The organism is Pseudonocardia adelaidensis (genome assembly GCF_039543345.1).
GTDB lineage: Bacteria > Actinomycetota > Actinomycetes > Mycobacteriales > Pseudonocardiaceae > Pseudonocardia > Pseudonocardia adelaidensis.
This window is the reverse complement of record NZ_BAABJO010000015.1, coordinates 1-55,644: the sequence shown is the minus strand read 5'-3', so window position 1 is coordinate 55,644 and position 55,644 is coordinate 1. Positions and strand designations below refer to the sequence as shown.

Below are 55,644 nucleotides of genomic sequence, written 5' to 3'. Positions count from 1 at the left end.
GGCCGCTTCCATCTGGTCCTGCGGCCAGAAGAGGAACGCCAGGTGCACCTCCGGTCCGACCGGGTGCAGCCGGTACTCGAACTCGGTGACGACGCCGAAGTTCCCCCCTCCGCCGCGCACCGCCCAGAACAGATCCGGCAGTCGCTCGGCCGATGTGCGCACGATGCGCCCGTCGGCCAGCACGACCTCCGCGGCGACCAGGTTGTCGACGACGAGACCGTGCCGGTGCATCAGCCAGCCGACGCCCCCGCCGAGGGTCAGGCCGCCGATACCGGTGTGGCTGACCATGCCCCCGGTGACGGCGAGGCCGTGCTGCTGGGTGGCGGCGTCGACGTCGGCCCACGTGCAGCCCCCACCGCAGCGGGCCCGCCGGGCTGCCGGATCGACGGTGACGTGCCGGATCTCGCTCAGGTCGACCACGACCCCGTCGTCGACCACGGAGGCGCCGGGATAGCTGTGGCCACCCCTCGGACCGCGATCTCCAGTCCCTGCTCCTGGGCGAACCTGATGGCGGCCACGACGTCGTGCGGCGACGCGCACCTCGCGATCACCGCTGGACGCCGGTCGATGGCGCCGTTCCAGACGTCACGGGCGTCGTCGTACCGCGGGTCGCCGGGGACGATGACCGGCCCCGTCATCTCGGCACGCAAGGCCTCGATCCCTGCGCTCGCTGTCCGGGTCATGGCGGGCCTCCTCGAATCCGCGTCCACATGCCTCGACCACGTGAGCGGCGGGATGAGCTGCGACGTACGCGCGAACGGTGGTCGACGGGAACCACCCGCACGCGGCTGCCGGCTAGACCGGCTTGATGTTCGCGTTGCGGTGGAAGAGGTTGCCCGGGTCGTACTGACCCTTGATCTGCGCGAGCCTGCCGAACTTCGCGGGGCCGTACGACGCGCGCACGCGGTCGTCCGCGTCCAGCTCCGAGATGAAGTTGACGTAGCTGCCCGCATTGCCGGCGAGCGGGCGCAGCGCGTCCCAGACCGACTGGGCCCATGTGCGGTCCGCGGCGAACACCTCGGGGTCATCGCTCGTCGCCGACACGTCGACGACCCAGTGCGGCGTGCGCAGCCCGCCGTAGGCGGTCGCCTCGTCGCCGACCTCGCTGACGGCCCCGTGCAGCGCGAAGATCGGCATGAACGACAGCGGGGCCGACTTCCCGGTCGCCCGCTCGGTCAGCACCGTGATCGCGTCGTCGGTCAGCTCGACGAGGTAGAGCGCCTTGTCGTACATCCGGATGCCGGAGTGGAGCTCGGCGTCGAACAGCTGCTGCAACGCCGGGTACGGCATCGGGGTGAGGAACTCGAACGTCGGCGGGCACAGGTCGCGCACGGGGGCGAGCGCCCCGGCGTGCTCCTCCGCCGAACCGAAGCCGGCGACCAGGAGGGCGTGGCCGATCCGGCCCTGGTGCTCGGGGGGCACGAACGGCGCGGGCGGCGCCGACAGGGCGCCGGCGACGAAGATGCCGAGATCCGACGGCAGGAGCGACGCCGCCTCACGGCAGGCGCGCAGGCCGTCCACTCCTCGCTCGATCTCCCAGAACAGGAGGCCGAACTGCACCTCGGGGCCGGCACCGGACACGCGAACGGGTGAAGCGGACGCACCACCCGTTCAGCCCGCCCCCGCACGCACGAACGGCACCCTCGCCGGTAGGTGCGGACGAGGGTGCCGTTCGTCGATCGGTCAGGCGACGGCCGCGACCGGCGCCGGCTCCAGGGCCAGCTCCAGCACCTCCGCGACGTCGGCCACCGGGTGCACCCGCAGCTCCCCGCGCACCGACTCCGGGAGATCGTCGAGGTCGGGCTCGTTGCGCTTCGGGATGATCACGTCGGTCAGCCCGGCGCGGTGGGCCGCCAGCAGCTTCTGCTTGACGCCGCCGATCGGCAGCACCTTGCCCTGCAGCGTGACCTCACCGGTCATGCCCACCGACGACTTCACCGGCCGTCCGCTCGCGAGCGACGCCAGCGCGGTGGTCATCGTGATGCCGGCGCTCGGCCCGTCCTTCGGCACCGCGCCCGCCGGCACGTGGACGTGCAGCTTGCGCTGCGCCAGGTCGCCGGCGAGCCCCTTCGACCGCAGGTAGGACAGCGCGATCGAGACGGACTCCTTCATCACGTCGCCCAGCTGGCCGGTCAGCGTCAGGCCCGGGTCGCCCTCCATCGCCGTCGCCTCGATGAAGAGCACGTCGCCACCGGCCCCGGTGACGGCCAGACCCGTCGCGACGCCCGGCACGGACGTCCGCTCGGCGGTCTCGGGCGTGAACTTCGGCCGGCCAAGGTAGCCGACGAGCGCGTCCGCGTCGACGTGGACCGGCGCCTCGGCGCCGCCGTCCAGCTTCACGGCCACCTTGCGCAGGACCTTGGCCAGGCCCCGCTCCAGCTGCCGCACGCCGGCCTCGCGCGTGTACTCGGCGGCGATCATCGACAGCGCCACGTCGGAGAAGTCGACGTCGGACGGCTCCAGACCGGCCTTCTCGATCTGGCGCGGCAGCAGGTGGTCGCGCGCGATGGCGACCTTCTCCTGCTCGGTGTAGCCGTCGAGCTGCACCCACTCCATGCGGTCGGCCAGCGGGCCGGGGATGGCCTCGCCGACGTTGGCGGTGGCCAGGAACAGCACGTCGGACAGGTCGAGGTCGACCTCGAGGTAGTGGTCGCGGAACGTGTGGTTCTGCGCGGGGTCGAGCACCTCGAGCAGCGCGGCCGTGGGGTCACCGCGGAAGTCGCTGCCGACCTTGTCGATCTCGTCGAGCAGCACCACCGGGTTCGCCGAGCCCGCCTCGCGGATCGCGCGGACGATCCGGCCGGGCAGCGCGCCGACGTACGTGCGGCGGTGGCCGCGGATCTCGGCCTCGTCCCGCACGCCGCCGAGCGCGACGCGCACGAACTTGCGGCCCAGCGCGCGGGCGACCGACTCACCCAGCGACGTCTTGCCGACACCGGGCGGGCCGACCAGCGCCAGCACGGCACCGGAGCCGCGGCCGCCGACCTTCTCCATGCCCAAACGGGCACGCCGCGCGCGCACCGCGAGGAACTCGATCAGCCGTTCCTTGACGTCGTCGAGGCCCGCGTGGTCGGCGTCCAGCACGGCACGAGCCGCGACCAGGTCGTCGGTGTCCTCGGTGCGCGTGTTCCACGGCATGTCGAGGACCGTGTCGAGCCACGTGCGGATCCAGCCCGACTCCGGGCTCTGGTCCGACGCCCGCTCCAGCTTGCCCACCTCGGTGAGCGCGGCCTTGCGGACGTGCTCGGGCAGGTCGGCGTTCTCGACGCGCGTGCGGTAGTCGGCGGAGTCGTCCTGCGAGTCCGGGTCGAGCTCACCCAGCTCCTTGCGGATCGCGGCGAGCTGCTGGCGCAGCAGGAACTCGCGCTGGGTCTTCTCCATGCCCTCGCGGACGTCCTGGGCGATCTTCTCGGAGACCTCCTGCTCCGCGACGTGCGCCTTGGTCCACTCCAGCAGCAGCTCGAGCCGCTTGACGACGTCGGTCTCGGCGAGCAGCTGCAGCTTCTGGTCCAGGTCGAGGTAGGAGGCCCAGCCCGAGGTGTCGGCGAGCTGGCCGGGGTCGGTGATCTGCTGCACCGAGTCGACGACCTGCCACGCACCGCGCTCCTGCAGGATCCCGATGACGAGGGCCTTGTAGTCCTTGGCGAGCTCGGTCATCCGGCCGGTCACGGGCTGGTCGGGCACCGGGGTGGCCTCCACCCACAGCGCCGCACCGGGCCCGGTGACGCCGGACCCGATCTGCGCGCGGCCCTCGCCGCGCACCACGGCCGCGCGCTCCCCGCTGGGCAGGCGTCCCACCTGCTCGAGGACGGCGATGGTGCCCACGGCGGCGTACCGGCCGTCGGGGCGGGGAACGACGAGGACCTTGCGATCGACGCTGTTGGCTGCATCGACCGCTGCCTGGATTTCCGGCTCGTCGAGCCGGACGGGAACCACCATGCCGGGCAGCAGCACCGAGTCGGCGAGCGGAAGCACCGGCAGCTTCAGCGTCTCTGTCATGCCCTGCCCAACGCTTACACCGTTGTCGCCATTCCAGTGTTCAAGTAATTCCGCTGTCCGCGAACGCAGGAACCTTGAGCGGGACCGGCTCAAGCCGCGTCGGCCTCACCCGAGCAACGCAGGCGCCTCCTGGGCGCTTCCCGCGAAGCACCTGGCCAGCGCGGCGTCCGGCCGCTCGTGCGGCTCCCGCCCGACCCAGCCGACGTACCCGTCCGGCCGCACCAGCACCCTCGCCGCGCCGACGTCCGTCCCCACCGGCGATCCGACGACCCGCGCCGGGATCCGGTCGACGCCCCAGGCGACCTCGTGCACCGGGGCGAGCGGCGCGTCGAGATCGAGGAGCAGGCCCCGCCCGGCGCGGAGCAACGCGCTCACGGTGGTGACGCCGTCCTGCGTCCCGAGCGCGAGGTCGATCATGCGGGCACCGACGAGCGGGTCGGGGTCGCCGAGGTCGTAGCGGATCGCGAGACCCGACATCAGCCCGGCCAGGTACTCGTTGCCGTCCGGGAGACGGGCCATGTCCATCACGATCTCCCGCAGCCCGCGCACGTCATCCGCCTCCGGGGACGGGAACGCGATCACCCGTTGCGCACGGACGGTGGCGAGGACGCGCGCGGCGACCGGGTGCCGCTCGTCATGGTAGGTGTCCAGCAGGGCCTCCGGAGAGCGTCCGGCCACGACCCCGGCGAGCTTCCAGCCCAGGTTCATCGCGTCCTGCAGCCCGAGATTGAGCCCCTGCCCTCCGATCGGCAGGTGGATGTGCGCGGCGTCGCCCGCGAACAGGACGCGGCCATGGCGGTACTGCGCCAGCTGCCGGTGCGCGTCGGAGAAGCGCGTGCCCCACCGCAGCCGCGCGAGCACCGTGTCCGGGCCGTGAACGGCGGTGAGCGCCGCGGCGACCTCGTCCGCGGTCACGGGCGCCGTGCGCGGGAGGGCCGCCTGCGGCGGGCCGCCGAAGACAGCGCGGTAGCCGGCGACGCGCCCACCCTCCCCGTCCAGCGGGTGGAGCATCATCCAGTACCCGCCGCCGGGCCGCATCATCGTGCTGATGTGGCCGACGGTCCGCGGCACCGTCTCCCCCGCCGAGGCGAGCTCGATGTCGGCACTGACCGCGGCCATGGTGCCGGCCTGCCCCGGGAAGTCCGCGCCGACGAGCTTCCGGACGGCGCTGTGCCCGCCGTCGCAGGCCACGAGGTAGCGACCACGAACGCGGCCGTCGGAGACGGTCGCCTCGACCCCGTCGGAGTCCTGGACGAGGCCGACCAGCTCGGTGCTCCGCCGCACCCGCACCCCGAGCTCACGCAGGCGCGTTTCGAGGATCTGCTCGAGTCGGTCCTGCGGGATCATGATGCCGTCCGGGTAGCGCGTGCGCCACGGACGCGCGTCGAGCGGGACCGGCAGGAACGCGAAGTGCCCGCCGACCGACTCCCGCGGGACGGCGCGCTCGGTCACGGCATCGAGCAGGCCGCGCATCGCCAGCACCTCCGCGCTGCGCTGGTTCACCCCGCCGCCGCGGGACTGGCCGCTCGGCACCGCCTCCCGCTCGACGACAGCGACGTCCACACCCGCCAGCGCCAGCTCGCACGCGAGGAACAACCCCGTCGGTCCAGCGCCCACCACGACCACCTCATGTCCAGTTTTCACACCGAGAGCATAAGTAGACCGAGTGCAGAAATCAACCAGATGTAGAGTTGCCCTGTGGACGCGCAGCTCGGTCTGAGGGAACGGAAGAAGGCGCGCACGCGCCGGGCGATCTCGGAGGCGGCGATCGCGCTGTTCCTGGAGCGCGGCTACGACGCCGTCCCCGTGGCCGAGATCGCCGAGGCGGCCGAGGTCTCGAAGCGCACCCTGTTCGCCTACTTCCCCACGAAGGACGACCTCGTCCTCCACCGCTTCGCCGACCACGAGGACGAGGCCGCCCGCGTCGTCCGCGCCCGGTTCGCGGGCGAGACCCCGCTCGAGGCGCTCCACCGCCACCAACGCGCGGCACTGGAGCGCCGCGACCCGATCACCGGGCTGTGCGACGTCCCGGCGGTCGTCGCGTTCCACCGCCTCGTCGCCGAGACGCCGACGCTGCGCTCGGCCCTGCTGCACTACCACGCCCGCAGCGTCGACGCGCTCACATCCGCCCTGCTCGAGACGACCGACGGCGTGGCCCACCAGGAGCTCACCGCCCGCTTGGGGGCCAGCCAGGTGCTGACGGTTCTGCAGGAGCTGGCGAACACCAACCAACGCCGGATCAACGAGGGCCGGAGCGCCGACGAGCTCGCGTCACTCGCGCTGGCCGAGGCCGACCACGCGTTCGACCTGCTACGAAACGGCCTGGCCCCGTACGCATAGCCGCGCGCGGAGCGGGCTCCTCGCACACCCCACGGCCCTGCGGGGGTTCCTACCGGCCGAGGCCCTCCACGACCTCGGCACCCGGGAGCCGGGCAGCCAGCTCGCCGGGCAGCGCGAGCTTGGAGCCGCGGATCCCGCTACCGATCACGACGGCGGGGGCGGCCGCGACCGCGGCGTCGACGAGGAGCGGCCAGCCGTCGGGCAGGCCGATCGCCGTGATGCCGCCGTACTCCATGCCGGTGTGCTCGACGGCGTCGTCCATCGGCGCGAACGAGGCCTTGCGGGCGTCCAGCCGCTTGCGGACCAGCCCGTTGACGTCGGCCCGCGTGGTGGCGAGCACCAGGCAGGCCGCGTAGCGGGTGTCCCCGCCGCGCCTGCCGGCCACGACCACGCAGTTGGCGGATCGGTCGAGCGGGGAGGAGTAGGCGGCGCAGAACTGCGCGGTGTCGGCCAGGCCCGGGTCGATCTCCGCGACGCCGACGAGCGCGGCGTCGGCGGGGTCGAGGGCCTTGAGCGCGTGGGCGACGGGGTCGCCGAGGAGGTCGGGCCGGTCGAGTGCGGGAACTGCCTGCAGCGTGCCGAGAACGGACCAGTCGGTCACCAGCGCTGCCCACCACCTTGCACGCCGACCACGGCCGGCTTGACGTCGACGATGTACACCAGCACGGCCACGAGCGCGGCCAGCCAGAACAGGGCGCCGCTGCCGAGCGGACCGCCCTGGAAGAAGATGAGCACCAATGCGCTGGCCCCGGTGATCCCGAGCCATGCGGGCTTGGTGAGCTTGTCGGCTGCCGTGAACGCGTCGGCGCGCTGCATCAGCGCGTGGACGAACGCGTAGCCGCCCACGGGGATGGCGAGCAGCCAGATGGCCCACAGCACCCAGTTGTCGAGGTTGTACAGCAGGCTCACAGGACCAGAGTACGTGTGATCACGGTCAAGGCACATCCCCGGGCCGGTTCAACGGTCGCTGCGGACCGGTCACCGACGTGCGCCGACGCCCCCGAGGCACGGGAGCCCTCGGGGGCGTCGGGTGGACGCAGCGGGTCAGCTGCTGGACCTGGAACCGTTCCCCGAGTTGTTCCGGCGGGCGGCCGGCTTGCTCGGGCTCGACGTCGGCTCGGCCTTCGGAGCCGTCCGGTTGGCGGCCCTGCGGGTGGTGCTGCGCGTCTCGCGCGCGGCCTCGGTGCCCGCCTCCGAGATGGTCTCGGCCGCCTCGGCGCCGGCGTGCGCAACGGTCCTCGAGGCGTCCTCGCCCACCTCGGTGACCGTCTCGGCCGCGCGGCCGCTGAAGCGCTGCGTGGCCTTGGCCAGCCGCTCACCGGTGGACCGCGTCTGCGTGCTGACGGCCGCGAGCGCCTTCTCGGTGGCGTCACGGGCGTCGTCGACGATGTCGTCGACCCGGGAGTCGAGCTTGCCGGTGTAGGTGCTGAGACGAGCGATGGCCTCCTTCACCTGCGGCTGCTCGCGGAGGCGCCACCAGGTGCGCTCGCCGTGCTGGGCGAAGTCGGCGTAGGTGTGGCCGGCCTGCACGCGCAGCTCGGCGACGGCCTTGCGCAGCTCCTCGCCGTTCAGGTGCTGCGGCAGCTCGGCGACCCGGTGCTGCACGCCCTCGGCCTGAACCCGCGCGGCGGCGACGGCCTTGGACACGGCGCTGACGGCGAGCTCGCCCGCACCGAGCACGGCGAGCAGCGGCGTACGCGCGACCTCGGCACGCTGGGCAGCGGTCTTGGCCGCGTCGTGGCGGGCCTTGCGGACGTCGGCGGTGGTCGGAAGGTCCACGGCCATGGTGATCACTCCTCTGGTGGCGACGAGTCGTGCTCCCGCCTGAATGACTGGTAGATGTCGAGGAGCACCTGCTTCTGGCGCTCCGTCAGGCCCGGATCGGCGAGCACGGCGTCGGCGACGGCGCTCGCCGGCTTCTCGTCGAGGATCCCGGCCTTCACGTACAGGGCCTCCGCGGAGATCCGCAGACCTTTCGCGATCTGCTGGAGGATCTCGGCGGACGGCTTGCGCAGCCCCCGCTCGATCTGGCTGAGGTAGGGGTTGCTGACGCCGGCGGCGCGTGCGAGCTGCCGCAGCGACACCTGCGCACCTTCCCGCTGGGTGCGGATGTAGGTGCCGATGTCGTCGACGGCCTGGCCGACGGCGTGCCCCGCCTGCTCGACCACGTGGCCCACCTGCCCGACCGCGTGCCCGACGCGCTCCCCCGGGCCGGTGTCACCCGGCTGGGAGGGCCGCTCCGTCGCTGCCACTCGCGCTCACCTCCGTGCGTCCCCATCGACGGTACGCACGACTGCTAGCTGTTGCAAGCACCCTGATTGCGCAGGTGGATGACGCCGACCACACTCGCGCGCCGGCACTCACACACCAAGCGCAGCGCTCGCACACCAACTGCGGTTCGTGTGCCGGCCCCACCGTTGGTGTGCGACGCCCGGGGCGGTCTCAGCCTCCGAACGCGAGCTGACCCACGGTGTAGATCACCAGCCCGGCCAGCGAGCCGACCACGGTGCCGTTGATCCGGATGAACTGCAGGTCGCGACCGACCTGCAGCTCGACCTTGCGGGAGGTCTCCTCCGCGTCCCAGCGCTCGACGGTGTCGGTGATCAGCGTGGTGATCTCGGCTCGGTAGTGCCGCACCACATAGCCTGCGGCGTCGCCGAGCCAGCCGTCGACCTTCGCGCGCATCTCGGCGTCGGTGGCGAGCCGGGTGCCCAGCGCCACGAGCCCGTCGCGCACCCGGGTGCGCAGCGCGCTGGACGGGTCGGCCGCCGCGTCCAGGATGAGGCCCTTCACCGTCGCCCACGCCTGGCCGATGAACTTCTGGACGTCCGGGTGGCCGACGATCTGGTGCTTGATCCGCTCCGCCCGCTCGATGGTCTCCGGATCGTTCTGCAGGTCGCTCGCGAACTCGACGAGGAACGTGTCGACGGCCTTGCGCAACGGGTGCTCCGGGTCGGTCTTCACCGCCCAGGCGAAGTTCTGGACCTCGAGGAAGACGCGGTCGGCGATCAGGTCGTCGACGAACCGGGGCGACCAGGCCGGGGCGCGGTCGTGCACGATCCGCAGCACCGTGTCGTGGTTGGCGCTGACCCAGTCGTACGCGCGGTCGCAGACCAGGTCGACCAGGCGGTGGTGCGCGCCGTCGGCGAGCACGCCCTGCAGGACCGTGCCCAGCGGTGGGCCGACCGGGCGCTCCATCAGCTTGCGCACCAGGACCTGCTCGATGACCTCCTGCACGGCGTCGTCACGCAGGACCGTGACCACGCCCCGGGCGGCGGTGGCGAGCTCGGCGGTGATGCGGTCGGCGTTGGCCTCCTGGCCGATCCACGCGCCGACCCGGGAGGAGACCTCGACGCGGGCCAGCTTGTCGCGCACGACGTCCTCGGAGAGGAAGTTCTCGCCGACGAAGTCGCCCAGGTTCTCGCCCAGCGCGTCCTTCTTCGTCGGGATGATCGCCGTGTGCGGGATGGGCAGCCCCAGCGGTCGCCGGAACAGGGCGGTGACCGCGAACCAGTCGGCCAGCGCACCGACCATCCCGGCCTCGGCCATCGCGCGGACGTACCCCACCCACGCCGGCCCGCCGCTCACCTCCCACCAGCGCATGGCGAGGAAGATCACCGTTGCGACGAGGAGCAGGCCGGTGGCCAGCGACTTCATCTTCCGCAGGTCCCGTTGCCGAGCAGCGGCATCCATCCGGCCGAATCCGAGCCCGACCTCCACGACGGGACGGCGGCCCGGCGCGTCCGTGCGAGGGGACTGCGAGGTTTGCACGCACCCATAGTGCCCGGGGATGGCTCTGGCCGGGGTCGGTGGTGCTCCACCGACCCCGGCCACGTTCGTGGTGCGGCCGCGCTACGGGGGAGGAGCGCTCCCCCGGGCGCCGCACCACCGGCGGTCCCGGTACCCCCGGCGCGGCGCGACGAGCCGCGTCAACGGGGGCGAACCGGTCGCCGGTCGGCGGTCCTACATCAGCGAGGACCGCATCCCGACCGCCAGGGCACCGGCGGGCCGCTGGGCGCCCGGGTGCGCGTTCCGGTCGGCACGCCACCGCAGCGCGTCGGCGGCGGCGTTGAGGATCGTGTCGGCCGCCGGGACGCGGTAGCCGGTGAGCGCGGGAGCAACCCGCCAGTGCACCCAGCCGTCCGGGACCTCGGACGGCGGGGCGAGCACGGCGGTGCCCGCGGTGTGCAGGACGACACCGTCGACGTCGCGGAGCTCCGCGGGGAGCACGGCGCCGGGGGTGACGGGGAACCACCACGAGCCCGTGGGCGTGGCGGCGATCGGCACCACCGACCCGGTGTCCCTCAGGTGCGCGCAGACCTGGCGGCCGACCGCGGCCGGCACCTCGACGATGTCCAGCGCGGTGCCGGTGACGAGCAGCAGCGCGGTGGGCGACGCCGCCACCACCGGCCAACCGTGGTCATCGAACTCGTGCGCAGCCGCGCGGAGCTCCGCGCCGTACACCGCGCGGTAGCTGTCCCAGCCCGACATCTTGATGACCTCCGTGCCACTCGTCTCGCTACTGCCTCGTGCCGCATTCCTGTGAGGCACAACACCGAGCATGACGCGCCGGGAACGGGTAGTGGGGCGCGCAGCGACGATCGACCCGAGCGCCGAGACGAGCGGGGATGTCCGCTGAGGACGCGCTCACTCACCGCCGGTTAACGGCAGGTGACCGGTTGGCGGCCGGGGATCGACGGCCTGTGCGCACACCGTCACGGAGACGAGAACCGGTCGTCGCTGTCGCGCCCCGCCCAGCGGCACCCCGTCACAAAAGAAAGGTGCCGGCGTCCCCCATGGGACGCCGGCACCTCTCGTGCAGGTCGGGACTGCTCAGATCGGGCGGACCGTGTCGGCCTGCGGCCCCTTGGCGCCCTGGCTCGACTGGAACTCGACCCGCTGGTTCTCCTCGAGCGTGCGGAACCCGTCCGACTGGATCGCCGAGTAGTGGACGAAGACGTCCGGACCGTTGTCGTCGGTGGCGATGAAGCCGAAGCCCTTCTCGGCGTTGAACCACTTGACGGTGCCCTGGGGCATACCTGTTCTCCATACGTGTAGCGGACCCTGCCGACTGTGTGCCGGCCGGGGGTGCACGGGACCGCCGCTGGACGAAGAGGATGCCCTCGAACGCCTGCGAAGCCCACCGTCACTCTCCACGGACGCTTCACAACGATCGAGGAAGACACGACTGCAACCGCGTCAGAACCTACCACTTCACTGATCAGGAAGTCTGCTCCGAACGCGGGAATCGAGGTCGGAGCGGCCGGTCGAGGCCTCGGCGGCCGGCCGTCGTTGCCGTACCGTGACCTGGAGTCCGCGGGTCCTGACCCGCCCCGCCCCAGAGGAGCCCCATGACCGCTGCCGCCCAGTACCGGCCCGCCGCCGCCCCGCTCGTCGAGGGGCGCAAGACCGCCACGGAGCAGGCCCTCGTGGTCGCGTTCATGGTCGTGCCGCTGCTCGCGCTGGCGGCAGCCGTCCCACTCGCCTGGGGCTGGGGGCTGAGCTGGCTCGACGTCGGGCTCGCCGTCTTCTTCTACTACCTCACCGGTCTCGGCGTCACGGTCGGCTTCCACCGGCACTTCACGCACGGCTCGTTCAAGGCGAACCGGCCGCTGCGCATCGCCCTCGCGGTGATCGGCAGCACCGCCTTCCAGGGCGGCGTGATCGGCTGGGTCGCCGACCACCGCCGCCACCACGCCTTCTCCGACAAGGAGGGCGACCCGCACTCGCCGTGGCTGTTCGGCACGAGCGCGGCCGCGATGGTCCGCGGCTTCTGGCACGCGCACATGGGGTGGATCGTGGGCCGCGACCGCACCAACGCCCGCCGCTTCGCCCCCGACCTGCTCGCCGACCGCGACATCGTCGCCGTCGACCGGCTCTTCCTCCCGCTGACGCTCGCCAGCCTGCTGGTCCCCGCGCTGATCGGCGGGCTCGCCTCCCTCTCCTGGTGGGGCGCGCTCACCGCACTGTTCTGGGCGGGCCTGGTGCGGGTGGCGGTGCTGCACCACGTGACGTGGTCGATCAACTCGATCTGCCACATGTTCGGCCACCGCCCCTTCGCCGCCCGCGACCGCTCGGCGAACGTCTGGTGGCTCGCGGTGCTCTCGTTCGGCGAGTCGTGGCACAACCTCCACCACGCCGACCCCACCTGCGCCCGGCACGGCGTCAAGCGCGGGCAGGTCGACATCTCGGCCCGCATCATCTGGATCTTCGAGCGGCTCGGCTGGGTGCACTCCGTGCGGTGGCCGACGACGCGACGACTGGAGCGGCTCTCCCGCTGACGCTGCGTCACGGAACGAGCAGGTTGCTACACCGCGTGTGACACCTGACCGATCGGATACGGCCATGGCCCGCATCCCATCCGGACGTGTGGTCGAATCGCCCGACCCGCCGATCCTCGCGAGCGAGGTCCGCGTCTCGGCCGTACCGAACGGGGCCCAGAACCCCCGATCGAGGACACCCGTTCCGGTATCCGTGATCACCGAGGGTGGGGGCCTCCGGCCTCGTCGAACTCCTTCCCCTGGTGTCACACCAGCCCCAGACGCATCATTCCGGGCGTTCTGTCCGTCCGACCTGGGGAGGCTCCCGATGCGGAGTCGGAACGCAAGAACCCTGTCGATCGCCGCGATGACCGCCGGGGTGCTCGCCACCGGCCTCGGGACCTCGACCGCCTACGCCGCGGAGCCGCTGCCGCCCGATGCCGTGGGAGCCGCCGCGGCAGGACCCGTACCCGTCCCTGGAACGCAGCAGGCCCCGATCGACAACCTCCTGACCGCGGTCGGCGACCTGCTGGGTGGGCTCGTGACCACGCGGGTGACCGCGCCTGCCGAGCCCGCACCGCTGGCCGTGCCCGCCGCGGCGACGGCCGGACCGGAAGCTCCGGCCGATCCGGGCGCCCCCGCCCAGCTCCCGCTGCCGCCGCTCCCGGCGCCGCTGCCCGCCGTGCCCCCGCTGCCGCAAGCGCCGAGCCTCCCTCCGCTCCCCGGGGTGCCCGATCCCGCGCTGCCCAGCGCACCGGCGCTGCCCGTCCCGCTGCCCACGCCGTCGCTTCCCCTGCCGAGCGCACCTGCGCTGCCCGCGCCGCTGCCGCTCGGTGCCCCGGCCGCGGCCGCGCCGCAGGGCGAGCCGTCGACCGCGGAACCGTCGGAGACCACCACCGACGAGCCGGAGGAGACCGCGGAACCGGCCGACTCGGGCGACAGCGGAGACAGCGGCGGCACCTCGTCATCCGGCGACTGATTAGCTGGTTGCTTCCTGGGTTCTCAGTGGTCGAGGCCGCTCGGGGAGCGCTCGACGGGGGCGTCCGCGCGGGGGTCGGGTCGCACGAAGGTGATACCCGGGCCCGCCGTGCACGTGGTGTCGTCCGAGCTGCCGCATGCGTACCGGATCGCCGACCAAGGGGAAATGGTGGCCGAATGATCTCCGGGAGCGACCATCTGCCCGTGGTCACCGCTGCAGAGCAGCCATCTGCCCCACGGCATCCGGTGGTGGCTCAGGGGTGGTGGCGTGGCGCGGGGCGGACGGCACCGCTCGGCACGGCGTGCAGGCCCATGCGCACGGTGTTGCGCCCGGCCCGCTTCGCCGCGTACATGGCCGTGTCGGCCACCTCGAGCAGCTGGCCGAGGTCGGCGGCGTCGGCGGGGAAGGACGCGCCGCCGATCGAGACCGTGAGGTTGTCGACCACGACGGATGCGTGCGTGTCGGGGACCTCCACCCGGATCTCGGCCACCCGCCTGCGGATGCGTTCGGCGACGGCCACGGCTGCGATCCGCCCCTCATCGGCGTCGGTGCTCGGGAGGAGCACGACGAACTCCTCACCGCCGAACCGCCCGACCAGGTCGTCGTCCCTGACCTCGTCGCGCACCGCGGCGGCGACCGCGGCGAGCACGTGGTCGCCCACGAGGTGGCCGTACCGGTCGTTGACCAGCTTGAAGTGGTCGAGGTCGAGGACGAGCAGGCCGACGCGGCCGTCCGTGCGTTCCGCCCGGCGCAGCGCTCGTACGGCCCGCACGTGCCACGCCGCGGCGTTGAGCAGGCCGGTCTTGCCGTCGACGCTCGCCGCCTCCTCGAGCTGCCGCACGAGGACGGTGCGGTGCAGGACGATCAGCGGGGGCAGCACGAGCACGGCGTACGCCGGCCCGAGCGCGCTCATCGCCCCGGCGGCGAGGGCTCCCATCGACAGCGTGGCGAACTCGAGCACGGCCTCGTCCCCGCGGGTGAGGACGTGCAGGAACGTCGCCAGGTCGCGGTTCGGGCCGCTCAACACGATGACGGCGACGACCAGCACCATGTTCACGGCCGCGTAGGCGAGCAGCGCGAGCACGACCGCGACGAGCCCCAGCAGGCTCTGGAACAGTGCCGCGCGCTCCACCAGTCCGGTGACGGCCGAGGCGGCCTGCACCGCGAGCACCACGGTGGCGGTGCTGTAGATGGCGCGGTGCGGGGGTATGCCACCCCGCCAGACGCGTGCGTAGAGGTGCCCGTAGATCCCGATCACGACGACGCTCGCGGCCGCTCCGGGCAACAGCGCGGCGGCGGCGAAGGTCCAGACGGAGCTGAGGTCGATGTGGGGGGTCTCGTCCGAGCGGTGCCGCATGCGTTCGACGCCGAGCGACGCCTCGGTGCTGAGCACCCCGGCCGCCGCGAGCACGAGCGTGACGAGGACCCAGTTCAGCGGGAGCAGCGCGATGTCACGCGGGATCGAGAACGCCAGCGTGCCGACTGCCGCGAGCTCGACGGCGAGGATCACGGCGAGGACCGGGACCGGAAGGGTCCAGACAGCCCACCGTCGCGGCACTCGCATCCCCCTGAAACCTTTCATCAGGCCGCCATCGCAGTTGATTGTCGCCCATCCGGGCGGATGGTAGCCGGACGGCGACCCTACGTCATCGGTCAGTCGATGTGCACCACCCGGCGGAGCGGCGAACGGCCACTCGAAACGGGCAGGCGGTGCACTCCCACGGCGGGGACCATGGCAGGCGCACACCGAGCACTGAGGGGAGACTAACCGAGGCCCTCGAACCCACCGGCGACCGTGTGACGCCGGTCATAACGACTGGCCTGGCCACCCGCTCAGGTGAGCGCTGCTGTGATGCAGGACACGAGACCCTTCCCGCAGCGGTGTCGAGAACCCGTAGCCGGCTCCGTCCCCGCGGTGACCGTGACCAAGATGGGTCGCACCCGCACCGAGGAGAACCAGATGGCCAAGTACCTGCTGCTCAAGCACTACCGCGGCGCCCCGGCGGCCGTCAACGACGTGCCCATGGACCAGTGGACGCCGGAGGAGATCTCGGCGCACGTGCAGTACATGCGGGACTTCGCGACCCGGCTCGAGGGGACCGGGGAGTTCGTCGAGGGCCAGGCCCTCTCCCCCGAGGGGACGTTCGTCCGGTACGACGGCGAGGGCCGCCCGCCGGTCACCGATGGCCCGTTCGCGGAGACCAAGGACCTCATCGCCGGCTGGATGGTGATCGACGTCGACAGCTACGAACGCGCCATCGAGCTGGCCGGGGAGCTCTCGGCCGCTCCCGGGGCGGGTGGGAAGCCGATCCACGAGTGGCTCGAGCTGCGCCCGTTCTACGGCGAGCCGCCCACCATCACGGAATGAGGTCTCCGGTGGACGAGGCCCTGCTCCGCAGCCTCACGCCGACCGTGCTCGCGATCCTCGTCCGGCGCGGAGCCGACTTCGCGGCGGCCGAGGACGCCGTGCAGGATGCGCTGGTCGAGGCGGTCCGGGTCTGGCCTGCCGACCCACCGCGGGACCCGAAGGGCTGGCTGGTCACCGTGGCCTGGCGAAAGTTCCTCGACGCCACCCGGGCCGACACCGCTCGCCGCCGTCGCGAGGACGTCGTCGACACCGAGCCCACGCCGGGGCCGGCGTCCCCTGCGGACGACACGCTCCAGCTCTACTTCCTGTGCGCGCACCCGTCGCTGACGCCGTCGTCCGCGGTGGCGCTCACCCTGCGCGCTGTCGGCGGGCTCACGACCCGCCAGATCGCCCAGGCCTACCTGGTGCCCGAGGCCACGATGGCGCAGCGGATCAGCCGGGCCAAGCGCACGGTCGCCGACGTGCGGTTCGACCGGCCCGGCGACGTCGCCACCGTGCTGCGCGTGCTCTACCTGGTGTTCAACGAGGGCTACTCCGGGGACGTCGACCTCGCCGCCGAGGCCATCCGGCTCACCCGCCAGCTCGCGGCCGTGATCGACCACCCCGAGGTGGCCGGCCTGCTCGCGCTCATGCTGCTGCACCACGCCCGCCGTGCCACCCGCACCGCTCCCGACGGGAGCCTGGTGCCGCTCGCCGAACAGGACCGCAGCCGCTGGGACACCCGCTCGATCGCCGAGGGCGTCGCGATCCTGCAGGCGGCGCTGGCCCGCGACCGGCTGGGCGAGTTCCAGGCCCAGGCCGCCATCGCCGCGCTCCACGCCGACGCCCCCACCGCCGAGGAGACCGACTGGCCGCAGATCGTCGAGTGGTACGACGAGCTCGCACGCCTGACCGACAGCCCGGTCGTGCGGCTCAACCGCGCGGTGGCCGTCGGCGAGGCCCACGGACCGCGCGCCGGCCTGGCCGCGCTCGCGGAACTCGACGACTGCCTTCCCCGCCACACGGCGGTGGCGGCCTACCTCCACGAGCGCGACGGCGACCCGGCGACGGCCGCCCGCCTCTACGCCGAGGCGGCCCAGAAGGCCCCCAACCTGGCAGAACGCGCCCACCTGACCCGCCAGGCGGCGAGGCTCAACGCGGGCCGGAGCCGCTGACGCATTCGACGGGAACCGCTGGTTCACCGCGCCCGAGGTGGTGGGGCCTACGGCCTGACCGCCCCGGAGTCCGGGACCGCGGCGTAGTCGGGCAGCTCGACGCCGTTGATGGCGCGCTCGACCAGCTCCATGAGCGCCTCCATGTCGAGCTCAGGGCTCGGCTCCGCGTCCGGAGCCGGTACCTCGCGGCTCTGTACGTGCATCCGGCCGATCTCCTGGTTGGCCTCGACGAACGAGCGCATCCGCGCCTCGTAGCCGGCGAACCCGGCCTCCGGGTCCCACCCGCAGGAGGCCAGCTCTCCGGCCAGTAGATAGGCGCCGACCAGGGCCAGCCCGGTGCCACCCCCGGACATCGGCGACGAGCTGAACGCCGCGTCCCCGAGCAGCCCCACCCGTCCGCTCGACCAGCGGTCCATCACCACCTGGGCGACCTGGTCGAGGTAGAAGTCCGGGGTGTCGTCCAGGTGCGCGAGGATCCGCGGGGTCTGCCAGCCGAAGCCGGCCATCCGCTCGCGCAGCAGGCGCTTCTGGGCCTCGACGTCGCGGTAGTCGACGTCGAAGTCGGCGGCGGTGAAGGACAACATGGCCATCGCCCGGGTGGCGTCCTGGAGGGGCCGCAGGCCGGCGGAGCGCCCGGACTGCTGGTCCTGGTAATCGATGAGCCAGCGGTCCAGCCCGAACTCGTTGGGCACTGTGTAGAAGGCAAGCACCATGCCGAGGTGGCGGACGAACTGCTCGCGCGGCCCGAAGACCATCGCGCGCAGCGCCGAGTGCAGCCCGTCCGCGCCGACCACCAGGTCGAAGCGCCGCCGGTCGCCGCCCGCGAAGGTGACGTCGACCCCGTCCGCGTCCTGGGTGAGCTCGGCGATCCGATCACCGAAGACGTACTCGACGCCGTCGCGGGTGTCGTCGAAGAGCACCTGGGACAGGTCCCCGCGCAGGATCTCGATCTCCGCGATGTACCCGTCGCCGCCGTGGTCGTCCGCTCGGAAGGTCTCCAGCACGTTCCCGTCCACGTCCACGGTGTACGCGCCGGCGGTGTCGGTGCACGCCGCGCGCACCGCCGCGTCCAGCCCCATCCGCCGGATGACCTCCTTGGCCACCCCGCGCGCGTCCACCGCCTGCCCACCGGGACGCAGCTCGGGGGCCCGCTCCACCACGGTCACCTCGGCCCCGCGCCGGCGCAGCCAGTGGGCCAGCGCGGGCCCCGCGATGCTCGCCCCCGCCACCAACACCCTGATACCGCTCGCGGTCATGCGCTGCTTCCTTCCCGGAATGGAGACACGAGCTGCTCGTGTCGATGACGTGGAGCCGGACCCGTCCTCAGTCCGCCGCCCACCCAGCAGGTAGACCCGGGCGCCCCCGGGAAATCATCGCGGTGCGGGCACCGGGTTCAACGCGGCCGGATCGCCGCAGTCCACAACGTCATCCCGTTCGCCGGACCTCGGGGCCGCTGCCGACCCCGGGCCGAACTCCGTCGTCCACCCCGACGGCTGCCCACGCTGCGGTGGGGTTCGGTCTGGAACGAGGCCCGGCCTGCGTCGGTGGACTGGTCGAACACTGGGAGTCCCTTCTCGCAGGGGCGGATCGAGGCCCGCCCGGACCATCCCGGGCAGCGCGACCAGTCTTCGAGCGCGCCCGCGACACCACCAGTGACACACCGCACCCGCCACACGTGGGTTTCCCCCGACCACTCCTGTGCGCTCCGCACATCGCGCAGGTGAGGCCGCCGACGACGGCGAAGCCCCGATGAAGTGCGGCGAGCACGCCCCATGCCAGCCGCCCATCCAGGAGCACCAACCTGAGAAGCACCCGACGCGGGAGGAGGCCTCGAAGCAGAGGGCGCCGCAGGCCACCCGAGGTGCAGCCAAGAGCGGAACGCGGCCTGCCGAGGGATCCGGGGGCGAGGCCCCTCCGGCTGGGGAGCTGGGGGCTAGTCGTCCAGTTGTAGATCGTCACGCGGTGAGGGCGTCCACGAGCGGTCAGGGTGCGTTCCGGGGGACGCGAGCCGGGGTGCCGCTCACGGACGGCGGGCATCCGGTGGGCGCGCCGTTCCCGGCCCGGGACGCAGGGTGCGCCGGTGTCGCCCGGGGGTGCGGTCGTGTCGCCTCCGAGGGGGTCCGGGGGCGAAGCCCTCCGGCGTGGGGTCTGGGGGCCCGGCCCCCAGAAGACACCCCGATCGACGACGGCGAAGCCGCAAACGAAGTGCGGCGAGCAAGCGAGACCAGAGATTGTGGCCAGGGGCGGGGTCGAACCGCCGACCTACCGCTTCTCAGGTCTAAGGATCACTGTCGCAGACGGTGCCAGCCCGACCGCCGCCCTGGTAGAGCGCCGATCGTGCGGCGCGTGTCCTGGCATGAACGGAACAGAACTGAGACGGACACTGAGACGGGCCCGCCGCAGCCCTCACCCGCCATCGTCGACGAGCCGGCGCACCCGGTCGAACGTGACGCGCCGAAGCCGGTCGCCGAACGGGCCGTCGACGACGTAGGCGACGAGCGCGGTGTGCCGGTCGCGCGAGATGACGAGCCCGGCACGCCATCGGCCGTCGAGGTAGGTGACCACGCGATCCGGCGGGACGAGTTGTGCCGGCCGTGTGATCGGCTCCGTGCCGGCCGGTGGCTCGTCGAGCTTCGGTCCGTACTCGCCGGCTGGCACCTCCGGTGCCTGGTCGCCGCCAGGCGCCGGCTCTGCGAGCCGCTCGACCTCGCCCCCCGGCAAGGGCTCATCGAACTGCTCGGGCTCGGCCGGCTGCTCGCCGATGAGCGCCGCTGGCGCCACGTATCCCGGCAGCGCGAGCGTCTCGCCTGCGAGCAGCCGCGCGACCTCGTCGCCGTTGAGGTCGACGGCGACGAGCGCACTGCCGTCGGGCAAGTCGACTTCGAGCCGTGCTAACACCGCTGCGGGCCGCGTCGGCGAGGCAATCTCGAATGCGAAGGACACCCACAGCCCGTCGACGTTCGCCTCGCGGTCGACAACAATCACGACGTGCGCGTACCCGCCGCGCTTGGCCTGTAGCCCTTCGGCCGGCCACCGCCTGCCCCGCGGGTCGACGAGTACAGAGCCGGCGGGACATGGCTGCGGGTAACGCAGATCGACACCGGGCCCGACCGGGACGACATGAGCCACTCGTACTTGCCGCCTCGCGGCTGGACCGGCGCTTCCGCTGATCGGGGGCCGTTTGCCCCCGGGTGTGGCGAGTGAAGGCTTCGAACTTTCGCAGGTCGAGCCGACGGATTTACAGATCACTGGCGAACCTGCACTGACCTGCGGCTGAGCGACGCCTACCTGCTCCAGGTCCGCAAATCGTCCGCACCTGTTGCTGCTCGGCACGGGAATAGTGGGGGAGGGACAGGTCGCCTTCGGCGGGCGATTCGGCCAGCGCCAGCGAGTCGACTCAAACCAGCGGCTCTGGGTTCGAGGCGGCCGGGCACAATGTCAGGCTTCTCATCGCGACGCGCGCCGCCTGGCCACCGCGCGGCTCGGTCAGCCGCCTGAGTTCGAAACACGGCGTTCGACCCGCGCGCCCCGAACGGTGCGTCGAGCACCTACCTCGGAAAGGACGGGAAGTGGCACGGGCGTGTGACCGTCGGCGTCAAAGACGACGGCTCGCCCGACCGCCGGCACGTCGAGCGCAAGTCCGAGGCCGAGGTCATCGATGCCGTGCGGAAGCTGGAGCGCGACCGCGACGACGGCACAGTGCGGAAGGCCGGCAGGGCGATGCTCGTCGACGCGTGGCTTCGGCACTGGCTGGAGAACATCTCCCGCCCGTCGGTGAACTACAAGTCGTACCGGGCGTACCGGACAGCCGTCGAGCAGCACCTCGTGCCGGGCGTCGGCCGGCACCGCATCGACAAGCTGGCACCGGAGCATCTCGAAAAGCTGTACGCCCGGATCATCGCCGCCGGCGCCCAGCCAGCCACCGCTCACCAGGTACACAGGACGGCCCGCACCGCATTCGGCGAGGCGCTCCGCCGGGGGCATCTCGTCCGGAATCCGGCAGCGATCGCGAAGGCGCCTCGCGTCGAGGACGAAGAGATCGAGCCGTTCGAGCTCGAAGACTACAACGATTGATCAAGGCTGCGCTTGCGCGCCGCAACGGAGTCCGATTCGTCCTGGCCCTCGCGATCGGCACGCGGCAGGGCGAGACGATCGGGCTGAAGTGGAGCAGGTTCAACCCCGCCACCAAGACGCTGCGGATCACGCGCCAGTTGCAGCGGCGGACCTGGGAGCACGGGTGCAGCGACCCGCATGCGTGCGGCGCGGGATCGTTCTGCCCAGCCAGCTTGTGACGCTCATCGAACGGCATCGGCGCCAGCAGGAGCGGGAGCGGGAGCACGCCGGCACGGTGGGGGAGGACGGCGGGTGGATGTTCGCTCAGGGAGAACGGTCGGCCGATCGACCCGACGATGGACCGCAACGAGTGGAGGCGCCTGCTCGCCGACGCCGGGTCCGGTCCGCCCGACTCCATGACGCTCGTGTCACACCGCGGCGACGGTGCTCCTACTGCTCGGCGTTCCCGAGCGCGCCGCGATGGAGGTCATGGGGTGGTCGAACGGGGCGATGGCGAAGCGCTATCAGCACATGACGGCGGTGCTCCGGCAGGACATCGCCAACCGGCTCGGCGGCTTCCTGTGGGGCCCAACCGAGACGGAAACTGAGACGGACGGAGGAACCTGATGGTGGCCGTCCAGCGTTTCCGCTGGTCAAGTGTGGTGGCCAGGGGCGGGGTCGAACCGCCGACCTACCGCTTTTCAGGCGGTCGCTCGTACCAACTGAGCTACCTGGCCGAGACCGGTGCGCACACCGGGTGTGAAGCGACCCAGACGGGACTCGAACCCGCGACCTTCGCCGTGACAGGGCGACGCGCTAACCAACTGCGCCACTGGGCCTTGCTGTTCAGTTGTACCGCTCCCGAACCGTACCCCCAACGGGATTCGAACCCGCGCTGCCGCCTTGAAAGGGCGGAGTCCTAGGCCGCTAGACGATGGGGGCTTGGACCGAGGTCCCCGCCCGCAACGGCTGTCCGTTGGGAGCTCGACCAGCATAGGACAGGCCGGCCGCATCCCCGAACCCGGGGGGTGCACCTTCCGCCCGGGGCGCCTCCCGTGCAGGTGAGCGGCGCTCCGGGCGGCCGGTGCTCAGCGCGTGACGGGCGGCGGGAGGTCCGGGTTGGCCGAGATCAGCCCGAGCATGTCGAGGAGCTGGCGGAGGTCCTCCGAGTCGGCCGAGTTGCGGGCCACCACCATCCGCGCCCGGTGCAGCTGTTCCTCGGACACGCGGTACGCATCGGCCGCAGTGCGCTGGTTGGGGATCGACCCGCTCGGTGTGAGCCGGTCCCCCTCGAGATCCGTGCGTGTGCTACCGATGGTCATCGACGCCTCCCCGTGCGGTCGCCAGCTCTCCACCGACCCATTGCGGGGGCGCGCATCCCGCGGACCGCGCCGTCCACCGGAAACCGGTTGCCATCACCCGTCCCGGGTACCCCACCCCGGACCGGAACGCCCCGCAGCCACCCCCGTGGCCGTGACCGGCACGTTACCTAACCGGGGCATCCGGTGCACCCCTCTTCCCGGGTGAGCGTCCCGACAGAGGGTCACGCAGCGCACATCGAGCGCGCGTAGGCTGCCGCGCATGGCGCCCCCCGATCGGTCTCGCTCCCGCCATCGCGCGCCCGCGCCGGAGCGACGCGGCCCCGAGCCGGAGCCGCCGGAGCCCGACCGCGAGCTCGACTCCTACCTCGCCGCTCTGAGCGGCGCGAACGACGAGCACCCCACCGAGCTGACCGGCCGGTTCGGGTCGGCGCAGGTGTTCCAGCTCCGGTTGCCGGCCCTGCGGATCGAGCAGCTGCGCCGCATCGCCGCGGAGCGGGGTGTCTCGCCCGGTGCGCTCGCGGTCGACTGGGTCGTCGACCGGCTCGATCGCGAGGACACCCCGACCGGTCCGCTCCCGATCGTCGAGGACGAGCAGCCCAAGCGCCGCCTCCTGCCGAGGCTCGGCCGCCGCTGAGCCGCTGCTCAGGGACCGGTGAGGGCGTGCAGCTCGCCGCCGGCGAGGAGGTAGACGTCGCGGCCACGTGCTGCGACCGGCGTGCCGCCGTCGTGGCTCCAGAGCAGTTCGCCGGTGGCGGTGGCGTACGCGCACGTGGGGCCACCGAGAACCGGCAGGTACACCCGGTCGTCCGTGCTGACGGCGGGCGCGGCGGGCTCGCCGGACGGGGGCACCGTCCAGACCAGGGTGCCGGACGCCGGGTCGACGCCGTGGACGACCGACAGCCTGGCCCTGCTGGTGCCCACGAGGGTCTGGGCCACCAGCAACCCGTCGGCGAAGGTCACTGAGGACACCTGCCAGTCGGCGCTCCAGCACCGGCGGCCGGTGGCGGCGTCGATCACGACCAGACCGCTGTCCCGCAGGACGACGACGTCGTCGGTGGCTCCGAGGACCTCGGCGTTGATCCCGACGACGGACGCGGTCCACCGCGGCCGTCCCGTTCGCAGCTCACGTGCGACGAGCCGCTGGTCCTGGCAGTAGTACGCCGCACCGGCTCCCGCCATGGCGCGCAGGGTGCCCACGAACTCGTACTGCTCGCTCGTCCAGAGTCGGGCGCCCGTCGCCGCGTCCAGCGCGACGACCTTCAGCGGGAACGCGAGCGGGTCGGCCGCAGCCCCTTCCTGCACCACGGCCACGACCGTCCCGTCGTCGGCATCGACCGCGTGGTTCGCCGAGGAGACGCGGGTCATCTCCCACAGCGCCCGCCCGGTCGCCACATCGAGCGCGCCCACGGCGTCGGGGCGGGCGAAGCTCAGAACTCCGTCGTTCGGGATCAGGTACCAGGCCCCGGTGGAGGCGGTCCACCGGGTCACACCCGTCTCGGCGTCCAGCGCGTGCACGACGTCCCCCTGGTCGCGGCACGCGTAGAGCCCCGTGTCGTCGGCCGCCCAGGTCCCCATCGACTCGTGGGCGTCGGCGAACGGTGCTCTCCAGCGCAGCTGGGGCACGGGCGGAGTTCGTGGCACCGAGAGCGCGGCCATCCCGATGGCACCCGCGACCGCGGCCGCGCCCGCGCCGATGGCCGCGAGCAGCACCGTCCGGCGGTTCACGCCGCGCACCCGACCACCTCCCCCGGCGGTACGTGCAAACCTACTGCCGGAGATCGACATCGTGCGTGGCGCGGTGGCCCGTCAGCGGTTCGCCACCAGCACGCGGGCGGGCGGGTCGCCCGCGAGGCACGGGCTGCCGCTGAGCTGTGCGGGATCGACGACCGCGGCCAGTGCGCGGTAGCCCGCGGCGGACAGGTGCAGCCCGTCACCGGCGTCGAACGCGGGCGCGAGCCGGCCGGGGTCCGCCGGGTCCGCCACCGCGGCGGCGAAGTCGAAGACGCCGTCGGCGTACGCCGGCCCCTGCTCGCGCACCCAGGTGTTCAGCTCCTGGCGCGTGGCGACGGCGGCGGGCGTGCCGTGCGCGCCGGTCTCGGACGGCGTCACGGTGGTGAGGAACACCCGCTTGCCTGCGGCCCTGGCCCGTTCGGCGAACTGCTGCAGCCCAGCGGTGATGTCGGCGGCGCTGCGACGCGCCGCGATGTCGTTCGTGCCGATGCTCAGGACGACGTCGGTGGCCCCACCGGCCGCGGCCACGTCCCGGTCGAACCGGGCGAGCGGGACGTCGCCCTGCTGCGGCCCGCCGTCGGCGAGGAGCCGGTTCCCGGAGATGCCGGCGCCCAGCACGGCCATCGTCGCGGCGCCACCCGCCGCGACGAGACGCGAGCCGAGCACGTCCGGCCAGCTCTCGCCGGCCATGGCACCCATGCCGTCGGTGATCGAGTCGCCGACCGCCACGACGGTGTTGACCGGGCGGGGCGCGTGCACGTCGATCCCGGTGAGCACGACGGAGGACGGTAGCTGCGCCCCGAACGAGCCGGCGTCGTCGAACGTGGCGTCACCGCGTTCGGACACGTATGCGGCCTGCATCGCGTGATGCTGGGTGAGCACCTCCGGCACCACCGGCAGGAACAGGCTGACCGCGAGCGGGGTGCCCGCCTCGGCCACCAGCGGGACGGCGTCGCTCGCGACCTCGCCACCCGGCGGGATCACCACCGCCTGCCGCCCGCCGAACGGGACGGGCTGCACCGTCCCGAGGACGAGGCCGGCGGCCCCGTCGGAGCGGGCTGCGGTGACGGCGCCGACCGCGAGCGGGGTGGCCCCGTAGGCGTTCGACAGCCGCAGCCGCACCTCCGAGCCGGTCACCTGCGGGTGCACGACCAGCCGCACGGTGGCGCCGCTCAGGCCGGGCAGGGCCGGTCCGGGCTGGGCGGCGGCCTGCCATCCGGTGGCCCAGGCGGGCCGGCAGCCGTCGGGCTGGGCGGTGGCGGGCCGGTTCGGCTCGCTGGTGGCGACCGCGATGCCGATCGAGCAGGTGAGTGCCACCAGCACGGCGAGCGCGGATGGCACCCAGCCCGCGCCCCACGTGCGTCCGTACCCGATCACCGTGTCCTCCGTCCATTGCTTGCCGTGATTGCCTGGCTACGCAACGTGGAACGACGAGGACACCCGGCAGGTAGTCGGCCGAACGGGTGGTCACGCTACGTTGCGCTCATCCCGTGGCCCTCCCGCGTCCCCGATCGGGGACCGCTCTCCACCCGGCCAGGTGCCCCTCGCGCGGGCCTGCGATCCGCGCGACCCGCGGCCTAATGTGACGGGGCAGTCGAGGGCGAGGAGGCCATCTGATGGGTGAGTACGAGGACGTCTTCCGCGCCAGCACGGACGACCCGGAGGGCTTCTGGCTGGGCGCGGCGCAGGCGATCGACTGGTACGTGCCGCCGACCCGCGCGCTCGACGCCTCCCGCCCGCCGTTCTACCGCTGGTTCCCCGACGGGGAGCTGAACGTCTGCCACAACGCCGTCGACCGGCACGTGGACGCCGGCCGCGGCGATCAGGCCGCTCTGATCTACGACTCCCCCGTCACGGACACCCGGCGCACGTACACCTACGCGCAGCTGCGCGACGAGGTGGCGCGGTTCGCCGGCGTGCTGGCCGGCCTCGGGGTCGGGCGCGGCGACCGCGTGGTGATCTACATGCCGATGGTGCCGGAGGCCGCGATCGCCATGCTCGCGTGCGCGCGGATCGGCGCCGTGCACTCGGTGGTCTTCGGCGGGTTCGCCCCGAAGGAGCTGGCCGTGCGCATCGACGACGCGGCGCCCTCCGTGATCGTCTCGGCGTCCTGCGGCATCGAGGGCAAGCGGGTGATCGAGTACAAGCCGCTCCTGGACGCGGCGATCGAGCTGGCGGAGCGCAAGCCGTCGAAGCGGGTGATCCTGCAGCGCCCGCAGGCCGAGGCGGGCATGGGGCCCGACGACGTCGACTGGGCCGAGGCGATGGCGTCCGCGAGCCCGGCGGACTGCGTGCCGGTCAAGGCCACGGACCCGCTCTACATCCTCTACACCTCCGGCACCACGGGGAAGCCGAAGGGCGTGGTGCGCGACAGCGGTGGGCACGCGGTGGCCCTGCGCTGGTCGATGCCCAACGTCTACGACGTCGGTGTGGGCGAGACGATCTTCACGGCGTCCGACGTCGGCTGGGTCGTCGGGCACTCCTACATCGTCTACGCGCCGCTCTTCACCGGGGCCACCACCGTGCTCTACGAGGGCAAACCGGTCGGCACGCCCGACGCCGGGCAGTTCTGGCGGGTGGTGTCCGAGCACGGCGTGAAGAGCCTGTTCACGGCGCCCACCGCCTTCCGGGCGATCAAGAAGGAGGACCCGGACGGCGAGTTCACGCGCAAGTACGACATCTCGTGCCTGAAGTACCTCTTCCTGGCGGGCGAGCGGCTGGACCCGGAGACGCAGCGATGGGCGTCCGAGCTGCTCGGCATCCCGGTCATCGACCACTGGTGGCAGACCGAGACCGGGTGGCCGATCGTCGCCAACCCCGCCGGCATCGAGCTGCTTCCGATCAAGCCCGGCTCCCCGACGAAGCCGCTGCCCGGGTGGGACGTGCAGGTGCTCGAGCCGTCCGGCTCCCCGGCGCCACCCGGCACCGACGGCGCGATCGTCGTGAAGCTGCCGATGCCGCCCGGTTCCCTGCCCACGCTGTGGAACGACGACGAGCGGTTCGTGGCGTCGTACATGTCCGCGTTCGACGGCTACTACCTCACCGGCGACGGCGGGCGCCTCGACGAGGACGGCTACGTCTTCGTCATGGGCCGCACCGACGACGTCATCAACGTGGCCGGGCACCGCCTGTCCACGGGCGGGATGGAGGAGGTGCTCGCCTCCCACCCCGACGTCGCCGAGTGCGCCGTGATCGGCGTGGCCGACGCCATGAAGGGCCAGGTCCCGCGCGGGTTCGTGGTGCTCAAGGCCGGTGTCGAGCGGGACGGCGACGAGCTGCGGGCCGAGCTCGTGCAGCTGGTGCGCGACCAGGTCGGGGCCGTGGCGAGCCTCAAGGACGTGGCGGTCGTGCCGGCGCTGCCCAAGACGCGCTCCGGCAAGATCCTGCGCAAGACGATGCGCGGCATCGCGGACGGCCTCGACGAGCCGGTGCCCTCCACGATCGAGAGCGTCGACGTCCTCGACGCGCTCCGTCCCGTGCTGCGGCGCGGGTAGCCGCCGTTCGGCGACGAGGACGGGGCGAGATCGACCAATTCGTAGTCACTCGGTAACGGATCGTGGTGCCGGGGAGAGACAACCCGTGCAGGCCGGCGCTCCCCACGGCGGCCGCTCCCCGCACCACACCGAGAGGATCCCGCTCTCATGTCCGTTCCCCGTCGTACCCGGCTGTCCCTGATCGCCGCCGCGGCCAGCGGCACGCTCGTCGCGGTGATGACCGGCACCGCCCTGGCCGCCGACGACCTGGACTGCTCCGACTTCGACTTCCAGGAGGAGGCACAGGCCGTCCTGGACGCCGACCGCTCCGACCCGCACCGGCTCGACGGCGGCGTGGACGGCGCCGCGGACGGCGTGGCCTGCGAGTCGCTGCCGGGCCGTGGCGCAGGCAGCGACGCCGACGACTCCGCCCACGCGGACGGCGCGCCCGTGACCACGCCCGCGTCCGAGCCGGACGAGGACGCCGACGACGAGGACGCCGACGGCGGGGACGAGGACCGCGACTGCGCCGACTTCGCCACGCAGGCCGCGGCGCAGGCGGCGCTGACCGCACGCGACGGCGACCGCGAGCCGCTCGACCGCGACGACGACGGCGTCGCCTGCGAGGAGCACTTCGGCACGGAGGGCAGGCAGGTCGCCGTGTACCCCCGGGGCGGCGTCGCCACCGGCGGGGCCGCCCACCCGTGAGCCGCGCGCTGGCGGCGCTCGCGGGCGTCGCCGTCGCCGCGCTGGCGGCGTGCGGCACGCCGGCGCCCGGGCCGGCCGTCCCGGCGGTGGCCCCGGCCGCGCCGGTGGAGAGCGTGGCGCCGCCGCCGCCCACGCCGCCTACCACGCCGGTCGAGCTCACCGTGCCGGCCATCGACGTGCACACCGGGCCGCTGCTCGAGCTCGGCATCGACGCGGACGGCGCTCTCGAGGTGCCCCCGGACGCCGCGACGGCGGGCTGGTTCGGCCTCGCCCCCGCGCCGGGGTCCCCCGGCCCGGCCGTCATCGCGGGGCACGTCGACTACGCGGGCGCCCCCGGCGTCTTCCGGCGGCTGGGCGAGCTGGCGGCGGGTGCCGAGGTGCGGGTGGCCCGCGCCGACCGGTCGACGGCCGTGTTCGCGGTCTACCTCGTGGAGCGCTACGCGAAGGCGCGGTTCCCGACCGAGCGCGTCTACGGCGACACCGCGGACGCCGAGCTGCGGCTCATCACCTGTGGCGGGGCGTTCGACGGCCGGAGCGGCCACTACCAGGACAACGTCGTGGCGTACGGCCGGCTGGTGAGGGTCGCCTGAGTACCGGCCGCCGCGGCGGCCGTGGACGATGGGCACATGAAGGTCGCCGTCGACTTCGATCTCTGCGAGTCCAACGCCGTCTGCATGGGCATCGTCCCCGAGGTGTTCGAGGTGCGGGAGGACGACTTCCTCTACATCCTCGACGAGAACCCGCCCGAGTCCATGCGCCCGCGGCTGGAGCAGGCCGTGGCCTCCTGCCCGCGGGCGGCCATCAGCCTCGTCGAGGACGCGGGCTAACCCTTCTCGGCACGCACCGAGAACATCAGCGGGAGGCGCGGCGCGCCCTCCGGCCAGCCGAACCATCCGTCGCCGAGGTCGGTCATGCCCGCGAACCGGCCCCAACAGCTGACGTCGTGCTCGACGAACGCGCTGAGCCGCAGGCCCGCCGACAGGACGGCGTCGAGCACCTCGTCGATCCCGTGCGCCCACTCGTAGCTCACCGTGTTGTCCGCCAGCAGGCCCTCACCGGTGTACGTCACCGCCGAGTCGAAGCGTTCCGGCCCGGCTCCGAGGTAGTTCCCCGACAGCAGCAGGCCGGTCTCCGGCTGCTCGTCGTCGGCCGCCAGGACCAGCGGGTGGAAGTCGATCGCGTACAGCACGCCGCCCGGTCGCAGCAGCTCGGCCGCCACGCGCGCCCATTTGTGCAGGTCGGGTAGCCAGCACAGCGCGCCCTTTCCGGTGTAGACGACGTCGAACCGGCGCTCGCCGAGCGCCTCGGGCGCCGCGTAGACGTCGCTCTCGACGTACTCGATGTCCGCCCCGCACTCGGCGGCGAGCTCGCGGGCGGCCTCGATCGCCGCGCCGGACAGGTCGAGCCCGACCGCGCGCGCCCCGTGGCGGGCGAGGCAGATCGTGTCGGTCCCGATGTGGCACTGGAGGTGCAGCACGTCCCGGCCGTCGACGTCGAGCGCCGCGTACTCGAAGTCGGCCAGCCGCTGCCCGCCGCGGCGCAGGTGGTCGAGGTCGTAGCCGCGCAGGTGCACGGGGACCCTGGCGTCCCAGTTGGCCCGGTTCGCCTCGATCATCTCGGGGATCGACGTCACGATGATCGAGTCTGTCCGGCTCGCCCGTTGCAGCAAAGCCACTTTCCTGCAATCTCCGGGCGGGTGTTGTCGCCGCGCCGGGCAACGCCGAGGATCTCATCGACGCGCAAGGAGGCGAGATGACCGCCGTCTGGCACACCCCACTCACCCCGCTGACGTTCCTGCACCGTTCCGCCGCGGTCTTCCCCGACCGGACCGCGATCGTCTACGGCGAGCGCCGGCACACCTACGCCGAGTTCGCGGCCGAGGTCACCCGCGTGGCCCACGCGCTGCGCGGGTCCGGCATCGGGCCCGGGGACCGGGTGGCCTACCTGCTCCCCAACGTCCCCGAGATGCTGGTCGCCCACTTCGCCGTCCCGCTCGCGGGCGGTGTGCTCGTCGCGATCAACACCCGGCTCGCCACCGAGGAGGTCCGCTACATCCTCGACCACTCGGGGGCGAAGCTGCTGGTCGTCGACGCCGCGCTGTACCCGACGGTGGCGCCGCTGACGCGCCGCCTCAAGACGGTGGAAGAGATCGTCACGATCGTCGACCCGGCCCACCCGGGCGACGGCACCGGCAGCGGCGTCACCTACGACGACCTGCTGGCCCGGGGCAACGACGAACCGCTGGCGTGGGAGGTCGCCGACGAGACGGCCTGCATCTCGATCAACTACACCTCCGGGACCACGGGGCGACCCAAGGGCGTGCAGTACTCGCACCGCGGTGCCTACCTAAACGCCTTCGGCGAGGTCGTGCACTCCGGGCACACGTTCGACAGCGTCTACCTGTGGACGCTGCCGATGTTCCACTGCAACGGCTGGTGCACGCCGTGGGCGCTCACCGCGGTGGGCGGCACGCACGTGTGCCTGCGCGAGGTGCGCGGCGACGTCGTCTGGCGGCTGATCCGGGAGCACGGCGTGACGCACCTGAACGGCGCACCCACCGTCGTCACCACGATCCTGCGCGCGCCGGAGGCGGGCGAGCTGGAGCGGCCGATCACGATCACGACGGCGGGCGCCCCGCCCAGCCCCACCACGATCGGGCACGCCGAGCGGATGGGCTTCCGGATCGTGCACGTCTACGGGCTCACCGAGACCTACGGGCCCTACTCGGTGAACCAGTACCAGCGCGCGTGGGACGCCCTCACCCCCGAGGAGCGGGCGGCGAAGCAGGCCCGGCAGGGGGTCGGGATGGTGTGCGCCGACCAGCTGCGCGTGGTCGACGAGCGGATGAACGACGTCCCGGCCGACGGCACCACGATGGGCGAGGTCGTGATGCGCGGCAACAACGTGATGCTCGGCTACTTCGACGACCCGGTCGCCACCGAGAAGGCGTTCGCGGGCGGCTGGTTCCACTCCGGCGACCTCGGCGTCCTGCACCCGGACGGCTACGTCGAGCTGCGCGACCGCGCCAAGGACGTGATCATCTCCGGCGGGGAGAACATCTCGACGATCGAGGTCGAGCAGGCCATCGTGTCCCACCCGGCGGTGCTCGAGGCCGCCGTCATCGGGGTGCCGGACGAGCAGTGGGGCGAGCGCCCCAAGGCGTTCGTGGTGCTCGCCGACGGGAAGACCGCCTCCTCCGAGGAGCTGATCGAGCACGTGCGCAGCCGGATCGCCCGGTTCAAGGCGCCGAAGGTCGTCGAGCTGGTGGAGCAGCTGCCGAAGACCTCCACGGGCAAGGTGCAGAAGTTCGAGTTGCGCGAGAAGGAGTGGTCGGGGCACGCGTCCCGCATCCGCGGGTGACCCGCGGCATCGCGATGCTCACACCGGCCGTCGGCCCCCGCACCGCTTAGCATTGCTCATATGCCTGGTCCCGTGCGGGCGGCCGTCGGCGCCGTGACGACGACGACGGCGTCGGTGCTGCCGGTGTTCCTGACCGGTGCGCTGACGGTGCAGATCTCCGCGGAGCTGGGCTTCGACCCCGCTGGCCTCGGCCTCGTCGTCGCCCTGTACTTCGGGATCAGCGCGTTCGCGTCGCTGCCGTGCGGGTGGCTGGTGGAGCGGTACGGCTCCAGCCCGACGAGCCGGATCGCGGTGATCGGCGTGGCGTGCGCGATGACCGCGATCGCGGCGTTCGCCCGGTCCTACCCCACGCTGGTGGCCCTGCTGCTGTGCTGCGCGTGGTGCAACGTGCTGGGCCAGCTCTCGTCGAACCTGACGCTCGCCCGGTACGTACCGGCCACGCGGCTCGGGCTCTCCTTCGGCATCAAGCAGGCGGCGATCCCGATCGCGACGCTGCTGTCGGGGGCCGCGGTGCCGGCGATCGCGCTGACGATCGGCTGGCGGTGGGCGTACCTCATCGGCACCGGGCTCGCGCTCGGCGCGTTGCTGCTGACGCCGCGCGGGGTGGACGGCCGGGAGCGGAACTCCGCCGCGGCCGGTGAGCGCGCGACGGGCGCGCTGAGCGTCATCGGCCTGGCGGCCGGGCTCGGCGCGGGTGCGGCCACCGCCCTCGGGATCTTCCTCGTCGCCGCGGCCGTCGACCGCGGCATCGACGCCGGTCTGGCCGGGCTCACGCTCACCATGGGCAGCGTCGTGGGCCTGTCGCTGCGGCTGGTCAACGGGTGGCTCGCCGACCGGAGGTCCGGCGGGCACATCGCGGTCGTCGCCGGGAGCCTCATGCTCGGCGCGGCCGGGCTCGTGCTGCTGGCCGTGCCGGGGGCGTTCGCACTCGTGCTCGGCACCGTGCTGGCCTTCGGGCTCGGCTGGTCGTGGCCGGGCCTGCTGCAGTTCGCGGTGGTGCGGCTGCACCCGGAGGCGCCCGCGGCGGCCACGTCGATCGTGCAGGTCGGGGTGTACGGCGGCGGGTTCGTCGGGCCGATCGCGTTCGGGTTCATCGCCGCGCACGCCTCGTTCCCGGTGGCCTGGCTGACCGGAGCGGGCTCGATGCTGGCCTCCGGCGTCCTCATGGTGGTGGGCAGGCGGATGCTCATCGCCCACGGCACGGCCGTCGCGCAGCCCGCGACCTCCTGAGCCGGGTCAGGTCCGCGCCTCGAGGGTGCGCACCAGCAGCGCCAGCGCCTCGCCTGCGGCGGCCACCAGTACCTCCCGCGGATCGCCGTCCAGGTCGAACCGGTGCACCTCCGGCCGGCCGCCGTCGTCGACGCCGACGAACACGGTGCCCGGGTCCTGTCCGTCCTGCGGGTCGGGCCCGCCGGATCCGGTCACCCCGATCGCGACGTCGGCCCGCAGCAGCTCCCGCACCCCGCGCGCCATCGCCTCGGCGGCCTCCACGCACACGACCGGACCGTCGGGCACGCCGAGCACCTCGTGCTTGACCTCGCTGGAGTAGGCGACCAGCGAACCCCGGAACCACTCGCTCGCCGCCTCGGCCGCGGCCAGCGCGACCGCGATGTTGCCGCCGGTCAGCGACTCGGTGACGGCCACCGTGACGCCGTGGCGGCGAGCGAGCTCCGCCACCCGCGCGGCCAGCTCCTCGTGGCGCTCGTCGGCCGGCCGCGCGCGTTCGTGGTCGATGGTCGGCTCCATGGTCGGCTCTGCCTGCACGACCGCCCCGTACCCCGTCCGGCGTGCCCGTCAACCCGAGCGCAGGCGTTCCTCCAGCGCGATCGCGTCGAACGGGGCGCGCACCTTGACGTCGTTGTCGAAGTACACGAAGATATCCCGGCCCGCGGGCTCGTGAGCCGCGGGCGGAGCCACCGTGAACTCGCCGGTGGGCGCCTCCCCCGCCCGCCACGCCCGCACCTTGGCCGCCCAGACGTCGAGGGCCTCCGCGGTGTATCCGCTGGTGTAGAGCTCGGTGTCGCCGTGCAGCCGCACGTAGACGAAGTCGGCGGTGACGTCCTCCAGGTGCGGCCACGTTCCCGCCGTGTCCGCCACCACGAGCGCCACGTCCTGGGCCCGCAGCAGCTCCACGAGCTCCGGCCGGGCGAACGACGGGTGGCGCACCTCGAGCGCGTGCCGCAACGGCCGGTCGGCGTCGGTCTCGGTGTGCGCCCGGCCGTCGAGCCGCTCGTCGTGCCGGGTCGCGAGCTCGGCGGCGGCGCCGGTGCTGCGCGGCAGCATCGCCAGGAACGGCTCGATGCGCGCGGGGTCGAACGGCATCCGCGGCGCCAGCTGCCACAGCACGGGCCCGAGCTTCGGACCGAGCGCCAGAACCCCGGAGGCGAAGAAGTTGGCCAACGGCGTCTCGACGTCGCGCAGCTGCTTGAGGTGCGTGATGAACCGCCCGCCCTTCACCGAGAACCGGAACCCGTCTGGCGTCTCGGCGGCCCAGGCACGGTAGGACTCCGGACGCTGCAGCGAGTAGAAGGACCCGTTGATCTCGATGCTGCCGACCTGGCGCGAGAGGTACTCCAGCTCGCGGCGCTGGGCGAGGCCCGGCGGGTAGAACGTGCCGCGCCACGGCGGGTAGCGCCACCCCGACGTCCCGACCCAGACCCCTGCCACCCGCGCGAGCATTCCAGTACGGGGGCAGGATGGCCGCGTGGACGCACTGATCGTGACGGGCGCAGCGGGCGCACTCGGGCACGCCGTCGTGGCGCAGTTCCGGGCCGCCGGGCGCCCGGTGGTGGCGCTGGACCGGCCCGGGGAACGACTCGACGCGCTCGGCGCGCAGGACGGCGTGCACGCCGTCCCGGTCGACCTCGCCGACCGTGCGGCGGTGCACGCCGCGTTCGCCGAGGTGGACGCGCTGCCCGTCACCCCGGACGCGCTGGTCGGGCTGGCCGGCGGGTTCGTGCCGGGCTCCCTCGCGGAGGTCGACGAGGAGCAGCTCGACGACCTGTGGCGCTCCAACTTCGGCTCCGCCCTCTGGACGGCGCAGGCGGTGGCCCCGCGGCTGGCGGCCCGAGGCGGCGGCGCGATCGTCATGGTCGGCTCGCGCACCGCGGTGTCGGGTGCCGCCCCGGTGGCCCACGCCACGAGCAAGGCCGCGGTCGTCCGGCTCACCGCGGTGCTGGCCGAGGAGCTGCGTGCCGACCGCATCCGGGTCAACGCCGTGCTGCCCTCCACGATCGACACGCCCGCCAACCGCACCTGGATGACGCCGCGGGACGTCGAACGGGCGGTCGCACCGGCGGCGATCGCGAAGGTCATCGCGTTCCTCTGCAGCCCCGACGCCGCCCCGATCAACGGCGCCGCGATCCCGGTGTACGGCGATGCCTGAACTGCGGAAAGCCGTCGGCGCCGTGCTCGACTGGCCGGTCGACCACGTCGCGGCCGCCGTCGTCGACGCGACGGGGGTGCGCGCCACCGCGGGCGACGCCGACCGTGCGTTCCCGCTGGCCTCGGTCACCAAGCCCCTCGCCGCGTACGCCGTGCTGGTCGCCGTCGAGGAGGGGGCGGTCGAGTGGGACACGCCGGCCGGCCCCGAGGGCTCGACCGTCCGCCACCTCGCCGCCCACGCCTCCGGCCTGTCGTTCAGCGACGGCGTGCAGCAGGCGAAGCCGGGCACGCGGCGGATCTACTCCAACGTCGGGTTCGAGGTGCTGGGCGAGACCATCGCCGAGGCCGCAGGGATGCCGTTCGACCGTTACCTGCACGAGGCGGTACTCGCCCCGCTCGGCATGGCGGACACGCGGTTGGACGGCTCCCCCGCCGCCGGCGCCGCCTCGACGGCCACCGACATGGCCCGCTTCGCCACCGAGCTGCTCTCCCCCACCCTCGTGCACCCCGACACCCTCGGCGAGGCCACCACGGTCGCCTTCCCCGGTCTCGACGGCATCCTGCCCGGCTACGGCCGCCAGCAGCCCAACGACTGGGGGTTGGGGTTCGAGATCCGCGACGGGAAGTCGCCGCACTGGACCGGCGCGAACAGCTCGCCCCGCACCTTCGGCCACTTCGGCCAGTCCGGCACCTTCCTGTGGGTCGACCCGGACGCGCGGGCGGCCTGCGTCGTGCTCACGGACCGCGACTTCAGCCGCTGGGCGGTCGAGGCCTGGCCGCGGTACACGGACGGAGTCCTCGCGGCCCTCTAGAACCTCGCTGAGCCCCGATGACCTCGGAGTTCCTGATGATCGCGCGGATCCCGGCCCGACCTCGGCAACCATGATCCGCGCATGCCGTTGCACGACCGCACCGCTGCGGCTTCAGCACCGCATCCGGTGATCAGGGCGCAGTGGGGGCGGTCGGCGGCCGAGAACGGGCGCCCTCGCCCGGGCCCGCCGCGATGTGGCAGGGCCGCGTCGTACCGGGGATCATGCCGCGCGGCGTGGCGTCGCCGTGATCACCGTCATGCCCGGATCCGTTCGCGGGATCGGGAATCATCCGCCGGGGTCGCCCGTTGTACAGCGTGTCCGGACCGGGCGACCTGTGTCCCCGGGTCTCAATAATCAAGCGCCTTCACGGAATACCGTTCGGCTGGAGCCGTGTCGTGCCACGCGCCGCGAGGCGACCAGCGCTCGGTCCGGACACCCTCGCGAGCCGGGAACAGAACCCGGCTCGGGATGGTTGCACGAAATGTCCGACGCCGGGCGACCCGTGTCCCCGGGTCCCAACCTTTCGCCGCCCTACGGGGCGTGCCTGGCGCCGTGAGGCGACCGGCGCCCGGCTCGGACAGCTCCCGCCCCTCCGACCTGCCGCGTCCGGCGTTCCCGCCGCCGTCGACGCGGCTGCCCGGGCGGCGCTGCCCCCGACAGCGCCGCCCCCACCTCGTCGGTCTGCCAGCATGCCGGGGGGTGGCCGAGCCGATCCGGATGCCTCGCCGGCACCCGGCTCACACCGGTCGGAAAACCCGGTCTGAGCTGGGAATTTCCGGCTGCCCCGGGCCGTTGGACAAGTCGGATGCGTACGTTCCGCGTCCGTCCCACCGACAGCGAGGGCACCGCCATGAAGGGCGACCGAGTAGAGATCGTCATCGACGCCGGGAGCGGCACCACACGCACCTACGAGATCGAGGCCACGCGGGCCGGCCGGAAAGTCGGCATCACCCACGGCCGGGGAGTGGTCGAGGTCAGCGAGATCACGCGCGGCGGGAGCACCGTGCGCACGGCCCGCTTCCTCGCCAACCGCGTGCTGGCGCTCGTCGAGCACCCCGCGGCCGACAACCCGGTCGCGGACGAGCTCGTTCCCGCCCTACGCTCGGTCTGACCAACGACCTAGGCAGACTTTCGCACTGATGTCCTCTCCCGCGGCCCGAGCCGCTGACGCGCGCCCCGAGCCCGTCGACCCGTCCGGCGAGCCGCGGCGCACCCGACGTCCCCGGCGCCGGCGGCCGCGCGCCCGGAACGAGGCGCCTGCGGTACCCACCGATGACCTGCCTCCCGTCGACGACGCGGAGCTGGACGCGCTCGCCGAGCGCGTTCCCGCCCTCACCCTGCAGGACGCGCACCGCATCGGACGGCGCCTCGACACGGTGCGCCGCACCCGCGACGTCACGGCGCGAGCGCGCGCCGCGGCCGGCATCAAGGCCGCGGTCGAGACCGCGGAGCGGCGGATGGCCGCGCGCCTGGCCGCGCTGCCCACGATCCGCTACCCCGACGCCCTGCCGGTCAGCGCCCGTCGCGACGACATCGCCGCCGCGATCCGCGACCACCAGGTCGTGATCGTGGCCGGCGAGACCGGCTCCGGGAAGACCACGCAGATCCCGAAGATCTGCCTCGAGCTCGGCCGCGGCGTCCGCGGGCTGATCGGGCACACCCAGCCGCGCAGACTGGCGGCGCGCACCGTCGCCGCCCGCATCGCCGAGGAGCTGGGCACCGAGCTGGGCGACGCCGTGGGCTGGAAGGTGCGGTTCACCGATCACGTCGGCGAGAACACGCTGGTCAAGCTGATGACCGACGGCATACTGCTCGCCGAGCTGGCGGGCGACAAGATGCTGCGCCAGTACGACACGCTGATCATCGACGAGGCCCACGAGCGCAGCCTCAACATCGACTTCATCCTCGGCTACCTCACCCAGCTGCTCCCGCGCCGACCCGATCTCAAGGTGATCATCACCTCGGCCACGATCGACGTCGACCGGTTCGCGAAGCACTTCGACGCACCGGTCGTCGAGGTCTCCGGACGCAGCTACCCGGTCGAGGTCCGGTACCGGCCGGTCGTCGACCTCGACGACCCGGACCACGACCCCGACCGCGACCAGCTCGATGCCATCGGTGACGCCGTGGCCGAGCTCCAGCGCGAGGGCGACGGCGACATCCTCGTGTTCCTTCCGGGCGAGCGCGAGATCCGCGACACCGCCGACGCCCTCGCCAAGCGCGACTTCCGGAACACCGAGATCCTGCCGCTGTACGCGCGGCTCTCCACCGCCGAGCAGCACCGCGTGTTCGCCCCTCATCCCGGCCGCCGGGTCGTGCTCGCGACGAACGTCGCCGAGACGTCGCTCACGGTCCCCGGGATCCGCTACGTGATCGACACCGGCACCGCCCGCATCTCCCGCTTCTCCCGCCGCCTGAAGGTGCAGCGGCTGCCGATCGAGAAGATCTCACAGGCCAGCGCCAACCAGCGGGCAGGCCGCTGCGGCCGCGTGGTCGACGGCATCTGCATCCGCCTCTACAGCGAGGACGACTTCGACACACGTCCCGAGTTCACCGACCCGGAGATCCTGCGCACCAACCTCGCGTCGGTCGTCCTGCAGATGATCTCGCTCGACCTCGGCGAGCTCACCGAGTTCCCGTTCGTCGAGCCACCCGACCCGCGCGCGGTCGCCGACGGCATCGCGCTGCTGCAGGAGCTGGGCGCCCTGGACGGGCGTCAGCTCACGGCCGTGGGCCGTGCGCTCGCCGCGCTGCCGGTCGACCCGCGGCTGGGCCGCATGCTCGTCGAGGCCGACCGCAACGGCTGCCTGCGCGAGGTGCTCGTGATCGCCGCCGCGCTGTCCGTGCAGGACCCGCGGGAGCGCCCCGCCGAACAGCGCCAGGCCGCCGACGCCAAGCACGCCCGCTTCGCCGGGGAGTGGACCGCGGGCGGCTCCACCCTCGACGCGGGCGGCTCGGACTTCCTCGCCTTCGTCAACCTGTGGCGCTATGTCGCCGAACAGCGCGAGGAGCTGTCCGGCAACAGGTTCCGGCGGCTCCTGCGCGACGAGTTCCTGCACCACCTGCGCATCCGCGAGTGGCAGGACCTGCACTCCCAGCTGAGGCAGGCCGCCCGCAACGCCGGCCTCACCCCGAACGACCTGGACGCCGATCCCGACCGGATCCACATGGCGGTGCTGTCCGGGCTGCTGTCGCAGATCGGGCTGCGCGACGACGGCCCCGAGCGCGGGGACCGCACCAAGGACCGGCGCAGCACCGGGCGGGAGTTCCTCGGCGCCCGCGGCGCCCGGTTCATGATCTTCCCGGGCTCGCCGCTGGCGAAGAAGCCGCCGCGGTGGGTGATGGCGGCCGAGCTGGTGGAGACGTCCCGGCTCTTCGCGCGCACCGCCGCGCGGATCCAACCGGAGTGGATCGAGCCGCTGGCCGGTCACCTCGTCAAGCGGACGTACTCCGAGCCGCACTGGTCGCGCAAGCGGGCCGCCGCCGTCGCCACCGAGCGCGTCACGCTGTACGGGATCCCGATCGTCGTCGGCCGCACCGTCGACTTCGGGCGGATCGACGCCGAGACCTCGCGCGAGCTGTTCATCCGGCACGCCCTCGTCGAGGGCGACTGGGACACGAGGCACCGCTTCTTCCACGCCAACCGCGAGCTCCTCGAGGACGTCGAGGAGCTGGAGCACCGCGCCCGGCGGCGCGACCTCGTCGTCGACGAGGACACGCTCGTCGCGTTCTACGACGAGCGCATCCCGGCGCACGTCGTCTCCGGCCGGCACTTCGACTCCTGGTGGAAGAAGGAGTCGCGGCGCACGCCCGACCTGCTCGACTTCACCGAGGAGATGCTGCGCACGGCGCAGGCCGCGGGCGTCGACCGCGCCGCCTACCCCGACCACGTCGAGGCCGGCGGGCTCACGCTGCCGCTGTCGTACGCGTTCGAGCCCGGCGCCCGCAGCGACGGCGTCACCGTGGACGTGCCGGTGGCGGCGCTGCACCAGGTCGACCCCACCCCGTTCACCTGGCAGGTGCCCGGGCTGCGGGAGGAGCTGGTCACCGCCCTGATCCGCACGCTGCCCAGGCAGCTGCGCAGGCTCTTCTCCCCCGCGCCCGACCACGCCCGCGCGGTGCTCGCGCGCCTTCGGGCCGGCCGGGAGCCGCTGCTCGACGGCCTCGAACGCGAGCTGGGCCGGATGCGCGGCGTCGAGATCCCGCGCGAGGCGTGGGAGCTGGACCGGCTTCCCGAGCACCTCACCGTGACGTTCCGGGTGGTCGACGAGGCCGGTCGCGAGGTGGCGCGGGGCACCGACCTGGAGGCGCTGCGGCGGGAGCTCGCCCCGAAGGTCAGGGCGGAGCTGGCCGCGGCCGGCGTCGCCATCGAGACGACGGGCGCCACCACCTGGTCGTTCGGCAGCCTGCCGCGCGAGCACCCGATCCAGCGCGGATCGCACACCGTCACCGGCTATCCGGGCCTGGTCGACCGGGGCGCGAGCGTCGACGTGCGGGTGTTCCCCACCGCCGCCGAGCGCGACTCGGCCCACCACCGCGGCGTCCGCAGGCTCCTGCTGCTGGAGACACCGTCACCGGTGCGGCAGGTGCAGCGCGGCCTGGACAACGCCGCGAAGCTCGCGCTCTCCCGCAACCCGCACGGATCGGTGGCCGCCCTGCTCGACGACTGCGTCACCGCCGCGGCCGACCACCTGATCGCCGCCGCGGGGGGGCCGGCGTGGGACGAGCGGTCCTACGCGCGGCTGCGCACGCTCTTCCGCGACAAGCTGCCGGCCACGACCCCGCAGGTGCTGCAGGCCGTGCGCGGGGTCCTCGTCGTCTGGCACCGCGTGCAGGCGCAGCTGTCCGACCTGGGCGCCCCCGTGCTGGCCGCGGGCGTCGCCGACATCACCGCGCAGGTGAACGCGCTGGTCGGACCGGGTTTCGCGACGGCGGCGGGCGCCACCCGGCTCGCCGACGTCGCGCGCTACCTGGAGGCCGTGGAGCGGCGGATCGAGAAGCTGCGCGCCGACCCGGCCCGTGACGCCGAGTGGACCGCTCAGGTCCGGGTGGTGGCCGACGAGTACGCCGCCGAGCTGGCTGCGCACCCGCCCGGCGTCGAGCGGGGCCCGGAGCTGCGCGAGATCCGCTGGATGATCGAGGAGCTGCGCGTCGGCCTCTACGCGCACCCGATGCGCACCCGATACCCCGTCTCGATCAAGCGGATCCAGAAGGCGATCGACGATCTGGCCTGACGGCCAGCAGGTTCATCGCCCGGAAGGAGATCGGCGCCCCGTCGTCCTGGTTCAGCAGCTCGACCTGCGTGACGACCATGCCGCGGTCCGGCTTCGACCGCGACGGCCGGGCCTCGAGCACGGTGGCGCGCAGCCGGACCCGGTCGCCGGGCCGCAGCGGCACCTTCCAGCGCAGCTCGTCGACGCCGGGTGAGGCGAGGCTCGCGACCTTCGAGAGGTAGTGGTCGGCGAGCAGGCGCATGGCGAGCCCCGCCGAGTGCCACCCGCTGCCGATCAGCCCCCCGAACGGCCCGTGCAGCGCGAAGTCGGGATCGGTGTGGATGGGCTGGGGGTCGAACTGCTCGGCGAACCGCAGGATCTCCTCCTCGCGCACGTCGAGGTGGCCGTACTCGTACTGAACACCCGCGACGTAGTCGGAGAACCAGCGGTCCTCGATCGGCGCGGTGAAGTCGGCGGTGCCGAGCGATCGGGTCATGCCCGCATGATCGGCCAGGAAATGTTCAACCGCGACTGAACCGTCCGTGCACTAGCGTCCGGTCGTGGACTGCGACCTCACCACCGTGGCCCGCGCCATCGCCGACCCCACCCGGTCGGCCATGTTGCTGCGGCTGATGGACGGTCGGCGGCACACCGCGCGGGAGCTCGCCGACGCCTCCGGCGTGTCCCCGTCCGCCGCGAGCCCGCACCTGCGGCGGCTGGTCGACGCCGGGCTCGTGAGCGTCCACGTGATGGGCCGTCAGCGGCTGCACGTACTCGCCTCGCCGCAGGTCGCCACGGCGATCGAGGCCCTCGCCGCGGTCTCCCCGCTGCTGCCGGTCGAGTCCCTGCGCACGGCCCACGCGGGCAGCAGGCTGCAGACGGCCCGCGTCTGCTACAGCCACCTGGGTGGGGCGCTGGCCGTCTCGATCGCGCGCAGGCTGGAGGCCGACGGCGCGCTCGACGACCTCGACCACCCGCTGCTGGCCGTACTGGGGATCAGGGACCTGTCGGGGTTCGCGGGCCCGCGGATGCGCACCTGCACCGACTGGACCGAGCAGGAGACGCACCTCGCCGGGCGGCTGGGCAGCGCCCTGCTGGCCGCCCTGCTGGATCGGGACTGGCTGCGCAGGCGCCCCCGCGACCGTGCCCTGAACATCACGGATGCGGGGGCGGCGCAGCTCGCAGCGCTCGGTGTGGCCGCAGTACCGGCAGGGAACCTGTGATCCGGAGCGGCGACGCGGAGGCATCCGCCACGTTAGGGTGCCGATCATGCGCGAGCCCGATCGGACCAGGCCGTCGCCCCCCGACGACAGCTACCTGCGCTCGCTCACCGCGGCCACCGAGCGTGCCGTCGGCGACGCGGAGCCGCTCACGTCCGAACACGCGGGGGCGGCGGAGGAGGTCCGGGCGGCCGTGCTCGCCGCGGCGCTGGAGTACGGCGACGACCTCGTCGCGCTCAGCCAGGACCTGCACGCCCACCCCGAGGAGGGGTACGCCGAGCACCGGTCGGTGCGGGCGGTGGCGAGGCTGCTGGAGCGGCACGGCCACACCGCCCGGGTCGGCGTCGGCGGGCTGGACACCGCGTTGGTCGCCACCCGCGGTTCGGCCGGTCCGCACATCGCCGTGCTCGCCGAGTACGACGCGCTGCCCGGGATCGGCCACGCGTGCGGCCACAACATCATCTGCTCCACCGCTGTCGGCGGGTTCCTCGCCGCCGCCCGGGTGCAGGAGCAGGTCGGCGGCCGGTTGTCGCTGATCGGGACGCCGGCCGAGGAGGGTGGTGGCGGCAAGGAGAAGATGGCCCGCGCCGGCGTGTTCGACGACGTCGACGTGGTGATCATGCTCCACCCGTTCACGCACGACATCGCGATGCACCCGTTCCTCGGCCGCCGCCAGGTCGAGATGGTGTTCCACGGGGTCGCCTCGCACGCCTCCGCGCAGCCGTTCATGGGCCGCAACGCGCTCGACGCCGCGGTGGCGGCCTACCAGGGGATCGCGGCGCTGCGCCAGCACCTGCCGAGCAGCGACCGGCTGCACGGGATCTTCACCGACGGCGGAACCCGGCCGAACGTGGTGCCCGAGCGGGCGGCGCTGCTGTTCTACCTCCGTTCGGCGGCGCCCGAGACGCTGCGGGACCTGGCCGCCCGGATGTCCGAGATCGCGCACGGCGCGGCCGCGATGACCGGCTGCGGCGTCGAGCTGCGCTGGGACCCGCTGCCCGCATACCTGCCGATCCGCTTCAACCACGCGCTCGCCGCGCGCTGGGCGGTGAACCAGGAGCCGGTGGGACGCCGACCGCTGCCGCCGGGTGTGGTGCCCGACTTCCTCACCGGCTCCACCGACCTGGGCAACCTCAGCTACCGGATGCCCGCGATCCACCCGATGATCGCCGTGTCCGACCCGACCGTCGCCCTGCACACCACGGCGTTCGCGGAGGCCGCAGGCGGCCCGGCGGGCGACCGGGCCGTGCGCGACGGCGCCGTCGGCCTCGCGCTCACCGCCGTCGACTACCTGGCCGACGCCGCCCTGCGCGACGCCGTCCACGCCGAGTTCGCCGCGGCCGGCGGGCCGCTGGACGTGCCGACCTACTTCGACTGACCCAGCTCCCCGAGGAGGCCGCGTGACCACCGCCAGCCCGTCCGCCCCGCCCGGCGCCCTCGACAAGGCCCTGGACTGGATCGAACGCGCCGGCAACCGGCTGCCCGAGCCGTTCATGCTGTTCGTGCTGCTCACGCTCGTGGTGGCGGTGCTGTCCTCGGCGATGGAGGCGTTCGGGGTGAGCGTCACCATCCCCGGCGAGAACGAGGTCACGCCGATCCGGGGGGCGTTCAGCGGCGCCGGCCTGGAGTTCTTCTTCACCGGGCTGGCGGACAACTTCATCGGCTTCCCGCCACTGCGCACGGTCGTGACGATCATGCTGGCGGTGGGGCTCGCCGAGCGGACCGGGATGCTCGCGGCGCTCATCAGGCTCGCGTTCTCGCGCGCACCGCGCTGGCTGCTGCCGTACGCGCTCGGGTTCATCGGGGTGAGCGGCAGCGTCATGGCCGACTCGGCGTTCATCATCATCCCACCGCTGGCCGCCATCGTGTTCAAGGCCGCAGGCCGGCACCCGGTGGCCGGGCTGATCGGCGGGTTCGCCGCCGTCGGCGCGGGCTACTCGACGTCGCTGCTGGTCACGAGCCTGGACGCGTTGCTCGCCGGCATCACCAACGGGGTGGCCGCGACCCTGCCCGTCGCCGGCACGCCGGTCACCCCGATCTCGAACTACTTCTACAACGCCGTCTCCTCGATCGTGCTGAGCCTGATCGCGGGCCTGATCATCGACCGGGTGGTGGAGCCCGGACTCGTGCGTTCCGGCTTCCCGGACACCGAGCTCGATGACGACGACCGCGCAGGCGGTCACGACGCGGACGACCCGACCGCCGAGCCGACGAGCGCCACCGTCACCGCCGCGGAACGCCGCGGGATCCGCGCCGCGGGCGTCGCGCTGCTCGTGGTCGTCGCGACGGTGCTCGTACTGGTGCTCGTGCCGGGCTCCCCGCTGCGCAACGACACCGGCGGCTACCTGCCGAAGTCGCCGCTGCTGGACTCCGTGGTCACGCTGGTGTTCCTGGCGTTCTTCGTGCCCGCGCTCTTCTACGGCATCTACGCAGGCACGATCCGGCGCGGCGCGGACGTGCCGCTGCTCATGGGCCGGGCGCTGAAGGACCTCTCCGGGTTCATCGTGCTCGCGTTCATCCTCGGCCAGTTCATCGCGCTGTTCGCCTGGACGAACATCGGCGCGTGGCTGGCCGTCTCCGGCGCGGAGCTGCTCGAGGCGATCGGGCTCACCGGCTACCCGGCGATCCTCGGGTTCGTGGTGCTCGCCTCGCTGCTCAACCTGTTCGTCGTGTCGGGCTCCAGCCTCTGGACGCTGATGGCGAGCGTGTTCGTGCCGCTCTTCCTGCTGCTCGGCTACGAGCCCGGCTTCGTGCAGGGCGCGTTCCGCGTGGGCGACGCCGCCACGCAGGTGATGACGCCGCTCAACCCGTACATGATCGTGCTGCTCACGTTCGTGCGGCGCTACCAGCCGAACGCCGGGCTGGGCACGGTGATCGCCAAGATGGTGCCGTTCGTCGTGCCGTTCTGGGTGGCGTGGGTGCTCGTGCTGACGGTCTTCTACGCGTTCGGCATCCCGATGGGACCGGGCGTCGGCGTGCGCATCGGCGAGTAGCCGGCTCCGTCACACACCGATGGTGGTGCCCGCACACCAACTGCAGTTCGTGTGCGGCACCGGTGTTCGGGTGTGAGCGCCGATCCTCACGGCCCTGACAGCACCCGGCGGGCCAGGTGGCCGAGTGCGTCGGCGATCTGCGCGGGCGTCATCCCGTTCGACCGCTGGTGGCGGAACACCTCGGCCGCGAGCGGGGCCAGCAGCGCGTCCACCAGCGCGTCCGGCGCCGGGACGGCCGCCTCGACCAGCAGCGACCGCACGTGCGCCCGCCAGAACCCGTAGGAACCCGCCGCGAACCGCGCCGCCCCCGCGTCGATCGCGAGCAGCAGCGGCAGGTGCCGGTCGAGGTGCTCCACCATCGCGGCGTAGAAGGCGGCCAGGCGCTCGGCCGGCGGGGCGCCGGGACCCAGCGGCGGCGCGCCCCGCATCAACCGCTCCTGCAGCTCCCGCTCGTGCTCGCCGAGCAACGCCTCCGCGATCGAGACGACGTCCGGGTAGCGCCGGTAGAGCGTGGCGCGCCCGACCCGGGCCGCACGGGCGACGTCGTCCATCGTGACGGCGCGCGGGTCCTCGCGGCTGCGGAAGAGCTCGGCGGCGGCCGCGAGCACCCGTGCCCGGTTGCGGGCGGCGTCGGCGCGCTCGGCGGGCGGGGCGCGCACCCCCGGCGGTTCGACGGCGGCCATGACCGCAGGCTACTGTCCCCCGCCGGAAGTCCGTTGGGTAAGTCGGTGGATCCAGGTTCTCGCACTAGGTGCTCAGCGGCGGCCGGCGAGCAGCTGCGCGAGCGCCGCGGCGACGTCCGGGAAACGCTCGACCGGTTCGGCGGTCACCCGGTCGCGCAGCACGGGCGCGCCGCCGTCCAGGTCGACGGTGAACAGGTACAGGTCGTTGTCGCCGAGCACCAGGTAATCCTCCCGGCCCGGCACCTCCCGCCACAGCTCGTTGGCCGCGACCAGCCCCTGCCAGAAGCCGCCCGGCCCGCGCGCCTCCGGGCTCTGCCCGCTGCCGTAGAGGACCAGCCCGTCGACGTCCAGGCCGTCCTCGCGGCGCAGCAGGTCGGCGTACGCGTCGGGCAGCATCGCCCCGAACCGGTCCCGCAGCCGGGCCCGGACATCCGCGATCGCGGCCTCGTCGGCGCCGGGTTGCACCGGCTCGTCGAACGACGTCACGCGCCGACCCTATGAGGTCCCCGCGTGCGCCAGCAGCACGCCCGTCGTGACCAGCACGAGGGCACCGAGGCGCATCGGGGTGACCGGGTCGTGGTGCAGCGCCAGCCCGAGCAGCACCGCTCCCGCGGCGCCCATCCCGGTGAAGACGACGTACGCCGTGCTGACGGGCACGCCGGCGAGCGTGGCGCGCGCGAGCAACCAGATGATCGCGACGCACAACGCGATGCACAGCACGCTCGGCCAGAACCGGGTGAGCCCCTTCGTGGGCGGGATGCTCTGCGCCCAGGCGATCTCCACCGCGCCCGCGGCGAGCAGCCACAGCCAGCCGTTCACGTCGCGGCGCCGTGCGCCGACACCATGCGGTCGCTCTCGCGGTCGGACACCGGGCCTCCTGTCGGCGGATTCGGACGAACAGCTCACGTCCACCCCTTATCTGGACACTATGTCCAGTTCACTCTACGCCTTCAACCGGACGGCGTGTCCAGTTCTGGGTCAGAGGAGCGCTCATGACCCCGGTCCTCCTGGTCGCCGCACTGCTGATCGGCTGCCTGCTCGCCGCGCAGGCGTCGGCGAACCTCCAGCTCGACAAGGCCGTCGGTACGCCCCACGGCGCGTCGACACTGCAGCTGTGGCTCGCCGTTGCCGTGCTCGCCGTGCTGGCCGCGGTCATCGGGGCGTTCGGCGCACTCGCCGGCCTCGCCGACGTTCCGGCCTGGTACCTGCTCGGCGGACTCGCCAGCCCGCTCTACATCACCAGCGGCATCCTGCTGTTCCCGCGCACGGGCGCGCTGGCCGCAGGAGGTCTGTTCGTGACCGGCCAGATGCTGGCCTCGGTCGCGATCGACCTGTTCGGGCTGTTCGGGCTACCCCGCCAACCCCTGACCGCGGGCATGCTCGTGGGCGCACTCGCCGTGCTCGCCGGCATCACGCTCATCGTCCGCGGCCGGCCCGCCCGCGTTCCCGCGATGGCGCCGGCCGGTGGCCGTGCGGGCACGCAGCCGCCCCTGCCGGCCCGGGCGGCGACGGGCGGCTGGCTGCTGCTCGGCCCGGTCGCCGGCGCCGTGCTCCCCGTGCAGGGAGCCGTCAACGCCCGGCTGCGTTCAGTCCTCGAAGTGCCGATCGCCGTCGCGCTGGTCAGCTTCGTCGTGGCGGCGCTCACGATCTCGGTGGTGCTCGCCGCACTCCTGATCACGGGCCGGACCGCGCCACCACGGCCACCCGGCGCAGGCATGCCGTGGTGGGGCTGACTCGGCGGCCTGTGCGCCGCCGGCTACGTCACCGGCACGTTCCTGCTCATCCCGGCGATCGGCGCGGCCGTCACGGTCGCACTGACGGTCACCGGGCAGCAGCTCGCGTCCGCGGTCATCGACGCGCGGGGGTGGTTCCGGCTGCCGCGCCGGACGTTCACCACCCGGCGCGGCACAGGTCTCGTGCTCCTCATCGCCGGATCCCTGCTCATCCAGCTGGTGTAGCTACTTGTGCGGCATCACCTGGATCTTCCGGCCGACGCCCTGGCGGAACTGGTCCAGGGCCGCCGGGTAGTCCTCGAGGCCCATCCGGTGGCTGATCATCACGTCCGGGCGCAGCGCCCCGTCGGCGAAGAGCTCGGCGGCACGCTCGAAGCTGTGCAGCACCGCCATCGAGCCGACGACCCGGATCTCCTTGTTGTAGATCCGGTACGGCGAGAACGACGCTTTCGCGTCCTCGTTGGCCACGCCGAACTGCTGGAACGTGCCGCCCGGTGCCACCCGGCCGAGCCCGTCCTCGATCGCGGCGACCACGCCCGTGCAGTCGACCACCACCTCCCAGCCGCGGGGGCGGTCCAGCTCGTCGGCGCTGGTGACGGTGGCCGAGCAGCCCAGCTCGCGCGCCGTCTCCAGCCGTGCCGGGTTCAGGTCGACCATGTCGACGCTCGCCGCTCCGGCCCGCTTGGCGAGCTCCATCATCATCAGGCCCATCGTGCCGGCGCCGTAGATGAGGAAGTGGTCCCCGAGCCGCGGCTGCAGCACGTCGAACCCGCGCACCGCGCACGACAGCGGCTCGATCAGCGCGGCGTCCGCCGGCGTGACGCTGTCCGGAAGCCGCACGCAGTTGGCCACCGGCGCCACCGCGAACTCCGCCGCTCCGCCCGCCGTGCTCACGCCGATGGCGCCCCACCGCTCGCAGAGGTTGCCGCGGCCGCGCCGGCAGTAGTGGCACTCGTGGCAGTACAGCGACGGGTCGACGGCGACCTGGTCCCCCACCCGCACCTCGGTGACGTCCGCGCCGACCGCGACGACCTCGCCCGCGAACTCGTGCCCGGGCACGACCGGCAGCGTCGGCGCGAACTCCCCCTCCGCGATGTGCAGGTCGGTGCCGCAGATGCCGCAGCCCGCGACCGCGACCACCACCTCCCGCGGGCCGGGCGCCGGGTCCGGGACCGTCTCCACGGTCACGGCCTCGGCACTGATCACGGCCGCTCTCACTTGATCGCCCCCAGCGAGAGCCCCTGCACGAGCTTGTCCTGCGCCGCGAACCCGGCGATCAGCACCGGCAGCGACACCACCACCGATGCCGCGCAGACCGTGGCCAGGAACAGGCCCTGGCTGGTGACGAACCCGGTGAGGAACACCGGCGCCGTCTGCGCGACGGTCGCGGTGAGCACCCGGGCGAACAGCAGCTCGTTCCAGCTGAAGATGAAGCAGATCAACGACGTCGCCGCGATGCCCGGCAGCACCATCGGCACGACGACCGTGCGCAGCGTGCGGGTCAGGCTGCACCCGTCGATCGACGCCGCTTCGAGCACCTCGACCGGCACCTCGGCGAGGAACGACCGCATCATCCACACCGCGATCGGCAGGTTCATCGACGTGTACAGGATGATCAGCAACCAGATGTTGTCGAGCATCCCGATGCCCTGCGCGATCAGGTAGACGGGCAGCAGCCCGGCCACCACCGGCAGCATCTTCGTGGACAGGAAGAAGAACAGCACGTCGGTCCACTTGCGCACCGGCCGGATCGACAGCGCGTACGCCGCCGGGATCGAGAGCACCAGCACCAGGGCCGTGGACAGCACGCTCGCCGTGAGCGAGTTCAGGAGGGCGGGCCACGGGCTCGTGCCGGTCTGCGCCCCGAAGAAGTTCGCGTAGCCGTCGAACGTGAGCGGCGCGAAGAGCGACGGCGGGTTGGTGGCCGCGTCCGTCTCGCTGTGCAGGGACGTGAGCAGCATCCACAGCACCGGCAGCACGAACAGCACGCCGACGACCCACGCGAGGACCGTGAGCAGGGTGCCGGCGGGGTTGCGGGACGGCGGGTTGACCCGCGGCGCGCCGGCGGGCGGCGCCTCGAGCGTGGTGGCGGTCATCGGGCCCCCTCCTCGCGGAACAGCGACGACACGGTGCGCAGCGCGAACGTGGCGATGATGATCGTCCCGATCACGACGACGACGCCCGCCGCCGAGGCCCGGCCGTAGTCGTGCGCGTTGTAGAAGATCTGGTAGATCGTGTACGGCAGGTTCGCCGTGCCCAGGCCGCCCGAGGTGATCGTGAAGACGGCGTCGAAGTTCTGCACGATGTAGATCGACCCGAGCAGGGCGCCCAGCTCCAGGTACTGGCGCAGGTGCGGGAGCGTCATGTACCGGAAGATCTGCCACGCCGAGCAGCCGTCGATCTTCGCCGCCTCGATGACGTCGAGCGGTTTGCTCTGCAGCCCCGCGAGCAGGATCAGCATCATGAACGGCGTCCACTGCCAGACCAGCGACGCCACGATCGCTGTGAGCGGCATCGTGGAGATCCAGTCCGGCTGCGGGGCGTTCTCGCCGAAGATCCAGGTCAGCACGCCGTTGAAGAGGCCGTACTCCGGGTTGTAGAGCGCGTGCTTCCACACGAGCGCCGCGGCCACCGGCACGATCAGGAACGGGGTGATCATCATCGTGCGGACGACCCCGCGGCCGCGGAACGCGCGGTCCAGCAGCAGCGCGATGACGAGCCCGAGCACGAGGCTGACCAGCACCACCGACACCGTGAGCACGATCGTCGTGACGATCGAGTCGCGGGTGGTGACGTCGGTGAGCACCCGCCGGTAGTTGTCGAGCCCGGCGAACCCGACCTCGTCGGGGTAGTAGGCGTTCCAGTTCATGAACGAGATGACCAGCGTGCCGACGAACGGCAGCTGCGTCACGATGATCAGGAAGATCAGCGCGGGCAGCAGCGGGGCGCGCCGCGCCCAGTCGCCCGCCCGGCGCATCGCGTCGCCCTGACCCCGCGTCCGTTCGGTCGGGGACGTGCGTGGTTCCAGTGCCGTACTCATGACTGCCCCTCCGCCCGCGCGCGGTACCGATCCGCCACGTCGTCGGCCAGCTGCTGGCCCCGATCGAGGGCCTCGTCCACCGTCACCAGCCCGGCGATCGCCGAGCTCACCTCCTGCGACACCTGCGTGCCGAGATCCGGGAACTCCGGGATGTCCACGAATTGGATGCCGATCGCCGGCCGCGGCTGCACGCCGGGGTTGCGCGGGTCGGCGGCCTCGATGGCCGACTTCGTCTGCTCGGCGAACGCGCCCGCCTCGGCGAGGTACTGCGGGTTCTCGTAGGTGGACGAGCGCTTGCCCGCGGGCACCTTCGACCAGCCGACCTCCTGGCCGACCAGCTGCTCGTAGTCCTTGCTCGACGCCCACGAGATGAACTTCCAGGCGGCGTCCTTCTTCTCGCTGGCGGCCTGGATCCCCCACGACCAGGCGTACAGCCAGCCGGAGCTCGCGGTCTCGACCACCGGCGCGGGCGCGTAACCGATCTTGCCGCGCACCGGGGAGTCGGCGGCCTCCAGGGAGCCCGCCGCGGACGTGGCGTCGTACCACATGGCGGCGTTGCCCTGGACCATGTTGTTCAGGCACTCGGTGAAGCCGGCCTGCGGCGCACCCGCCTCCCCGTGCTGGCGCACGAGGTCGACGTAGAACTGCACGGCCTTCTTGAACTCCGGCGCGTTCACCGCGGCCTGCCAGTCGGCCGTGAACCACGTGCCGCCGAAGGTGTTGACCACCGTCGTCAGCGGCGCGAACACCTGGCCCCAGCCGGGCTGGCCGCGCAGGCAGATCCCGGCCATGCCGGGCTGCGCGCCGTCCAGCCGGGCGGCGATGTCGGCCACCTGCTGCCAGGTGGGCTTCTCGGGCATCGCGACGCCCGCGGCCTGCAGCACGTCCTTGCGGTACATCAGGAACGAGGACTCGCCGTAGAAGGGCTGGCCGTAGATCTGACCGTCCGGGCCCTTCAGGGACTCGGCCATCGACGGGAGGATGTCGGCCTGGTCGAAGGACGGGTCCGCCGCGATGAAGGGATCCATCGGCGCGATCCAGTGGCTGCGGGCGTAGATCGGGATCTCGAAGTTGGACAGCGAGGCGACGTCGTACTGGCCCGCCTGGCTGGAGAACTCCTGGCTGATCTTGTCACGCACGTCGTTCTCGGGCAGCACGGTGAAGTTGACGGTGATGCCGGTCTGCTTGGTGAAGTGCTCGGCCGTCAACCGCTGCAGATCCACCATCTGCGGGTTGTTGACCATCAGCACGTTGATGCTGTTCGCCCCACCGCCCCCGACGCTCCCGCCCCAGCCCGCGCAGGCGGTGCTCGTCAGCAGCACGACGAGGGAGAGCAGCGCCGTTCGCACGCTCGTTCGCCGAACCGCTGGCCCTCGCTGCGCTCGGTCGGCGCTTCGCGCGTGCCACTGTGCCGATGACTCGGTCGCAAGCTCCCTCATTGGCGCCCTCCGGCCTCGGTGCTCAGATGAGCACACGCCCGATCACACGATCAGAAGTGTGGCAATGAGCCACCCTCAACTCAATGGCTTGTGGAAGAATGGGCGCGGTTCCGCTCATATGAGCGATGGAGGCGGTAGTGGCGATCGACGGCAGCGCGCGTGGGCCGGCCCATCTCGTGCTGACGGCGTCGGTCGCGCGCCGCTACTACCTCGACGGCCGGTCCAAGGTCGAGATCGCCCAGGAGTTCGCGCTCAGCCGGTTCAAGGTCGCCCGCCTGCTCGACGACGCGCGCAACAGCGGGCTCGTCCGCATCGAGATCGGCCATCCCGGCTCGGTCGACGTGGAGCTGTCGGACCGGCTCATGTCGGCGCTCGGCCTGCAGCACTGCGTCGTCACCGACACCCCCGACGACGTGCCGGCCACCATGCGCGCCCACCTCGGGGCCGCGGCCGCCGAGCTGCTCACGGAGATCGTCACACCGGACGACGTGCTGGGGCTGTCCTGGGCGCGCTCGGTGAGCGCGATGGCCAACGCGCTGCAGCGGCTCGCCCCCGTGCCCGTCGTGCAGCTCACCGGGGCGCTCGCCCGCCCCGGTGTCGACGACAGCTCGATCGAGGTGGTCCGCGACGTCGCCCGGGTGGCCGGAGGGCCCGCCTACTTCTTCTACGCGCCGATGGCGGTGCCGGACGCCGCCACCGCGCAGGCCCTCCGCCGCCAGCCCGAGGTGGCGCAGGCGTTCTCCCGGATCGGGTCGGTCACCCGCGCCGTCGCCGGCGTCGGGGCGTGGGAGCCGGAGCAGTCCACGCTCTTCGACGCCACCGGTGAGGCAGAGCGCCGCGAGCTGGCCCGCCGGGGCGTGTGCGCCGAGATCTCGGGCGTCCTCGTCGACGACGACGGCAACCCCGTGCGCTCCGCGCTCACGGAGCGGATGATCGGCATCACGGCCGAGCAGATGCGGGCCGTGCCCGAGGTGATCGCGATCGTGTACGGAGGGGCCAAGGTGCACGCGGTTCTGGCAGCGGTGCGGGGTGGAATGGTGAACAGCCTGGTGACGCACTCGACGCTCGCCGAATCGCTGATCACCGCGGCGGGGACGTGAGTGTGGAGGTGCCCCTGCTGGGTGGCACGGCCAACCGCGGGCGCGTGCACCGCGTCGGCAACACCGTGCGCCGCCCGCTGCGCCCCACCAGCAGCGCCACCCACGCCCTGCTGCGCCACCTGGAGGACGTCGGGTTCGACGGGGCGCCGCGCGTGCTCGGCGTCGACGACGCCGGCCGGGAGGTGCTCAGCTACGTGCCCGGCCACGCGATCACCGCGCCGGCGCCTGCGTGGAGCCTCACCGACCACGCCCTGCGCAGCGTCGGGCGGCTGCTGCGCCGCTTCCACGACGCCGCCGCGGCCTTCGACCCCGCGCCGTACCGCTGGTCCCACCCGGCACCGGCCCCGTTCGACGGCCGGGGCATCGCCCACAACGACCCGAACCTCGACAACGTGGTGTTCCGGGCGGGCCAGGCCGTCGCGCTCATCGACTTCGACCTCGCCGGGCCCGGCTCGGCCGTCTGGGACGTCGCGGCCGCCGCACGGCTGTGGGCGCCGCTGCGCGACCCGGTCGACATCGCCGACACCCGCCGGGGCCGCGAGCTGGAGCGCACCCGGATCCTCCTGGACGCGTACGGGCTCGACGACGCGGGCCGGGCGGCATTCCTCCCCGCGCTGCGCGACTCCCACGCCTGGATGTGCGGGATCGTGCGCGACGGCGCCGCCCGGGGCGTGCCCGGCTTCGCCGCGTACTGGACGCCGGAGGCCGCCGCGCGCCAGGAGCGGGCGATGGCCTGGGTCGAGCGGAACGCCGACGCGATCGACGAGGCCCTCCGCGCCTCGTGAGGCGGATCTACGCTGGCGGACATGGAACCCGCGCTCGACCCGCTCTTCGACGAGCTGACCGTCGAGAACCTGCGCAGGCGGCCGGGATCGAAGTGGCGCGTGGACCCGGACGTCATCCCCGCGTCGGTGGCGGACATGGACTTCCCGGTCGCGCCCGTGATCGCCGACGCGATCGAGCACACGGTCCGCCACGGCGACCTCGGCTACCCGCGCTGGGAGGAGGTCCATCCGCTGCGCACGACGTTCGCGGACCGGATGCGCGAGCGCTACGGGTGGGCCGTCGACCCCGCCGACGTGCGCGAGCACACCGACGTGGTGCAAGGCGTGCAGGTGCTGCTGCACCTCGGCACGGCCCCCGGCGACGCCGTCGCCGTGCACAGCCCGACCTACCCGCCGTTCCACCACACCGTGGGCGCGATGGGCCGGAAGCGGGTCGACGTGCCGTTCCTCCGGACGCCGGCGGGCTGGTCCGCCAACACCGCCGGCCTCGCCGACGCCGTCGCCGCCCACGACTGCCGCGCGCTGCTGCTGGTCAACCCGCACAACCCGACCGGGCGCGTGCTCACCCGCGACGAGCTCGCCGAGATCGCCGCGATCGCCCGCCGCCACGACCTGCTCGTGATCAGCGACGAGATCCACGCCGAGCTGGCGTTCGCGCCGCACCGCCACGTGCCGTTCGCATCGCTCGACGACGACACCGCGGCCCGCACGGTGACGCTGACGTCCGCGAGCAAGGCGTTCAACCTGGCCGGGCTGCGCTGCTCGGTGGCGCACTTCGGGCCCCGGCGCCTGCTCACCCTGCGCGACGCGGAGCCGACCGAGCTGTACGGCGCGGTCGGCACGCTGAGCGTGGTGGCCGCCGTCGCCGCCTGGCGGGACGGTGCCGACTGGCAGGCCCGGCTGCTGCGCGTGCTGGACCGCAACCGGCGGCGGGTGGCCGCGGCCGTCGCGTCGTGGACGCACGACCCGGACCCGATGCCGGAGGCCACCTACCTGTACTGGTTCTGCGCCGACGCACTGGGGCTGGGCGACGACCCGCTCGACGAGGTGCTCACCCGCGCCCGCGTGCTGCTCTCCGGCGGCCCGGTGTTCGGTGAGGAGGGCCGCCGCCACCTGCGGCTGAACTACGCCACCGGCGCGGCGGTCTTGGAGGACGTGCTCGGCAGGCTGGGCGCGCTCGCCCAGGAGCGTGCTGAAGGGACCCGGCCGTAGCGAGCGGCGGCCACGTGACCGCAATCGCATCGGGTCGCCTGATGGGAGCAGGCGGATACCGGGCCGTATCTGCGACGACGACAACATCTGCGACGACGACAACGCAGCGAGTTAGCCGCCTGGGCGTCGCGCAGCAGGTCGGGGTCCTTCAGCGCGCTCCTAGTAGGGCTTTGTTAGGTCGGTGCGGGGTAGGGGCGTTTGCAGGTGTGGCATGCGCCGGTCCAGATGCTGAGGAGGGTCTGGAGTTCGCGGAGGACGGCGTAGAGGGTCAGGCCGGCGCAGG

At 72.9% G+C, this 55,644-nt stretch carries 54 protein-coding genes, 3 tRNA genes and 1 pseudogene (1 of these 58 only partly in view); 26 read left to right on the top strand and 32 right to left on the bottom strand.

The features are described from left to right. The 5 genes from ABEA81_RS20775 to ABEA81_RS20755 all read right to left on the bottom strand — a co-directional run. A protein-coding gene (locus tag ABEA81_RS20775; RefSeq protein ID WP_345606899.1) for an FAD-binding oxidoreductase crosses the window boundary here: on the bottom strand, positions 1-420 show its start. It extends 714 nt beyond the left edge of the window; 420 of the gene's 1,134 nt are visible here — the first part of the coding sequence; its start codon is at positions 418-420; the stop codon falls past the left edge of the window. Further along, positions 408-683 (bottom strand): hypothetical protein, encoded by a 276-nt coding sequence (locus tag ABEA81_RS20770; RefSeq protein ID WP_345606898.1) that lies wholly within the window; start codon positions 681-683, stop codon positions 408-410. Before ABEA81_RS20770 ends, ABEA81_RS20775 begins: the two co-directional genes overlap by 13 nt. A 112-nt stretch (positions 684-795) precedes the next feature. Next, positions 796-1,581 carry a BBE domain-containing protein gene (locus tag ABEA81_RS20765; protein WP_345606897.1) on the bottom strand — a complete coding sequence of 262 codons (786 nt, stop codon included), beginning with the start codon at positions 1,579-1,581 and terminating at the stop codon, positions 796-798. Between the two features lie 102 nt (positions 1,582-1,683). Continuing rightward, positions 1,684-3,999, bottom strand: a complete 2,316-nt coding sequence (gene lon, locus ABEA81_RS20760) for an endopeptidase La (protein WP_345606896.1) — start codon at positions 3,997-3,999, stop codon at positions 1,684-1,686. 105 nt (positions 4,000-4,104) lie between these two features. Further along, the gene (locus ABEA81_RS20755) at positions 4,105-5,643 is read right to left on the bottom strand and encodes an FAD-dependent oxidoreductase (RefSeq protein ID WP_345606895.1); all 1,539 of its coding nucleotides are present in this window, start codon (positions 5,641-5,643) and stop codon (positions 4,105-4,107) included. Between the two features lie 54 nt (positions 5,644-5,697). Between ABEA81_RS20755 and ABEA81_RS20750 the strand changes: the two genes are divergently transcribed. Next, a complete protein-coding gene (locus ABEA81_RS20750) occupies positions 5,698-6,339 on the top strand; it encodes a TetR/AcrR family transcriptional regulator (RefSeq protein WP_345606894.1) in 642 nt (213 codons plus the stop codon). Between the two features lie 49 nt (positions 6,340-6,388). Here ABEA81_RS20750 and ABEA81_RS20745 read toward each other — a convergent pair whose 3' ends face one another. The 7 genes from ABEA81_RS20745 to ABEA81_RS20715 all read right to left on the bottom strand — a co-directional run bounded on the left by ABEA81_RS20745 (position 6,389) and on the right by ABEA81_RS20715 (position 11,376). Next, on the bottom strand, positions 6,389-6,943 hold the full coding sequence (locus ABEA81_RS20745; protein ID WP_425570626.1) for a YbaK/EbsC family protein: 555 nt from the start codon (positions 6,941-6,943) through the stop codon (positions 6,389-6,391). Continuing rightward, a complete protein-coding gene (locus tag ABEA81_RS20740; RefSeq protein ID WP_425570620.1) occupies positions 6,937-7,284 on the bottom strand; it encodes a DUF2516 family protein in 348 nt (115 codons plus the stop codon). The genes ABEA81_RS20745 and ABEA81_RS20740 overlap by 7 nt, the downstream gene beginning before the upstream one ends. A gap of 99 nt (positions 7,285-7,383) precedes the next feature. Further along, on the bottom strand, positions 7,384-8,124 hold the full coding sequence (locus ABEA81_RS20735) for a hypothetical protein (RefSeq protein WP_345606891.1): 741 nt from the start codon (positions 8,122-8,124) through the stop codon (positions 7,384-7,386). A 5-nt stretch (positions 8,125-8,129) separates the two neighbouring features. After that, positions 8,130-8,516, bottom strand: a complete 387-nt coding sequence (locus ABEA81_RS20730; RefSeq protein WP_345607027.1) for a helix-turn-helix domain-containing protein — start codon at positions 8,514-8,516, stop codon at positions 8,130-8,132. Between the two features lie 265 nt (positions 8,517-8,781). Beyond that, positions 8,782-10,032 (bottom strand): DUF445 domain-containing protein, encoded by a 1,251-nt coding sequence (locus ABEA81_RS20725; protein ID WP_345607026.1) that lies wholly within the window; start codon positions 10,030-10,032, stop codon positions 8,782-8,784. 270 nt (positions 10,033-10,302) lie between these two features. Then, positions 10,303-10,830, bottom strand: a complete 528-nt coding sequence (locus tag ABEA81_RS20720) for a hypothetical protein (protein ID WP_345606890.1) — start codon at positions 10,828-10,830, stop codon at positions 10,303-10,305. A gap of 342 nt (positions 10,831-11,172) precedes the next feature. Then, positions 11,173-11,376, bottom strand: coding sequence for a cold-shock protein (locus ABEA81_RS20715; protein WP_075951945.1), 204 nt, complete (start codon positions 11,374-11,376; stop codon positions 11,173-11,175). A gap of 314 nt (positions 11,377-11,690) precedes the next feature. Here ABEA81_RS20715 and ABEA81_RS20710 point away from each other — a divergent pair, with 314 nt between their 5' ends. Together ABEA81_RS20710 and ABEA81_RS20705 are read left to right on the top strand one after the other, a co-directional pair. Beyond that, the gene (locus ABEA81_RS20710) at positions 11,691-12,620 is read left to right on the top strand and encodes an acyl-CoA desaturase (RefSeq protein ID WP_345606889.1); all 930 of its coding nucleotides are present in this window, start codon (positions 11,691-11,693) and stop codon (positions 12,618-12,620) included. Positions 12,621-12,927: 307 nt separating this feature from the next. Next, positions 12,928-13,578, top strand: a complete 651-nt coding sequence (locus tag ABEA81_RS20705) for a hypothetical protein (protein WP_345606888.1) — start codon at positions 12,928-12,930, stop codon at positions 13,576-13,578. 253 nt (positions 13,579-13,831) lie between these two features. Here the strand turns inward: ABEA81_RS20705 and ABEA81_RS20700 are convergent, their stop codons facing one another. Beyond that, positions 13,832-15,142: a GGDEF domain-containing protein gene (locus ABEA81_RS20700; protein WP_345606887.1), complete on the bottom strand. Its 1,311-nt coding sequence runs from the start codon at positions 15,140-15,142 to the stop codon at positions 13,832-13,834. 396 nt (positions 15,143-15,538) lie between these two features. Here ABEA81_RS20700 and ABEA81_RS20695 point away from each other — a divergent pair, with 396 nt between their 5' ends. Further along, positions 15,539-15,946 carry a YciI family protein gene (locus ABEA81_RS20695; RefSeq protein WP_345607025.1) on the top strand — a complete coding sequence of 136 codons (408 nt, stop codon included), beginning with the start codon at positions 15,539-15,541 and terminating at the stop codon, positions 15,944-15,946. Beyond that, positions 15,943-17,100: an RNA polymerase sigma factor gene (locus ABEA81_RS20690; RefSeq protein ID WP_345606886.1), complete on the top strand. Its 1,158-nt coding sequence runs from the start codon at positions 15,943-15,945 to the stop codon at positions 17,098-17,100. Before ABEA81_RS20695 ends, ABEA81_RS20690 begins: the two co-directional genes overlap by 4 nt. A gap of 47 nt (positions 17,101-17,147) precedes the next feature. On the opposite strand, the gene ABEA81_RS20685 is transcribed toward ABEA81_RS20690, so the two are convergent. Then, positions 17,148-18,356, bottom strand: a complete 1,209-nt coding sequence (locus ABEA81_RS20685) for an FAD-dependent monooxygenase (RefSeq protein ID WP_345606885.1) — start codon at positions 18,354-18,356, stop codon at positions 17,148-17,150. Positions 18,357-19,506: 1,150 nt separating this feature from the next. Next, the gene (locus ABEA81_RS20680) at positions 19,507-20,229 is read right to left on the bottom strand and encodes a hypothetical protein (protein ID WP_345606884.1); all 723 of its coding nucleotides are present in this window, start codon (positions 20,227-20,229) and stop codon (positions 19,507-19,509) included. 453 nt (positions 20,230-20,682) lie between these two features. Here ABEA81_RS20680 and ABEA81_RS42985 point away from each other — a divergent pair, with 453 nt between their 5' ends. The 3 genes from ABEA81_RS42985 to ABEA81_RS42975 all read left to right on the top strand — a co-directional run bounded on the left by ABEA81_RS42985 (position 20,683) and on the right by ABEA81_RS42975 (position 21,780). Further along, a complete protein-coding gene (locus ABEA81_RS42985; protein WP_459077156.1) occupies positions 20,683-21,174 on the top strand; it encodes a phage integrase central domain-containing protein in 492 nt (163 codons plus the stop codon). Beyond that, positions 21,171-21,392 carry a hypothetical protein gene (locus ABEA81_RS42980; RefSeq protein ID WP_459077155.1) on the top strand — a complete coding sequence of 74 codons (222 nt, stop codon included), beginning with the start codon at positions 21,171-21,173 and terminating at the stop codon, positions 21,390-21,392. The genes ABEA81_RS42985 and ABEA81_RS42980 overlap by 4 nt, the downstream gene beginning before the upstream one ends. Before the next feature lie 205 nt (positions 21,393-21,597). After that, entirely contained in the window at positions 21,598-21,780 is a 183-nt protein-coding gene (locus ABEA81_RS42975; RefSeq protein ID WP_459077154.1) for a hypothetical protein, read from the top strand. A gap of 33 nt (positions 21,781-21,813) precedes the next feature. Here the strand turns inward: ABEA81_RS42975 and ABEA81_RS20670 are convergent. The 4 genes from ABEA81_RS20670 to ABEA81_RS20655 all read right to left on the bottom strand — a co-directional run bounded on the left by ABEA81_RS20670 (position 21,814) and on the right by ABEA81_RS20655 (position 22,475). Continuing rightward, positions 21,814-21,890 (bottom strand) — tRNA-Phe (locus tag ABEA81_RS20670). A 28-nt stretch (positions 21,891-21,918) separates the two neighbouring features. Next, positions 21,919-21,992: transfer RNA gene (locus ABEA81_RS20665), tRNA-Asp, on the bottom strand. Between the two features lie 30 nt (positions 21,993-22,022). Then, positions 22,023-22,095: transfer RNA gene (locus tag ABEA81_RS20660), tRNA-Glu, on the bottom strand. Positions 22,096-22,241: 146 nt separating this feature from the next. Further along, entirely contained in the window at positions 22,242-22,475 is a 234-nt protein-coding gene (locus ABEA81_RS20655; protein ID WP_345606883.1) for a hypothetical protein, read from the bottom strand. A gap of 259 nt (positions 22,476-22,734) precedes the next feature. Between ABEA81_RS20655 and ABEA81_RS20650 the strand changes: the two genes are divergently transcribed. Continuing rightward, complete coding sequence (locus ABEA81_RS20650; protein WP_345606882.1) at positions 22,735-23,109, top strand: aldo-keto reductase family protein; 375 nt, start codon at positions 22,735-22,737, stop codon at positions 23,107-23,109. An 8-nt stretch (positions 23,110-23,117) separates the two neighbouring features. Here the strand turns inward: ABEA81_RS20650 and ABEA81_RS20645 are convergent, their stop codons facing one another. Both ABEA81_RS20645 and ABEA81_RS20640 read right to left on the bottom strand, forming a co-directional pair. Beyond that, positions 23,118-24,209 (bottom strand): outer membrane protein assembly factor BamB family protein, encoded by a 1,092-nt coding sequence (locus ABEA81_RS20645; protein WP_345606881.1) that lies wholly within the window; start codon positions 24,207-24,209, stop codon positions 23,118-23,120. 72 nt (positions 24,210-24,281) lie between these two features. Continuing rightward, positions 24,282-25,583, bottom strand: a complete 1,302-nt coding sequence (locus ABEA81_RS20640; protein ID WP_345606880.1) for a GDSL-type esterase/lipase family protein — start codon at positions 25,581-25,583, stop codon at positions 24,282-24,284. 239 nt (positions 25,584-25,822) lie between these two features. Between ABEA81_RS20640 and ABEA81_RS20635 the strand changes: the two genes are divergently transcribed. The 4 genes from ABEA81_RS20635 to ABEA81_RS20620 all read left to right on the top strand — a co-directional run bounded on the left by ABEA81_RS20635 (position 25,823) and on the right by ABEA81_RS20620 (position 29,214). Further along, positions 25,823-27,700 (top strand): propionyl-CoA synthetase, encoded by a 1,878-nt coding sequence (locus ABEA81_RS20635; protein ID WP_345606879.1) that lies wholly within the window; start codon positions 25,823-25,825, stop codon positions 27,698-27,700. A 147-nt stretch (positions 27,701-27,847) separates the two neighbouring features. Continuing rightward, entirely contained in the window at positions 27,848-28,387 is a 540-nt protein-coding gene (locus ABEA81_RS20630) for a hypothetical protein (protein ID WP_345606878.1), read from the top strand. Further along, on the top strand, positions 28,384-28,977 hold the full coding sequence (locus ABEA81_RS20625) for a class F sortase (protein ID WP_345606877.1): 594 nt from the start codon (positions 28,384-28,386) through the stop codon (positions 28,975-28,977). The genes ABEA81_RS20630 and ABEA81_RS20625 overlap by 4 nt, the downstream gene beginning before the upstream one ends. A gap of 36 nt (positions 28,978-29,013) precedes the next feature. Next, positions 29,014-29,214, top strand: a complete 201-nt coding sequence (locus tag ABEA81_RS20620; protein ID WP_345606876.1) for a ferredoxin — start codon at positions 29,014-29,016, stop codon at positions 29,212-29,214. Here the strand turns inward: ABEA81_RS20620 and ABEA81_RS20615 are convergent. Further along, entirely contained in the window at positions 29,211-30,020 is an 810-nt protein-coding gene (locus ABEA81_RS20615; protein WP_345606875.1) for a class I SAM-dependent methyltransferase, read from the bottom strand. The genes ABEA81_RS20620 and ABEA81_RS20615 overlap by 4 nt on opposite strands. 119 nt (positions 30,021-30,139) lie before the next feature. On the opposite strand from ABEA81_RS20615, the gene ABEA81_RS20610 reads away from it, so the two are divergent. Both ABEA81_RS20610 and ABEA81_RS20605 read left to right on the top strand, forming a co-directional pair. Continuing rightward, the gene (locus tag ABEA81_RS20610; RefSeq protein ID WP_345606874.1) at positions 30,140-31,747 is read left to right on the top strand and encodes an acyl--CoA ligase family protein; all 1,608 of its coding nucleotides are present in this window, start codon (positions 30,140-30,142) and stop codon (positions 31,745-31,747) included. A gap of 60 nt (positions 31,748-31,807) precedes the next feature. Beyond that, a complete protein-coding gene (locus ABEA81_RS20605; protein ID WP_345606873.1) occupies positions 31,808-32,977 on the top strand; it encodes an MFS transporter in 1,170 nt (389 codons plus the stop codon). Positions 32,978-32,983: 6 nt separating this feature from the next. Here ABEA81_RS20605 and ABEA81_RS20600 read toward each other — a convergent pair whose 3' ends face one another. Together ABEA81_RS20600 and ABEA81_RS20595 are read right to left on the bottom strand one after the other, a co-directional pair. Continuing rightward, the gene (locus ABEA81_RS20600) at positions 32,984-33,493 is read right to left on the bottom strand and encodes a CinA family protein (protein ID WP_345606872.1); all 510 of its coding nucleotides are present in this window, start codon (positions 33,491-33,493) and stop codon (positions 32,984-32,986) included. Between the two features lie 48 nt (positions 33,494-33,541). Beyond that, positions 33,542-34,426 carry a DUF72 domain-containing protein gene (locus ABEA81_RS20595; protein ID WP_345606871.1) on the bottom strand — a complete coding sequence of 295 codons (885 nt, stop codon included), beginning with the start codon at positions 34,424-34,426 and terminating at the stop codon, positions 33,542-33,544. A gap of 25 nt (positions 34,427-34,451) precedes the next feature. Between ABEA81_RS20595 and ABEA81_RS20590 the strand changes: the two genes are divergently transcribed. The 4 genes from ABEA81_RS20590 to hrpA all read left to right on the top strand — a co-directional run bounded on the left by ABEA81_RS20590 (position 34,452) and on the right by hrpA (position 41,177). Further along, positions 34,452-35,132: an SDR family NAD(P)-dependent oxidoreductase gene (locus ABEA81_RS20590; protein WP_345606870.1), complete on the top strand. Its 681-nt coding sequence runs from the start codon at positions 34,452-34,454 to the stop codon at positions 35,130-35,132. Beyond that, positions 35,125-35,943 carry a serine hydrolase domain-containing protein gene (locus ABEA81_RS20585; RefSeq protein ID WP_345606869.1) on the top strand — a complete coding sequence of 273 codons (819 nt, stop codon included), beginning with the start codon at positions 35,125-35,127 and terminating at the stop codon, positions 35,941-35,943. The genes ABEA81_RS20590 and ABEA81_RS20585 overlap by 8 nt, the downstream gene beginning before the upstream one ends. Positions 35,944-36,748: 805 nt before the next feature. Next, positions 36,749-37,054, top strand: coding sequence for a hypothetical protein (locus ABEA81_RS20580; RefSeq protein WP_345606868.1), 306 nt, complete (start codon positions 36,749-36,751; stop codon positions 37,052-37,054). A 28-nt stretch (positions 37,055-37,082) separates the two neighbouring features. Beyond that, positions 37,083-41,177, top strand: coding sequence for an ATP-dependent RNA helicase HrpA (gene hrpA, locus ABEA81_RS20575; protein ID WP_345606867.1), 4,095 nt, complete (start codon positions 37,083-37,085; stop codon positions 41,175-41,177). On the opposite strand, the gene ABEA81_RS20570 is transcribed toward hrpA, so the two are convergent. Then, positions 41,140-41,652: a MaoC family dehydratase gene (locus ABEA81_RS20570; protein ID WP_345606866.1), complete on the bottom strand. Its 513-nt coding sequence runs from the start codon at positions 41,650-41,652 to the stop codon at positions 41,140-41,142. The genes hrpA and ABEA81_RS20570 overlap by 38 nt on opposite strands. A 64-nt stretch (positions 41,653-41,716) precedes the next feature. On the opposite strand from ABEA81_RS20570, the gene ABEA81_RS20565 reads away from it, so the two are divergent. Genes ABEA81_RS20565 through ABEA81_RS20555 form a run of 3 tightly spaced genes read left to right on the top strand, consistent with a single transcriptional unit; the run spans position 41,717 to position 45,369 of the window. Then, the gene (locus tag ABEA81_RS20565) at positions 41,717-42,379 is read left to right on the top strand and encodes an ArsR/SmtB family transcription factor (protein WP_345606865.1); all 663 of its coding nucleotides are present in this window, start codon (positions 41,717-41,719) and stop codon (positions 42,377-42,379) included. 46 nt (positions 42,380-42,425) lie between these two features. Further along, on the top strand, positions 42,426-43,754 hold the full coding sequence (locus ABEA81_RS20560; protein WP_345606864.1) for a M20 family metallopeptidase: 1,329 nt from the start codon (positions 42,426-42,428) through the stop codon (positions 43,752-43,754). A gap of 22 nt (positions 43,755-43,776) precedes the next feature. Then, positions 43,777-45,369 carry an AbgT family transporter gene (locus ABEA81_RS20555; protein WP_345606863.1) on the top strand — a complete coding sequence of 531 codons (1,593 nt, stop codon included), beginning with the start codon at positions 43,777-43,779 and terminating at the stop codon, positions 45,367-45,369. Positions 45,370-45,455: 86 nt separating this feature from the next. Here ABEA81_RS20555 and ABEA81_RS20550 read toward each other — a convergent pair whose 3' ends face one another. The 3 genes from ABEA81_RS20550 to ABEA81_RS20540 all read right to left on the bottom strand — a co-directional run bounded on the left by ABEA81_RS20550 (position 45,456) and on the right by ABEA81_RS20540 (position 46,871). Next, on the bottom strand, positions 45,456-46,052 hold the full coding sequence (locus ABEA81_RS20550) for a TetR/AcrR family transcriptional regulator (protein WP_345606862.1): 597 nt from the start codon (positions 46,050-46,052) through the stop codon (positions 45,456-45,458). A 72-nt stretch (positions 46,053-46,124) separates the two neighbouring features. Beyond that, positions 46,125-46,538 (bottom strand): YrhA family protein, encoded by a 414-nt coding sequence (locus ABEA81_RS20545; protein ID WP_345606861.1) that lies wholly within the window; start codon positions 46,536-46,538, stop codon positions 46,125-46,127. 9 nt (positions 46,539-46,547) lie between these two features. Beyond that, complete coding sequence (locus ABEA81_RS20540; protein ID WP_345606859.1) at positions 46,548-46,871, bottom strand: DMT family transporter; 324 nt, start codon at positions 46,869-46,871, stop codon at positions 46,548-46,550. Between the two features lie 173 nt (positions 46,872-47,044). On the opposite strand from ABEA81_RS20540, the pseudogene ABEA81_RS20535 reads away from it, so the two are divergent. Continuing rightward, positions 47,045-48,010: pseudogene (locus tag ABEA81_RS20535) on the top strand (DMT family transporter). On the opposite strand, the gene ABEA81_RS20530 reads toward ABEA81_RS20535, so the two are convergent. The 4 genes from ABEA81_RS20530 to ABEA81_RS20515 are packed head-to-tail and all read right to left on the bottom strand — an operon-like array spanning position 48,011 to position 52,174. Further along, positions 48,011-49,003 (bottom strand): zinc-dependent alcohol dehydrogenase family protein, encoded by a 993-nt coding sequence (locus tag ABEA81_RS20530; RefSeq protein ID WP_345606857.1) that lies wholly within the window; start codon positions 49,001-49,003, stop codon positions 48,011-48,013. After that, positions 49,000-49,881 (bottom strand): carbohydrate ABC transporter permease, encoded by an 882-nt coding sequence (locus tag ABEA81_RS20525; RefSeq protein ID WP_345606855.1) that lies wholly within the window; start codon positions 49,879-49,881, stop codon positions 49,000-49,002. The genes ABEA81_RS20530 and ABEA81_RS20525 overlap by 4 nt, the downstream gene beginning before the upstream one ends. After that, positions 49,878-50,825 carry a carbohydrate ABC transporter permease gene (locus tag ABEA81_RS20520; RefSeq protein ID WP_345606853.1) on the bottom strand — a complete coding sequence of 316 codons (948 nt, stop codon included), beginning with the start codon at positions 50,823-50,825 and terminating at the stop codon, positions 49,878-49,880. The genes ABEA81_RS20525 and ABEA81_RS20520 overlap by 4 nt, the downstream gene beginning before the upstream one ends. Next, positions 50,822-52,174, bottom strand: a complete 1,353-nt coding sequence (locus ABEA81_RS20515; protein WP_345606851.1) for an ABC transporter substrate-binding protein — start codon at positions 52,172-52,174, stop codon at positions 50,822-50,824. The genes ABEA81_RS20520 and ABEA81_RS20515 overlap by 4 nt, the downstream gene beginning before the upstream one ends. A 227-nt stretch (positions 52,175-52,401) precedes the next feature. Between ABEA81_RS20515 and ABEA81_RS20510 the strand changes: the two genes are divergently transcribed. From ABEA81_RS20510 to ABEA81_RS20500, 3 genes are read left to right on the top strand one after another with little or no spacing between them, the layout of a single operon-like run. Continuing rightward, the gene (locus ABEA81_RS20510; protein WP_345606849.1) at positions 52,402-53,364 is read left to right on the top strand and encodes a sugar-binding transcriptional regulator; all 963 of its coding nucleotides are present in this window, start codon (positions 52,402-52,404) and stop codon (positions 53,362-53,364) included. 2 nt (positions 53,365-53,366) lie between these two features. Next, a complete protein-coding gene (locus ABEA81_RS20505) occupies positions 53,367-54,149 on the top strand; it encodes a phosphotransferase (protein WP_345606847.1) in 783 nt (260 codons plus the stop codon). A 21-nt stretch (positions 54,150-54,170) separates the two neighbouring features. After that, entirely contained in the window at positions 54,171-55,361 is a 1,191-nt protein-coding gene (locus ABEA81_RS20500) for a MalY/PatB family protein (RefSeq protein WP_345606845.1), read from the top strand. Positions 55,362-55,644 lie beyond the last annotated feature (283 nt).

Bases quoted from the DNA above. Each gene is read 5' to 3' on its own strand.
- ABEA81_RS20770 (WP_345606898.1), bottom strand. From the start codon at position 683: ATGACCCGGACAGCGAGCGCAGGGATCGAGGCCTTGCGTGCCGAGATG.
- lon (WP_345606896.1), bottom strand. From the start codon at position 3,999: ATGACAGAGACGCTGAAGCTGCCGGTGCTTCCGCTCGCCGACTCGGTG.
- ABEA81_RS20740 (WP_425570620.1), bottom strand. From the start codon at position 7,284: ATGTGCCTTGACCGTGATCACACGTACTCTGGTCCTGTGAGCCTGCTG.
- ABEA81_RS20735 (WP_345606891.1), bottom strand. From the start codon at position 8,124: ATGGCCGTGGACCTTCCGACCACCGCCGACGTCCGCAAGGCCCGCCAC.
- ABEA81_RS20725 (WP_345607026.1), bottom strand. From the start codon at position 10,032: ATGGATGCCGCTGCTCGGCAACGGGACCTGCGGAAGATGAAGTCGCTG.
- ABEA81_RS20720 (WP_345606890.1), bottom strand. From the start codon at position 10,830: ATGTCGGGCTGGGACAGCTACCGCGCGGTGTACGGCGCGGAGCTCCGC.
- ABEA81_RS20715 (WP_075951945.1), bottom strand. From the start codon at position 11,376: ATGCCCCAGGGCACCGTCAAGTGGTTCAACGCCGAGAAGGGCTTCGGC.
- ABEA81_RS20710 (WP_345606889.1), top strand. From the start codon at position 11,691: ATGACCGCTGCCGCCCAGTACCGGCCCGCCGCCGCCCCGCTCGTCGAG.
- ABEA81_RS20705 (WP_345606888.1), top strand. From the start codon at position 12,928: ATGCGGAGTCGGAACGCAAGAACCCTGTCGATCGCCGCGATGACCGCC.
- ABEA81_RS20700 (WP_345606887.1), bottom strand. From the start codon at position 15,142: ATGCGAGTGCCGCGACGGTGGGCTGTCTGGACCCTTCCGGTCCCGGTC.
- ABEA81_RS20695 (WP_345607025.1), top strand. From the start codon at position 15,539: ATGGCCAAGTACCTGCTGCTCAAGCACTACCGCGGCGCCCCGGCGGCC.
- ABEA81_RS20690 (WP_345606886.1), top strand. From the start codon at position 15,943: ATGAGGTCTCCGGTGGACGAGGCCCTGCTCCGCAGCCTCACGCCGACC.
- ABEA81_RS20685 (WP_345606885.1), bottom strand. From the start codon at position 18,356: ATGACCGCGAGCGGTATCAGGGTGTTGGTGGCGGGGGCGAGCATCGCG.
- ABEA81_RS20655 (WP_345606883.1), bottom strand. From the start codon at position 22,475: ATGACCATCGGTAGCACACGCACGGATCTCGAGGGGGACCGGCTCACA.
- ABEA81_RS20650 (WP_345606882.1), top strand. From the start codon at position 22,735: ATGGCGCCCCCCGATCGGTCTCGCTCCCGCCATCGCGCGCCCGCGCCG.
- ABEA81_RS20635 (WP_345606879.1), top strand. From the start codon at position 25,823: ATGGGTGAGTACGAGGACGTCTTCCGCGCCAGCACGGACGACCCGGAG.
- ABEA81_RS20630 (WP_345606878.1), top strand. From the start codon at position 27,848: ATGTCCGTTCCCCGTCGTACCCGGCTGTCCCTGATCGCCGCCGCGGCC.
- ABEA81_RS20620 (WP_345606876.1), top strand. From the start codon at position 29,014: ATGAAGGTCGCCGTCGACTTCGATCTCTGCGAGTCCAACGCCGTCTGC.
- ABEA81_RS20610 (WP_345606874.1), top strand. From the start codon at position 30,140: ATGACCGCCGTCTGGCACACCCCACTCACCCCGCTGACGTTCCTGCAC.
- ABEA81_RS20605 (WP_345606873.1), top strand. From the start codon at position 31,808: ATGCCTGGTCCCGTGCGGGCGGCCGTCGGCGCCGTGACGACGACGACG.
- ABEA81_RS20600 (WP_345606872.1), bottom strand. From the start codon at position 33,493: ATGGAGCCGACCATCGACCACGAACGCGCGCGGCCGGCCGACGAGCGC.
- ABEA81_RS20595 (WP_345606871.1), bottom strand. From the start codon at position 34,426: ATGCTCGCGCGGGTGGCAGGGGTCTGGGTCGGGACGTCGGGGTGGCGC.
- ABEA81_RS20585 (WP_345606869.1), top strand. From the start codon at position 35,125: ATGCCTGAACTGCGGAAAGCCGTCGGCGCCGTGCTCGACTGGCCGGTC.
- ABEA81_RS20580 (WP_345606868.1), top strand. From the start codon at position 36,749: ATGCGTACGTTCCGCGTCCGTCCCACCGACAGCGAGGGCACCGCCATG.
- hrpA (WP_345606867.1), top strand. From the start codon at position 37,083: ATGTCCTCTCCCGCGGCCCGAGCCGCTGACGCGCGCCCCGAGCCCGTC.
- ABEA81_RS20570 (WP_345606866.1), bottom strand. From the start codon at position 41,652: ATGACCCGATCGCTCGGCACCGCCGACTTCACCGCGCCGATCGAGGAC.
- ABEA81_RS20560 (WP_345606864.1), top strand. From the start codon at position 42,426: ATGCGCGAGCCCGATCGGACCAGGCCGTCGCCCCCCGACGACAGCTAC.
- ABEA81_RS20550 (WP_345606862.1), bottom strand. From the start codon at position 46,052: ATGGCCGCCGTCGAACCGCCGGGGGTGCGCGCCCCGCCCGCCGAGCGC.
- ABEA81_RS20525 (WP_345606855.1), bottom strand. From the start codon at position 49,881: ATGACCGCCACCACGCTCGAGGCGCCGCCCGCCGGCGCGCCGCGGGTC.
- ABEA81_RS20520 (WP_345606853.1), bottom strand. From the start codon at position 50,825: ATGAGTACGGCACTGGAACCACGCACGTCCCCGACCGAACGGACGCGG.
- ABEA81_RS20500 (WP_345606845.1), top strand. From the start codon at position 54,171: ATGGAACCCGCGCTCGACCCGCTCTTCGACGAGCTGACCGTCGAGAAC.